The following is a 57360-nucleotide window of genomic DNA, read 5'->3' as shown; positions in this document are numbered from 1 at the left end:
ATCAGCCCCTTGAGGACCTGCGGCAGTCCAGCGGTCACCTTGATGACCAGATTGGCCTCGGCGGCCAGACGAATGTTGAGCCGTCCCTGCGCCTCCCGAAACCGGCGGGCGAGCGTGTTTTCGGGTACGATTCCCTCTCCAACCTCGTTTGAGACCACGATAACTGGCGGAGCGCAGTTTGCGATCGCCGCCAGCAAATCGGCCTCGGCCCGCGGCAAATCGGACGTCTCGGACAGCATGTGGTTGGATAGCCAAAGCGTTGCGCAATCGAAAAGAACGACGTCGCCACGCGCATCGTGCAAGGCGGATGCCACGTCGAGCGGCGCCTCGATCGTGTCCCAGCCGACGCTGCGCCGGGTCTTGTGCAAGGCAACTTTGGCGGCCATTTCGGCGTCAAACACCTGCGCGCTGGCCACATAGATCTTTGTCTTCGCATGCGTTTCGGCTAACCTTTCGGCAAGACGCGATTTGCCGGAAGCAGCCCCGCCAATCATCAAGGTGAGTTTCGGCAACAATTTTTTAACCCTTGAATGATCCATTTGGGTTGGAACTGCGTACTCAGTTCAGGAGCGCAAAACAAGGTGTGAGCATTCACACAGGATGTCATCTACAGGGGGATGATATGGCACTGGACTCGACACTTGATATGTCACTGTCTCGGCGCGCGATGAAAGCCGAGCTGCTGGACGCCGAAACCGAACTCAGGCTGGCCTATGCCTGGCGTGATGAACGGGACGAAGAGGCGTTGCATCGTCTGATTACCGCATATATGCGGTTGGCGATTTCGATGGCCTCAAAATTCAAGCGCTATGGCGCGCCGATGAATGACCTCATTCAGGAGGCGGGCCTGGGCCTGATGAAGGCGGCCGATAAATTCGATCCCGATCGCGGCGTGCGATTTTCGACCTATGCGGTCTGGTGGATCAAAGCGTCGATCCAGGATTATGTCATGCGCAACTGGTCAATGGTGCGCACCGGCTCCACCTCTTCCCAGAAGTCGTTGTTTTTCAACATGCGCCGGGTGCAGGCGCGGCTGGAGCGTGAAGCGGCCTCCGCCGGGGAGACGCTGGATCGGCATCAGTTGCACCAGATGATTTCCACCGAAATCGGCGTTCCCCTGCATGATGTTGAGATGATGGAGGGGCGGCTCTCTGGCTCTGATTACTCCCTTAACGCCACGCAGTCGGTGGATGACGAGGGGCGCGAATGGATCGATGCGCTGGAGGATAACAGCGCCCAGGCCGCCGATTTGGTCGAGGACAGCCATGACACAGCCCAATTGCGAGAGTGGTTGCTGTCGGCGATGGCGGCCCTGAATGACCGGGAACGGTTTATCGTGCGCGAGCGTAAGCTCCGCGAAGATCCCCGCACACTGGAATCGCTTGGCAACGAGCTGGGCCTCTCCAAAGAGCGCGTGCGCCAGCTGGAGGCTGCGGCGTTTGGAAAAATGAGAAAAAGCCTTGAATCTCAGTCGCGTGAGGTGCAGCACTTCCTTTTATGAAAACATGGCTCATTCCCCTGTTTGCCGCGATTAGCTTGGCCCTGACCGCCCCTGTTGGGGCGGTTTCACTGTCTGAAGACATTCTGAACCGTCTGAAATCCGCAGATGTCGTCCTTTTGGGCGAGGTGCATGACAATCCAGCCCATCATCAGGTCCAGGCCGACCTGGTTGCACAGATCGTGCCCAAGGCGCTGGTGTTTGAGATGCTGACGCCGCAACAAGCCACCCGCGCCACGCCGGATCTGATCCAGGATCGCGCGGCGCTGGATGCGGCATTGGGATGGGCCGAAAGCGGCTGGCCCGATTTTATGATGTATCACCCGATTTTTCTGGCCGCACCCCAGGCCCGGGTCTTTGGCGCTGCGGTACCGCGTGACGCTGCGCGCGCGGCGATGCAGACGGGCATCGCCGAGAGTTTCGGCGCACAGGCCACGCAATATGGGCTGACAGAACCGCTGCAACAGTCCGAGCAGCAAAGGCGCGAAGCCCTCCAGATGGAGGCTCATTGTGACGCGCTTCCCGCACATCTCTTGCCTGCAATGGTCGATATTCAGCGGCTGCGGGATGCCCGTCTGGCGCAGGAAGCGGTGCGCGCATTGGAAGAGACGGGCGGCCCCGTCGCGGTGATCACCGGCAATGGTCATGCCCGTGCAGATTGGGGGGTGCCCCGGTTCCTGCGCCGGGTCGATGCCGACGTGACGGTTTTTGCACTGGGCCAATCCGAGGAGGGTGGCGCCCTGAGAGGGGACTTTGATGCAGTGATCGATGGGCCGGGCGTCGAGCGGCCGGATCCCTGCGCCGCCTTTGCAACATCGGGGGGCTGAGCCGAGCCGATTGGCACTGGCCCATTTCCCACCCCTTGCCTATGGTCGCACCCGTTGGACCCACAGATCCGAGGCGCCATGCTGTCTGGTAAACGCATTTTGTTGATCATCGGCGGCGGGATCGCGGCCTATAAATCGCTCGACCTGATCCGCAGGCTGGCCGAGCGCGGCGCCTCTGTCACGCCAGTGCTGACCCGCGCGGGCGAGGAGTTCGTCACACCGCTTTCGGTTTCCGCGCTGGCCGGGCAGAAGGTCTACCGCGACCTTTTCGACCTCACGGATGAAGCCGAGATGGGGCATATCCAGCTTTCGCGCAGCGCCGATCTGATCGTGGTCGCACCCGCGACTGCGGACCTGATGGCCAAGATGGCGCAAGGCATGGCCAATGATCTGGCCTCCACCCTGCTTTTGGCGACGGACACGCCGGTTCTGGCGGCTCCGGCAATGAATGTGCGAATGTGGGATCATCCCGCCACGCAGCGCAATCGCGCAACGCTGGAGGGGGACGGAGTGATGTTCGCGGGTCCCAATGAGGGGGATATGGCCTGCGGCGAGTTCGGTCCCGGGCGCATGGCCGAACCGCTGGAGATCGTGGATGCGATCGAAAAGACCTTCGGCAAAGGTCCGCTGTCCGGCAAACGCGTGCTGGTGACCTCTGGCCCCACCCATGAACCGATCGATCCGGTCCGCTATATCGCCAACCGGTCTTCGGGCGCACAGGGCACCGCCATCGCCCGCGCACTGGCGGATCTGGGTGCGCAGGTGATCTTTGTCACCGGTCCCGCAGAGGTGCCGGCCCCCCAAGGGGTGGAAGTGGTCGCGGTTGAAAGCGCGCGCGAAATGGCCGAAGCCGTAGAGGCCGCTTTGCCCGTGGATGCGGGCGTTTTTGCGGCGGCGGTGGCCGACTGGCGGGTGTCCACCGCGTCTGAGAGCAAGCTCAAGAAATCCAAGGACGGGCTGCCGGTGCTGAAATTTACCGAAAATCCGGACATTCTGGCCGGTGTCGCCCAGCGGGCTGAGGGGCGGCCCCGGCTGGTTGTTGGATTTGCCGCTGAAACCGACGATGTCGAGGCGCACGCCACCGCCAAGCGGCGAAGCAAGGGCTGTGACTGGATCGTGGCCAATGATGTCAGCCCTGCCACCGGCATCATGGGAGGGGCGGAAAACGCCGTTACGCTGATCACCGCAGAAGGCGCCGAAAACTGGCCGCGCATGGCAAAGGAGGCTGTTGCGCGCGCATTGGCCGACCGGATCGCGGAGGTCCTGAATGCCTGAGGACCTCGAGATCCGGGTGCTGCGCGAGGCGGGTTTTGACCCGTCCGTTCCGCTGCCCAGCTATGAAAGCGACGGGGCCGCGGGCGCGGATCTGCGTGCGAATCTGCCCGCTGGCGATGTGACCTTGAACCCCGGAGCGCGCGCTCTGATCCCGACGGGTCTGCGGATCGAGATCCCGCAAGGGTTCGAGGTGCAAATCCGGCCGCGCTCGGGTCTCGCGCTGAAACACGGGATCACCCTGCCCAATGCGCCCGGCACGATTGACAGCGACTATCGTGGGCCTTTGGGGGTGATCGTGATGAATGCAGGGGACGCGCCCTTTGTCATCTCGCATGGCGCGCGCATCGCACAGATGGTTGTCGCTCCGGTGCTGCGGGCGGCGTTCACGCTGGATGCGCGGTTAAGCGCGACCGTCCGGGGTACGGGTGGATTTGGATCGACGGGAACGGATTGATGGTCCTTGTTCTCGCACTTGCCGGGGTTCTTTGGGGGATCGGATCAATGATGGGCGCGCCGCGCAAGGCGCGCCTGACCATGATCGCGATGCTGTATCTTGGCGTATTGATCCTGCATCTGCTGTTGCCGGATGGCCACCCGCTGCGCGTGGCGACTGGCGCTTCTCCGGCGCTGTGGCTGCTGATCGGCGGATTTGTGGTGATGGTACTGATTTACCGCGCCGGGCTTGGCTGGCTGAAGGGGCGGGCAGAGGCCCGTGATGCCAAGGACCGCCCGGATCAGAGCGCCGGGACGTTTACCGAAACGGAGTTGAACCGTTACGCTCGGCATATCGTGCTGCGCGAAATAGGCGGGCCAGGACAGAAAAAGCTCAAGGAGGCGCGGGTTTTGGTCATCGGCGCGGGCGGGCTGGGGGCGCCTGCGCTGCAATATCTTGCGGCCGCGGGCGTGGGCACCATCGGTGTGATCGATCATGATGTGGTCGACAACGCCAACCTGCAACGGCAGGTGATCCACCGGGATGCCGATATCGGCATGCCCAAGGTGTTTTCAGCCGAGGCCGCGATGCGGGCCCAGAACCCGTTTGTAACGATCCGGCCCTATAACCGCAAACTGGAGGAGGGGATCGCGCCCGAGCTGTTTGCCGAATACGATGTCATCCTGGACGGGACGGATAATTTCGAGACACGCTATCTGTCAAATCGCGTCGCGGTCGCAGTGGGCAAACCTCTGATTTCCGGTGCCTTGTCGCAATGGGAAGGACAGCTCAGCGTATTTGACCCGGCCCATGAGGCGCCCTGCTATCAGTGTATCTTTCCTGAAGCGCCGGCCGAAGGGCTGGCCCCTTCCTGCGCCGAGGCCGGTGTGATTGGCCCGTTGCCCGGTGTGATTGGCTCGATGATGGCCCTAGAGGCGATTAAGCTGATTGCCGAGGCAGGCCGACCGATGCGGGGCGAGATGCTGATTTACGATGCGCTCTGGGGCGAGACGCGCAAGATCGGGTTGGAACGCCGCGCCGATTGCCCGATCTGCGGGGGCGCGGCACGCCTCAGCGAGACAGCGCAGGCTTCTTGAAGGATGACCGGATTGAGGGGCCAGCCCCTCAAACTCCCCGGGAATATTTATGGCCAGAAGAAGCAGACAGGTCAGAGCACCGCTGACAAGTCGGCAATCAGATCCTCGGGATCTTCGAGCCCGACAGAGAGGCGGAAGATGCCATCGCCGGCGAAGGCGCGGTAGCTTTGTGTTTGGGCCGGGTCGAGGCGGAAGGAGCTGTCCATCAACCCTTGGGTCTCCATCCAGAAGACCAGGCTGCGGTGATGCCCCAGCGACACGGCATAATGGATGATGTTCAGATTTTCGATCATGCTCCGGGCGATGCGTTCGCCATCGCTCACCCCGCCCACCTGAAAGGAGATCATGCCGGAGGGGTTGGCCATCTGCCGCCGGGCCAGATCATATTGAGGGTGGGAAGGCAGGCCAGGATAGATCACGCGGGTCACAGAAGGTTGCGCCTCCAGCCATTCAGCGACAGCCAGGGCGCCCGCCTGGTGCGCCTTGAGCCGGAGCGGCAGTGTTGAGGCGCCGCGCGCGATCAGCCAGGCGTTGAAGGGCGAGAGGACCCCACCATGGTGGATTGACGCTTCCAGGCGCATTTTGCGCACCAGATCAGCCCGGCCTGCGACCGCACCTCCGACCGCGTCGCCATGCCCGCCGATATATTTCGTGGTTGAGTGCATCACCAGATCGACACCCAGGCTCACGGTGTCCTGCCCGATGGGTGAGGCGAATGTGGCATCGGTGGAGTGGATCGCCCCCGCTTCCCGCGCGAGTGTCGAGACTGCCGCCAGATCGGTCAGGCGGCCAATGGGGTTGGCGGGGCTTTCGGAGTGGATCAGGCGCGTATTCGGGCGGATCGCGTTTGCTATGTTCTGGGGATCGGACATGTCCACAACACTGACCTCAACCCCCATACGCGGAAACGTATCCCGGGCCAGTTCGGCCACGCCCGCATAAGAGACGTCAGAGACAATCAGGTGATCGCCCTGGTTCAGAAAGGTGAAGAAGATCGCTGTGGCAGCGGCCATGCCGGAGGCTGTGCAGAGGCAGTCTTCGGCCCCCTGGAGTGCTGCGATCTTGGCCTCGAGCATTGCCACGGTCGGGTTGGCCCAGCGGGCATAGGCATAGGGGCTGTCTGCCGTCAGATCATGTGCCGAAAAGCCCGAGATGTCGTCGGACACAAAGGTAGAGGACATGTGGATCGCCGGGGCCGAGGCGCCGGTTGTCGGGTCGGGCGCCTCGCCTGCGTGGATTGCCGTAGTCATCGGTCCGGTTTTCCGGTTGGTGCGGCTCATGCCGTTCTCCTGCGCTGTGATCCGCTGCACGCTGAACCAGATGTGACAGGGCATCAAGCGCGAAAATGGCGGGGGGCTCTGGACCCTTGGCAGGCACGGGCCTAGCTTGCATCTCAAAGGAGATTGTCCCGCATGACCAATCCGCTTCTGTCCCCTTGGGACACCCCCTTTGAGATCGCTCCGTTCGACCGGATTTCGGATGAGGATTTCGCCCCTGCGCTAGAGCATGCGCTCAAGGCCCACCGGGACGAGATTGCCGCGATTGCAAGGGCGGACACAGCTCCTGATTTTGCCAATACGGTAGAGGCGCTGGAGGCGGCGGGCCGTGATCTTGATAAGGTTCTGTCGGTGTTTTTCACCGTGGCCGGGGCCGACAGCAATCCCGCGCGCGAGGATCTGCAACGGGTGTTTTCGCCCAAACTGGCCGCGCATTTTTCCGAAGTCACCTCAAACGACGCGCTCTTTGCGCGGATCGAAGCCGTCTGGCAAGCGCGGGACGGACTGGATCTGACGGATGAGCAGCTGCGCGTGCTGATGCTGACACGGCGTGGTTTTGTGCGTGCAGGCGCGGCGTTGGAGGGGGCCGAGGACGCGCGGATGAAACAGATCAAATCGCGCCTTGCCACGCTGGGCACGCAATTCACCCAGAACCTGTTGGCAGATGAGCGCGACTGGCTCATGGAGCTGTCTGAGGGCGATCTTGACGGTCTGCCCGATTTTGTCGTGCAAGCCGCACGGACGGCAGGCCAGGAGAAAGAAAAAGCAGGTCCGGTCGTCACACTCTCGCGGTCCTTGATCGTGCCGTTTTTGCAATTCTCGCCGCGCCGGGATCTGCGCGAGCGGGCTTATAAGGCGTGGGCCGCGCGCGGGGCCAATGGCGGGCAGACCGATAACCGCGCGATCGCAGCCGAGATCCTGACCCTCCGGCAGGAGCGTGCGGCGCTTTTGGGCTATGACAGTTTTGCCGCCTACAAGCTGGAAACCGAGATGGCCAAGACGCCGGATGCGGTGCGCGATCTGTTGATGGCGGTGTGGGAGCCCGCCAAGGCGCGGGCCAATGAAGATGCCGCCGCGCTCGAAGAAAGGATGCGGGCCGATGGGGTGAACGGCCCGCTCGAGGCCTGGGACTGGCGCTACTACGCACAAAAGCGGCGCAAGGCCGAGCATGACCTCGATGAGGCCGAACTGAAACCCTATCTGCAACTCGACCGCATGATCGAGGCGGCTTTTGCCTGTGCCAATCGCCTCTTCGGGTTGGCGTTCCGGGTCGTCGACGTGCCTCTCTACCATGCCGACTGCCGCGCCTGGGAAGTGACGCGGGATGGCCAGCACATTGCGCTCTTCATTGGGGATTACTTCGCGCGTGGCTCCAAACGCTCCGGTGCCTGGTGTTCGGCAATGCGAAGCCAGGCGCGATTCCCGAAGATTCAGGCGCCCATCGTCATCAATGTCTGTAATTTCGCCAAGGGCGATCCCGCGCTCCTGAGCTATGACGATGCGCGCACCCTGTTTCACGAGTTCGGGCATGCGCTGCATCAGATGCTGTCGAATGTGACCTATGAGAGCATTTCCGGCACCTCTGTCGCGCGCGATTTCGTGGAACTGCCCAGCCAGTTATATGAGCATTGGCTTGAGGTACCGGAGATTCTGTCGGAATTCGCGACCCATGCCGAGACCGGCGCGCCGATGCCGCGGGAGATGCTGGACAAGGTCCTCAAAGCGGCCAATTTCGACATGGGGTTTCAGACAGTGGAATATGTGGCCTCAGCCCTTGTCGATCTCGATTTTCACGAGGGTGCCGCACCCGCCGATCCGATGGCCGCGCAGGCCGAGACGCTGGCGCTGTTGGGCATGCCACACGCGATCGGTATGCGTCACGCGACCCCGCATTTCGCCCATGTCTTTGCCGGTGACGGCTATAGTGCGGGCTACTACAGCTATATGTGGTCCGAAGTGATGGATGCCGATGCGTTCGCCGCCTTTGAAGAGGCGGGAAGTCCCTTCGACCCCGAGCGGGCCAGAGCGCTTGAGGACAACATTCTTTCAGCCGGGGGATCCGCCCCGCCCGAAGACCTCTACATCGCGTTCCGCGGTCGGTTGCCGGGGGTCAAGGCATTGCTCAAAGGGCGCGGACTTGCAGCCTGACACGGCGGCCAATGTCTTTTGAGATACTGAAGGCTGCCTGATCGGCCCCAGCACACCCAAAGACTGAGAGGAGGTCGCGCGTTCAGGACAGGCCATCAACAAAGGCTGCTGCGAGCCTTGGCAGGGCGGCCTATCCCGCACAATGCTTGGTATGATTTGGACGGCAACTCGGTCTGAACACGCATCTGATCAGGCCAGGTGCGGGCGCTGGAACGCCAGTTCCTCCGGCTCGCCAGTCAGACGGCTGGACGCTGTCGTGTAGTTTCTTCTCTTCCCAAATACGGAAAAAAACCGCCCTCAATACCCGCGGGCCCTGTCCACCAAATGCAGAAACGGCTCACCCGCCTCTCCTCGACGGATGTTTTCGGCAATGGTCTTTGCCGACCACGCAGGACGGGTTTCCGAGGCGACATGTGGTGTAACGGTCACATTGGGGTGATGCCAATAAGGATGATCGGCAGGCAGGGGTTCGGTGCGGAACGTATCCAGCGTAGCATGGCCGATCTGACCGGAGTTGAGCGCCGCCAAGAGCGCTTCATCGTCGATCAATGGCCCACGCCCTGGGTTGAGGATCGCAGCGCCCGGCGCCAGCAAGGCGAGGGTGCGGGCATTCAGCGTGTTTTCGGTCTGCGGCGTATCGGGCAGCAGCAGGACCACGATCTCGGCACCTGTCAGCGACGCGGTCAGACCGTCAGGCCCGTCCAGGCAGCGGACAGCATCCAGCCTCTTGGCGCTTTGCGACCATCCGGTGACTTGAAAGCCGATCTTTGCCAATGTGCTGGCGCAGGCGCGGCCCAACTCCCCCAGGCCCAGCACGGTGACCTTGCGCTCCCATGCCACGGGCGGAGATTTGGCCACCCATTCGCCCGGTTTGGCATGGATATGCGCATCCATCCCCAGATGGTGGCGCAAGGCATGGCCCGTCACCCATTCAACCATGCCTTGGGTCAGGGCCGGGTCGACCATGCGTGCCAGCGGCACGGTCAGGGTCGGGTTGCCGACAACAGTTTCGACCCCGGCCCAAAGGTTCAGAACCGCCTTGAGACGGTTGAACGGGGTGAAATCCTGCACCGCGCTGTTGGGAGCATAGACGATGTAATCCACCTCTGGCGGGGCGAAGTCCATGCCCAGATCGGCCTCAACCCCCAGCTCGGCGAGGCTGTCGCGTATCGGTGCTTCATAATAAGACCACCGCTCGGGGCGGGCGGCAAAGAGGACATTGACCATCAAAGGGTACCTTTATCGCGGGCGGTGGATATGCGCGCTTTGTACCAGCCCAAAGGCCACCATCAAGACCAACATCGCTGATCCGCCAAAGCTGACCATCGGAAGCGGCACGCCGACCACCGGGGCAAGCCCCATCACCATCGACATGTTCACGGCAAAGAACAAAAAGAAGGTCAGCGCGATGCCCAGTGTCACCAGCGCCGAAAACCGATCACGCGTTGCCAGGGCGGTGGCGACGCAAAAGACGACAATCAGCGTGTATAGCCCCAAAAGCGAGACAGCGCCGACAAACCCGAATTCTTCGGCCAATGTGGTAAAGATGAAATCGGTGTGCTTCTCCGGCAGAAAGTTCAGCCGCGACTGGGTGCCCTGCATGAACCCCCGCCCGGTCCAGCCGCCCGACCCCAGGGCGATCTTGGATTGGGTGATGTGATAGCCGGCCCCCAAAGGGTCGCTCGCGGGATCCAGAAAGGTATCGATACGGCGGTACTGGTAGTCCTGCAAAAGCTGCCAATCGGTGCCGCGGCTTTGAAAGACCGTCGTGACCAGCCCCAGACCCGCGGCGATCACAGCGGCGAAATAGGCCCAGTGAACACCGGCCAGAAACATCAGACCGCCGCCCGCCGTCAAAAGCAGGATCGACGTTCCCAAGTCGGGCTGACGCAACACCAGATACGTGGGAAAGAGAACCATCAGCACCGGGATCATCACCCAGACCGGCCGCGAGGTTCGTTTTGCAGGCAACCAGTCGTAATAGGCCGCAAGCAGCATGATCAGCGTGATCTTCATCAGTTCGGAAGGTTGCAGCCGCATGAACCCCAGATCGAGCCATCGCTGCGCGCCCATGCCCACGACGCCAAAGAACTCGACCGCCAGCAAAAGCAGTATCGATACGCAATACGCGACTACGGCCATGTTGCGCCAGAACCAGATCGGCACCATCGCCACGACCAGCATCACTGTCAGCCCCAGGGCAAACCGCTTCATCTGCGGTTCGGCCCAGGGCGAAAAGGATCCTCCCGCCACGGAATAGAGCATCAGAAAACCGATAGACGCCACACCGATCAGCAAAATGACCAGGGGCCAATTCAGATAGAGGATTTTGCGCAGACCGGTCGGAACCGACTTGACGGTGTATTCTAGATAGCTCATGCGCGGCCGCTGCCTTCGGTGTCGGCCAGGGGGCGTGCATCGCGCAAACGCTCTTGCTGGGCACGGATGCGATTGCGATCCTTTGACGGGTAGGCGGCGAGAGGCGGCGGGCCGCCGAACAGCGCCTGAAGTGTGATATCGCGCGCGATGGGGGCCGCCGCAGTGGACCCGCCGCCGCCATGTTCGACGACAACCGATACAGCGATTTTGGGGTTTTCGGCCGGAGCGTAATTCACAAAAAGCGCGTGATCGCGCCGTTCCCAGGGCAGATCTTCGTTACGGATCACACCACTGGCCCGTTCGGCTGCGGTTATGTTGCGAACCTGGCTGGTCCCGGTCTTTCCCGCGATCCGCATGGTATCGTCGATCACGCGTGAGCTATAGCCTGTGCCGCGCCGGTCGTTAGAGGCCGCATACATCGCCCGCCGCATTTTTCGCAGGTTGTTTTCATTCAACCCCATGTCTTCACCGTCGCGGATGGGCTGCTCAACCCCGTTGACCGACTTGATCAGCCGCGGGGCAACGCTGCGCCCGGTGGCCAGCCGCGCGGTCATCACCGCCAGTTGCAGGGGTGACGCGAGCATGAACCCTTGTCCGATCGAGGCGTTGACGGTGTCACCCACCAGCCAGTCCTCGCCATGCACGCGCCGTTTCCAGGCCCGATCCGGAGCCAGCCCGCGTGCGACCGCCGACATCGGTACGTCGTGGCGCACAGCCAGGCCAAACCGTTGGGACATCGCCGCGATCTTGTCCTGGCCGACTTTGAGCGCGAGATCATAGTAATAGACATCACAGCTCTGCTTGAGCGAGTTTTGCAGATCGACCCAGCCATGGCCCGCGCGTTTCCAGCAGTGAAACCGGCGCCCAGATACTTCCAGATGCCCGGGGCAATAGACGGTGTCGTCCGGGCCGATCAGCCCTTCCTCCAGTGCGGCCATGGCGGTGATCATCTTAAAGGTCGACCCGGGCGGGTAGATGCCCTGTACCGATTTCGACGCCAGCGGGCGATAGCTGTGTTCCAAAAGCGCGTTGTATTCGGTCACGGAGATACCGCGTACAAAACTGTTTGGATCATAACTGGGTGACGAGGCGATTGCCAAAAGATCGCCGGTTTCGCAATCCATCACCACAGCACTTGCGCTTTGCTCGCCCAGCCGCGCCTGCACATAGCCCTGAAGCTCGGCATCCACAGTCAGTTGCACATCGGCGCCTGCCTCGCCTTCGCGCCGGTCAAGCTCACGCATGACCCGGCCCGCGGCGTTGACCTCTACCCGTTTCGTCCCGGCCTTGCCGCGCAACATATCTTCCTGCTTGGCCTCCAGCCCGACCTTGCCGATCTGGAATCGTGGGATCCGCAAAAGCTGATCGGGGTTGTCGATCCGCGACAGATCGAAATCCGAGACCGGACCGACATAGCCCACGACATGCGCAAAATGCGATCCGCGCGGATAGACGCGGGTCAGGCCCACTTCCGGGGCGACGCCGGGCAGGGCCGGTGCATTCACCGCAACGGTCGAGACATCCTGCCAGCTCACCTGTTCGGCCACGGTCACAGGCAGAAAGGGGGGGCTGCGCTCCATCTCGGCGATTGCGCGGTTGAGCTGTTCGTCGTCGAGTTCGATCAACTGGCTGAGCCTGCCGATCACCTCCTCGACATTGCCTGCATCCTCGCGCACCATCACGATGCGGTAGCTGGGTGTGTTATGGGCGATCACCCGGCCTTCACGGTCGAAAATCTCGCCCCTTGCAGGCGCAATAAGCCGGATGTTGATGCGGTTTTCCTCGGCCAGCAGGCGGAACTCATCGGCCTGTTCGAGCTGAAGGTGCCGCATGCGCAGCCCCAGTGCGCCGACAAAGGCCAATTGCGCCCCGCCCAGCAGCATCGCGCGCCGGGTGAGAACGGCATGGGTCTTTTCAAGCTCGCGCGGGTTGCGTCTCATATCCGCGATCCAATTGCATCATCATCGCCGGGGGACAGTTTGCGTACGCCAAAGAGGAGATGCGAAATCACCACAATGACCGGATAGATCAGGATCGTCAGCATCGCCTGGCTGAGCGTCAGCCCCAGCGGCGCCTGATCTACCATAAGAACGGCCAGGATGACACGGTTGAGGGCGGCAACCGAGATCACAACAAGGCTAGCGGCAGCCCATTCGCCCGCAAAGCTGGCATCGCGCAGGCCAATCGCGCGCGTCTTGAGCTGTTCTGCGCCCAGAACTACCAGGAACGCCATCAGGCCAGGGGGGCGCTGCAACAAGAGATCTCCCAGCAGAATGACCAGCGCGATAAGGAGGGCGGGCACGAAATCGGGCCGCCGGAGCGCCCAGGCAAATGTCAGCGCGAGGATCAGATCGGGGCCCGCCCAGCTGGCGGGCAATGTGCTCAGAGGCAACAGGCTCCAAAAGAGGATCACCAGTGCCAGCATGGCATAGAGCGCCCGCATCGCCCAGACCTGAGAAGAAGCCTGGCTAGCCATCACCGCCCTCGCTGGGAGCCTGATCCGCCAGGCTGTCCGGCACCACAAGGCCACCGGGGTCGTCCACCCGTTCCGAGCCATAGTGGCGCAGCAGCCGCAGAAACTCCAGTCGCTGGAAATCCGCCGAAAGCCGTACGCGGAGCCGCCCGCCACGGTCCTCGGCGACCTGGCCGATCAACAGACCCGCCGGGAACACCCCGCCATCGCCAGAGCTGACGACACGGTCGCCGGGCCGCACCGCATCGGGGTTTTCGATGAAGTCGAGCACCGGGGCGGCGGTGTTGTCGCCCCCCACCAGGGCCGTCTGGCCGGAGGGCTGGATCGTGGCGGGCACCGCGCTGGTGGCATCGGTCAAGAGGATCACGCGGGAGGTATTGTCTCCAACACCCGAGACGCGCCCCACCAGACCGATCCCATCCATCGCTGCCCATCCGTCGATGATCCCGTCCCGCGCGCCCACATTCAGCAGCACCGACTGCCGGAACGGAGAGCCGCTATCGGCGATGACCACGCCGGTGATATAGGTCAGGCGCGGATCCAGCCGCACGTTGTTGAGATCCAGAAGGCGGGCATTTTCCTGTTCCAGTTGCAAGGCGGCCTCGCGCCAGGCCTGCATCTGGCGTAATTCGCTGCGCAACTCGCGGTTCTGATCAACCAGCCGCTGATAGGACTGGATATTGCGCACCAGATTGACGGTGCCGGTGACCGGCGCCATCAGCCATTCCATGTTGGGCATGATCTGATCGGTGACCTGGGCGCGAAACCGTTCAACCCGCGGGCTGTCGATGCGCCAGACCAGGAAAATCCCCAACAGGCACAGCAAAAGTACCCCCAGGAGCAAACGCTTCACGGGGCCTGTAAACTCATCGCGCTGTGAACGGTCCTTGGCCAAGGGCGCTCCTGATCAAGGGGTGTGAGGTCAGCCTGCGCGCGTCAGCTGTCGTAGTCAATCGCGTGGCGCAATTGCTTTTCATACTCCAGCGCCTTGCCGGTGCCCAGGGCCACGCAGTTCAGGCTTTCATCCGCGATCGAGACGGCCAGCCCTGTCTGTTCGCGCAAGGCCAGATCCAGATCGCCCAAAAGCGCTCCGCCACCGGTCAGCATCACGCCACGGTCCACGATATCGGCGCCCAGATCGGGCGGTGTCGTCTCCAGCGCGGTCATCACCGCTTCGCAGATCTGCTGGACCGGTTCGGCCAGCGCCTCGGCGACCTGTGCCTGGCTGATCTCAATCTCCTTGGGCACGCCGTTGAGCAGATCGCGACCGCGGATCTGCATCGACTGGCCGCGCCCGTCGTCGGGCATCCGCGCGGTCCCGATCGAGGTCTTGATCCGCTCGGCCGTGCTTTCCCCGATCAGCAGGTTCTGCTGGCGGCGCAGATAGTTGATGATCGCCTCGTCCATCCGGTCGCCGCCCACCCGGATCGAGCGGGCATAGACGATGTCGCCCAGGCTCAGCACCGCGACCTCGGTGGTGCCGCCGCCGATATCGACGACCATGTTGCCGGTGGGATCGGTGATCGGCATGCCGGCTCCGATGGCCGCGGCGATCGGTTCGGCGATCAGGCCGGCCTTGCGTGCGCCCGCCGACAGCACCGACTGGCGAATGGCGCGCTTTTCGACCGGTGTGGCGCCATGCGGCACACAGACGATGACCTTGGGTTTGGAAAAGGTCGAGCGTTTATGCACTTTGCGGATGAAATGCTTGATCATTTCCTCGGCGGTGTCGAAATCCGCGATCACCCCTTCGCGCATCGGCCGGATCGCCTCGATACTGCCCGGGGTGCGGCCCAGCATCAGCTTGGCATCTTCGCCCACCGCCAGCACCTTTTTTGCGCCGTCCTTGACGTGATAGGCCACAACCGACGGTTCAGACAGGATCACGCCCCGGCCTTTCACATAGACCAGCGTGTTCGCGGTGCCCAGATCGATTGCCATGTCTGCCGTAAACAGACCGCCCAGATTGCCAAACCATGACATGGTGAGAGAGTTTCCTGCCAGAGAATTCCGTTGGCCCACGACTCAACGTCCCGGACAGCTCAGGTTATAGGGGCGCAAAGGCCAGATCAAAAGGGCCGATTGGGGGCAAATCAGCGCGAATCCGCTTTTGAGGCGCAGTCTGCGCCAGCACCAAGGGCGGATCGCGTCAGCCAAGACTGTTTGCGCGGCGCTAGCGGCGCAGGTCTGCGGCGCCCTGGGCAAAAAGCCGAGCCTCTTTGGGGGCATCGCCCATCTGTTTGGCAATATCAAAGAGCGTTGTTGCATCCAGATCCGGCCAGTCCCGCTGGGCCAAGGCGCGCAGTGAGGTTCCGGTCGCCAGTGCCTCCTGGCAGAGCGTCTTGGTCGCCGACTGGGCGTCGGGCCGGGGCAGGTATCCGGTCAGCGCAAAGCTCAGCGCCTCGGCATGGATCATGTCGAGCCCGCCCGCCAGATTGACGGCCATCCTATCGGGATCCGGGGCAATGCGCGCGGCCAGTGGCTTGGCGATCTCAAGCCCCGCCGCGGTGCCCAGCACGATCTGCGGCAGCACCATCCATTCGGTGAACCAGGCCGCGCCGTCCCGCTGGAAACGCTGGGGGGCCGCGCCGGTCAGCACCGCCATGTGTCCCTGGACCTGTGCCGCCTGCGCGACAAGGGCAGAGGGCGCGACAGGGTTTTGTTTTTGCGGCATGGTAGAGGAAGTGCCTGCACCGCCCAGACGCACCTCTTCGATACCGGTCTGGACCAGTGCCGTGAGGTCTTCGCCCATCTTGGCCAACGCGGTGGAAAGCCGCGTCATCCACCCCGCGATGCGCAAGATCGGCCCGCGGTCGCTGTGCCAACTGCGTCCGGGATCGCCCAGTCCCAACGCCTCGGCCAGGCCCGCGCGCGTCTGGTGCGCCTCTGGCCCCAAAGCCGACGACGTGCCCGCCGCACCCGACAGCGAGACCCAAAGCGAGGCGTTGCGCAACGCCTCGATCTCGCCCAGCAGGTCGAGCAGGGGCCAGCCCCAACTGGCCACCACGGCACCAAAGGACGTGGGGGTGGCGTGCTGACCATAGGTCCGGGCGGGCATCGGCAGATCGGCATGGGTGGCGGCCAGCACCTCCAGTGTCCCCAAGACCGCGCGCAATGCCGCCTCGTGCAGCGCAAGGGCCTGCCGCAGGCGCAGCATCAGCCCGGTGTCGATGATATCTTGCGATGTTGCGCCCCAATGAACGTATTGCGCATGCTCGGGCGCGTTCATCTCGGCACGAAAGGCGGCCAGCAACCCCGGTACGCTTACCCCGTTCTGGCCCGTGGCCTCGGCCAGGGCCGCAGGGTCAATCTGTACCTCCATCGTCGCGCGATGGATGGCCTGCGCGCTCAGCTCAGGGATCACGCCCTGTGCGCCCTGAACCCGCGCCAACGCCCCTTCGACCAAGAGCAGCGCGCGCAGTTCGGCCACATCGGTGAAGAGCCGCCCAACCTCACCCGTGGGAAAGAGGCGAGCATAGAGGGCACTGTCAAAGACGGATCCGGCCATGGCTCAGAGATGTCCCACATCGCGCAAAAAGCGGGTCAGCACCTGCGCATAGTCCTGCGGTTTTTCCACGCAAGGCAGATGGCCCGCACCGCGGATCAGGTGGAATTGCGCGCCGGGGATTAGCTCAGTCGTTTCGCGCACCAGATCGGGCGGTGTCGAGCCGTCCTCGCTGCCCGCGATGCCTAAGGTGGGCAGGCGCAGGCCGCTGGTGGGCGTGTAGAAATCCGTGCCTGAGATCGCCGCCGAACAGCCCGCATACCCAGCGTCCGGCTGCCGAACCAGCATATTGCGCCACAAGATCAGCTCCGGCGTGGCGCGGAAGGCGCGGGAGAACCACCGCTCCATCACCGGATCGGCCAGTGCGGCGACCCCGCCCGCCTCCACGGCGGCAATCCGGTCGGCCCACATGTCCTTGGTGCCGATCTTGGCGGCGGTGTTCGACAGCACCAGCGCACGCACCAGATCGAGCCGTTTGACCGCCAAACCTTGCGCGATCATTCCCCCGATGGAGAGGCCCACAAACGCGCAGTCGCGCACCTTGAGCAGATCAAGCAGCCGTTCGGCATCCGACACCAGCGTGCCCATCGCATATGGCGCGGGCGGGCAGGAAGAGAGGCCATGCCCCCGCTTGTCGTAACGGATCAGGCGCAAACCATCGGGCAGATAGGGCAGGATCGGATCCCAAAGACGCAGATCGGTGCCAAGGGAATTGGCAAAGACGACAGGCGCGCCATCCTCGGGCCCGTCAATGCGGTAGTGAAGCTGGACATCTCCAAGATCGGCAATCTGCATGGGGGCTCCTTTGGTCTCTTTGTGTTCCGAACCGATTGGACCGATCCGGGGTGTGTGCTGCCGCGCTGGCTGAGCAGGGGGCATGATATCTGCGATGTGGCGCACTGTCTGCCTGGGTCTGGCGGGGTCAGGTCTGTCCTCCGAACCGGGTCAGCGCCGTGCTGAACAGAGCTGCATCCACGTTCCCGCCCGAGATGGTGACGATCACATCGTCGCCCTCGATCCGGTCACGATGATAAAGGGCCGCTGCCAGAGCCACAGCCCCGCCGGGTTCGGCGACCACTTTGAGTCTTTCGAATGCCGCCGTCATGGCGCGCAATGCCTCGTCCTGCGTCACGACCAATCCGGGTCCGCAGAGCCTCTGCATAATCGGAAAGGTGATCTCGCCCGGGTGCGGCGTCAGGATCGCGTCGCAGATATTGCCCGATGTCGTGGCGTTGCGCTCGATCCGGCCGGACACGAGGGAGCGGGCGACGTCGTCAAACCCCTCTGGCTCCACTGGGCGGACGCGCATTTCGGGCGCTTTGGCCTCGAGCGCAAGCGCGATGCCGGAGGTCAGACCACCACCGCCGCAACAAACCAGAACATCCGCGCGGCTGACCCCCATCTCGGCGGCCTGCTCGGCAATCTCCAGCCCCGTGGTGCCTTGACCGGCAATCACCTGCGGTTCGTCGAACGGTTTGATAAGGGTCAGCTCCCGCTCTTCGGCCAGGGTTTGGCCAATGGCATCGCGATCCTCGCGGGTGCGGTCGTACAGAACGACTTCCGCTCCCAGGGCGCGGGTGTTGTCGATCTTCATCCTGGGTGCGTCCGATGGCATAATGATCACCGCCGACACCCCGTGACGCCGCGCCGCCAACGCGACACCTTGTGCGTGATTGCCGCTGGAAAACGCGATCACGCCGCGCGCACGCACCTCTGGCGTCAGTGCCGAAAGGGCAGACCAACCGCCCCGGAACTTAAAGCTGCCGGTGTGCTGCAGGCATTCCGGTTTAACCCAGACCCGGCGTCCGGCAAGATCGTCAAGGAACGCAGAGCTGAGCAGCGGTGTGCGCCGCGCGTGGCCTGTCAATCGGTCGGCCGCTGCCTCGATCATCTCGATATTCATACCATTTGCTCCACCCATATGCGCAGGGCGGCAACGGCCTCGGGCTCATCCAGGTAAGGGATATGCGCGCGGTCCGGCACCTCTGCGACGATCAGGCCGGGCGCTCGGCGTTTCATCTCGGCGACTGTCTGGGCACTCAGGAGGTCGGAATTGGCGCCCCGGATCACGGCCAATGGCTTGCCCGTCAATGCCTCGAAAAGTGGCCAGAGGTCGGGTGCGGGCTGGGCGCCTGCCGCCAGTACCGCGTCGCGCAGGCGCGGGTCATAGGTGATGGTCAGCCCCTCGGGTGTTTCGGTGTAGAGCTTCCGCATCTCCTCCAGCCATCGCGACGCGGGCACGTTACAGAACCCGGTCATTGCTTTGGGCAGTTCCACTGCGGCCTCCGCATGTGTCTTCCAGGCCGGATTGCGGCCCAGATACACTGCGATAACGTCGAGGCCCGCAGGCTCGATCACCGGTCCGATATCGTTGAAGGCGACGCCCAGAATGCGCTCCGGCGCCGCCGCGGCCAGTCCCAACGCCACCAGCCCACCGCGCGAGGTGCCCAGAATGGCGACCTTTTCCAGCCTCAGATGATCCAGCAGGGCCAGAACATCGCCTATTTCGACCGGGACCGTATAGGTCATGGCATCCTCGGCCCAGTCCGATTGGCCGCGTCCGCGATAATCGAATTTGATCAGGCGACAGTCGTCCAGATGCGGTGTCACGTAATCGAAATCGCGGGTGTTGCGGGTCAACCCCGAAAGGCAAAGGACCGGCAGGCCCGCGCCATCATCGGTGTAATGCAGGCTCAGCCCGTCAGGGGCGGTAAATCGGGGCATCAGGCACCTGCAACTTGGGGGATATCGGTCAAATCGGCCAGTACGGTCAGCGGCGTCCAGGGCAGGCGGTCCATCGGCTCGCCCGCGCGGTTCACCCAGGCCGTGACAAACCCATAGCCCGTGGCAGCCGCCGCGTCCCAGCCATTGGAGGAAACGAACAGCACCTCGTCCTTTGCACAGTCAAAGCGTTGGCCAACCATATCATAGACACGCGCATCGGGTTTGAAGATGCCCACACTCTCGACCGAGAGCACATCGTCCAGCACATCGCCGATCCCGGCCGATTGCACCGCCCCGTTCAGCATATCGGGTGAGCCGTTGGAGAGGATCGCGGTCTGTTTGCCTGCCGCCTTGAGGGTGCGCAGCATCGCAGGAACTTCTGGATAGGCCTGCAATTCCCAATACAGCGCCAAGAGCCGTTTGCGCAGCGTGGCATCGCCTTCGAGGCCGGTTGCCTCCAGCGCCCAGTCGAGACCATTCTGCGTGACCTCCCAGAAATCGGTATGCGCGTCGGCCACGGCGCGCAGCCAGGTGTATTGCACCTGTTTCAGCCGCCAGTGGTTCGCCAGATCGGCCCAGCGATCGGCCAGGGCGGGAAAGTCAGGCTCCTTTGCGGCCTGCCGGGCGGCGGCGGTCACATCGAAAAGGGTGCCATAGGCGTCGAATACGCAGGTGGTGATGGCCATATGGGTCCCCGCTGGTCATGGTCTGTGCTGCAATCTGGCACAGGGCGCGGATGTGCGAAAGGGGCGCAGAGAGGCGGGATCAGTTTACATTCGCGCCCAACCCGCTAGGTTATCTCGCGAACCAGAGCACCCGCGCGCGGCGCGGCCTCATTCCTTTCCCCTTATCATACGAACGGATTTCTTAATGACCGAGGTCAAGACCGGCGACACCGTGCGCCTTCACTATACCGGAACCCTGCAAGACGGCACCGTCTTTGACAGCTCGGAGGGGCGCGACCCGCTGGAATTCCAGGTCGGCAGCGGTCAGATTATCCCCGGTCTGGATCAAGCCATTCCCGGAATGGTGACGGGGGACACCAAGACAGTGGAGATTGATTGCGCCGATGCCTACGGTCCGATCAACCCGGCGATGCGTCAAGCGGTTCCCCGGGCCGACATCCCGGCAGAGATCCCGCTGGAGCTGGGCACGCAATTGCAGATGCAGACCCCCGATGGCCAGGCGGTGCCGGTGATGGTGGTCGACCTCAACGAGACCGAAGTGACGCTGGATGCCAATCATCCGCTGGCCGGCAAAGACCTGACATTCGCGATAGAGCTGGTGTCGATCAAATGACCTCTCTTGGCGACGCTGTGGCGGCTTGCGCTTCGGATCGGGTTTGCACCAGACCGGGGCCTGAGCGGCCTCTTGGAATGGCCCGGCCAGATGGCTGAGCGCACGGCCTGAGCCTGTCCACGACGACTGTTATTGCGGAGCAAGCGGGACGGGCCTGCGCGCAAGGGTCGAAGATCGCCCCTAACGCTCGGCAAAGGCCACGGTGCTTGGCGCGGCGTCAAGGATCGTTTGCTCTATCGGCACCGCAGAGGCGAACGGTGCGGTCCCGGCCACCACCGTTCGCGTCTTTCCCGCGCGGTCAGACAGCGTGGACGACATTCCGCTGCGCAGTGCGGTGACAAATCCCGTTTCAGCAACCAGTGCAATACCCACCAACCCCGCCAGAGCGATACCGAGCGACCGCACGCCTGCGCGCGCAATCATCGCCCTGCGAAGGCAGCGTGTTCGGTGATCGGTACATCCTGATCTGGCAGTCTCGGACATGGCATCTCAACCTGTGGGCCAAATACGTCAAGATCGGGTTAAGGAGGTGGTGAATCCTTGCCCTGTGATCAAGTCGAGCGTCCGCGCCGCACAGGATCCATATACATAAAGCGTCCGGCATCATGTGACCGCCCGATGCGACCGGCGCTTGTCGATATCACGGACTGGAAAGACGCCACCTGACCTGGGGCGACCTCAGAGACGCAATTCCGAAGGGTCAGTGAATTGTGGCAGGATCGGTCAGAACCATTGCCCCGGCTCCATCAACCCCAGATCGAGGAGCTGCCGGGAATGCCACTCGAACGGCGTGGAATTGTGCCATTTGAACGTCCTGATCTCAGACGCTGAGCCCGGGTTGCGCTTGAGCGCTTTGGCCGTCCGGAAAGAGCAGATCGCCGCTGTGAGGTTGTTGTGCCAGGGGCAGGCATAGGTGTTGTATTCTTCATCCGAGAAGGTGTGATCCTCCCGCAGCTCAAGCCCCGGTTTTGCGCGAAAGAGTGCGATGCGGTCGATCTTGCGGCTGCGCTCGGGGATATGCTCTTCATAGCGCCAGCGCAGCCCACCGAAAAAGTCCAGCTGGCGCTCCTTGGGGTGGGTCGTGACCGGGTCGCGCCGGGCAAGTGCATAGTAACCGGTGCGGTCCATATGCGCGCGCTCAAGCGAGACGGCGCCCGGCACGTCGGCAAGATCGTCGGCATAAAGATCGACCACATAAGTCAGCATGGCATCGCGCCGCTCTTCGGTATGAAAGGTAAGCATTTCGCCGATCGTGCGCGTCTCGCAAAACGGATAGAAAAGGTATTCCGCGTTATAGCAATAATACATCCAGAGGCCCGGCGCGGCCGCGATGATCTGGTTTATAGCCTCGCGCGCCGCATCCGGATGCGACACGATATGGTTTACGCGGATGACCTTATCCGCCACATCCAGAGGCAGGCGGAACGCATCTGGCATGATCGCAACCACCGGGCCAAAGCCACAGTCGAGATGGTGGCGCAGGGTCGAGGCGACCTCGACCTCGTCTTCGACAAGAATGATGGCGACAGGGCCCTTGGCCAGCGCGCGCGGCGCCTCTTTCACAAAGCTGGATAGGGACGGATAGGTCTTGCCCACCATTGCGCCATCGCCTCCACGTAGGATTTCCGCGTGTCGCCCAGAATCGGTTAATTCCACGTGCATTGCAAGGCGCGGCACGTTCGGATAGACAACCGCCCATTCCCCGACGCGACCACCCTTAACCCACTGGTAGGAACATGGCCGAGCCAAAGAAGCTGTTTATCAAGACCTATGGCTGTCAGATGAATGTCTATGACAGTGAACGCATGGCCGAAGCGCTGGGCGGGCAGGGGTATGAACAGACATCCTCGCCCGAGGATGCCGATATGATCCTGCTCAATACCTGCCATATCCGCGAGAAGGCCGCCGAAAAGGTGTATTCCGAGCTGGGACGCTTCAAGGGCCTCAAAGCCGAAAAACCCGATCTCAAGATCGGGGTAGCGGGCTGCGTGGCCCAGGCCGAAGGGGCCGAGATCATGCGCCGCCAACCGATGGTCGATCTTGTGGTGGGGCCGCAAAGCTATCACCGGCTGCCAGAACTGGAAGCGAGGACGCGTGCGGGGCAGAAGGCGCTCGATACCGATTTCCCCCAAGAAGATAAGTTCGAGCATCTCAGATCCCGTCCCAAGGCCAAGCGCGGCCCGACAGCCTTTCTGACCGTGCAGGAGGGGTGCGACAAATTCTGTGCGTTTTGCGTGGTGCCTTATACGCGCGGTGCCGAGGTGTCCCGCCCGGTAGAGCGGGTTGTGACCGAGGCCCGCGATCTGGTCGAGCGTGGCGTGCGCGAGATCACCTTGCTGGGCCAGAACGTAAATGCCTATCACGGGGCGGGCCCCGATGGCGCCGATTGGTCGCTGGCGCAGCTTATCTGGGAACTCGACAAGGTCGACGGGCTGGAGCGCATCCGCTTTACCACCTCGCATCCCAACGACATGACCGATGATCTGATCGAAGCGCATGGCACCTGCGCCAAGCTGATGCCGTATCTGCATCTGCCGGTGCAGGCCGGATCGGACAGGATCCTCAAACGAATGAACCGCGCCCATACCGCGGAAAGCTATGTCCGGTTGATTGAAAAGATCCGTGCGGCCCGCCCTGATATCCTGATCTCGGGCGATTTCATCGTGGGCTTTCCCGAAGAAACCGCGGCCGATTTCCAGTCCACAATGGATCTGGTGGCAGAGGTGAAATACGGCTCTGCTTATTCGTTCAAATACTCGACCCGTCCGGGCACCCCTGCGGCCGAGCGCGATCAGGTGCCGGAAGCGGAAAAAACCGACCGTCTGCACCGGTTGCAGGCCTTGCTGACCACGCAGCAACGTGCGGCGCAGGACAAGATGGTGAACAAGACCGTTGGTGTGCTTTTTGAGCGTCCTGGTCGATTGCCGGGGCAAATGGTTGGCAAGTCCGACCACCTGCATGCGGTCCATGTGGCCGATTGCACGGCCGATGCAGGCACTTTGGCCAAGGTGAGAATCATCTCGTCCGAAGCGAACTCCCTCGCAGGGGCCCTCATCGGCTAAGATATGGGAGAATACGGACCTTTTTGCGTCGTCCCGAGGGTAAAACCATACAATGGCGCGGAAATCGGGGGATTGTCCGTCTATTGGCTCCAAAGCCCTGTCTTTTTTCCTTCACATGTAACCAGATATTTTTTAACGTAAAATCAATAGAGGTGGGGGCCTCTTAAACATGCTGCGTCTGTGTTGCCTGTGAGAGTCCCCACCCTTTCGGGGGAAATTAGTGAAGGATGTTTCAGGTGAGTGAGTTTCGCTTCAAAGCACTCGTGAGCGCCGTGGCCGCTGCCAGCATTGCCGCAGTGACGCTCTTGGTCACGCCGATCCAGGGTCAGGCGCAAACCGTTTCAAATGAAAACAGGGTGATCGGCAGCCGGTATGTGCCGACGATCTGGGTTGATCCGGACGGATGTGAACACTGGGTCATGGATGACGGGGTCGAGGGATACATGACCCCGCATGTGAACCGCCAAGGCATTCCCGTGTGCCGCAGGGGCGATGTCTGCGGCGTGATGAACTCGGACCAGTTCTTTGCCACGGACAGCTTTCGCATCAGCCACTCCGGTCAGCAGCGCCTGCGGGAGTTCTTTTCACAGTCCACGGCGACCGCCTTCATCATCACCGGTCACACCGACAGCCGGGCCTCGGACGCCTATAACATGCGGCTGAGCTTTAACCGGGCCAATTCGGTGGCCCGGGTCGCCGCCTCGACCGGAGCGCGGATCGCTGATGTGCGCGGCTATGGGGAGCGGTTGCCGGCGGCATCGAATGCCACAGCCGCTGGCATGGCCAAGAACCGTCGCGTCGAAATCATCTGTATCCGGTAAGGGGTAGGCACCATGAATATCGCAAAAACAGCCATTCTGCTGGTGGTCGCGGGCTCCCTCTCGGGATGCTTGGGAGAGAAGGTCGACAAGACCGTGGACCGGGGCTTTGACAGCAAGGACCTTTCGACACTGACAGCGGGCATCTGGGTCGATCCCAACGGGTGCGATCATTGGATCATCGACGATGGTGTCGAAGGGTATCTGTCGCAACGGCTCGACAAGTTCGGGAAGCCAGTCTGTTCGGGCATCGCGCCGCCGAATGTGGCAACCGGACCGTTCAAGCGGGGCTCGGCCTTCCCCGATCCGATTTGATCGGATCGTTTCCGAACGCTTACCGGGCCGTCCGCGTTTCGCGGGCGGCCATTTTGGTTGATCCGTGGTCACGTGCCGCGGATTTTTGTTTCAGTCCCGTGAAATCCAACGCGGATCGCTTGCGTGGCAGACCCGGGTTTGGCACGTTTGAATCTGAGCAGACAAGGAGAGCAGATTGGCCATTGGTGCCCTGACCCCGTCCAACACATCCGAAGCAGCGCCTGAGCTGCTGATAGAGTTCCCTGACAATCGTCTGTTGATCGATTTATGCGGTGAGTATGATCGCAATCTTGCCGATCTTGAGCAGAAACTGACGGTGCAGATTCTGCGCCGGGGCAACCAATTGGCCATTCTTGGCGATGCGACCTCCCAAAAACAGGCCGAAGAGGTGTTGGGCGCACTCTATACCCGGCTGGAGCAGGGCCGCGAGGTCGAGCAAGGCGATATTGATCGCGAGCTACGCATGGGGGGCACAGCCACGAGCCCGCGCGGCGGCGACCAGCTTGAGATGTTCCAGGGCGGCAAGGTCGAGATCAAGACCCGCAAGAAGCTGGTGGAGCCCAGGACCGAGGCACAAAAGACCTATGTGCGCGCGCTCTTCGAGAACGAGCTGGGCTTTGGTATTGGGCCTGCGGGGACAGGCAAGACCTATCTGGCAGTTGCGGTCGGCGTGAACATGTTCATCAACGGGGCGGTCGACCGGATCATTCTGTCACGCCCGGCAGTGGAGGCGGGAGAGAAGCTGGGATATCTACCTGGGGATATGAAGGACAAGGTCGATCCATACATGCAGCCGCTCTACGATGCGTTGAACGATTTTCTGCCCAGCAAACAGTTGGCCAAACTGATCGAGGAAAAGCGGATCGAAATTGCGCCGCTGGCCTTTATGCGGGGTCGTACGCTTGCCAATGCCTTTGTCGTTCTTGACGAAGCGCAGAACGCCACCACGATGCAGATGAAGATGTTTCTGACCCGGCTCGGCGAGGGTTCACGCATGGTCATTACCGGGGACCGGACGCAGATCGACCTGCCTCGCGGGGTGCCGTCGGGACTTGCGGATGCAGAGCGTCTTTTGAAGACCGTTCCCAGAATCAGTTTCAGTTACTTCACCGCCAAGGATGTCGTCAGACATCCGCTTGTCGCGGCGATTATCGAGGCGTATGACGCCGATACCGCCGGATAGCCGTGGGGCGCGAACAAGGGGTCGCAGAAATATTTTTGGGCCCGGTGCGATCCTGCACGAAACTGAGGTCCGCACCATGCCGCTGGAAATCATTGTCGAGGATGACCGTTGGTCCGGTCTGCCGCTGGAGCCGCTGGCCCGACGCGCGGTTTTGGCCACCTTGGAACATCTGGGTGTTGCCGCCGATTGCGCCGAGGTTGCGTTGCTGGCCTGTGACGATACCCGCATCGCACTGCTGAATACGGAATTTCGCGACAAACCCGTCCCCACCAATGTGTTGAGTTGGCCCAGCGAGGAACGCGGCGCGCCGTCTGATGGCGCCCGCCCCCGGCCGCCCCAACCTGCTCAGACCGGCGAGATCGCGCTTGGGGACATCGCCATTTCCTGGGACACCTGTGCCGCCGAAGCACGGGAAGCTGGCAAATCCATGCCGGACCATGTCACCCATTTGGTCGTTCATGGTCTGTTGCATCTATTGGGATATGATCATCTTCGTGACCGGGATGCCACTTTGATGGAAGAAACAGAGGCGCAGATACTTGGCAGCTTGGGTATAAATGACCCATATAAGGATTATTGACGGGGGCTTGCCCCCTTTTCGGACAGGACAAATGGGCGACAAAGAAGGCAGTTCTAACGCGGCGCACAGCGCGCAAAACGATGAAACGGACAATTCCTCGGGGCTTTTGGGCCGTATTCTTGGTGCCTTGAGTCCAAGTGGCGGCAGCGAAAAGCCGAATATCAATATCGAGCCCAGCCCGGTAGAAAACCAAACCCATGGCATGATCAACCTGCGGCGGATGCGCATTGAAGATGTGGCCATCCCCAAGGCAGAGATTGTGGCGGTCCCCAGCACAATCACCAAAACGGAACTGGTCGATGTCTTTCGCGAAAGCGGCCTGTCTCGATTGCCGGTCTATGAGGGAACACTGGACACGCCCATCGGCTTTGCCCATCTCAAGGACCTTGCCCTGACACACGGCTTTAACGGCAAAGGCAAGGCGTTCAATCTCGACGGCATGTTGCGTCCTCTGCTTTTTGTGCCGCCGTCAATGCCCATCGGGGTTCTCCTGACCAAGATGCAGGCCGAGCGTCGGCACATGGCGCTCGTGATCGACGAATATGGCGGTGTGGACGGTCTGGTAACAATCGAGGATCTGATCGAACAGGTCATCGGCGAGATCGAGGATGAACATGATATCGGTGAGGATCAGACCTGGGTTCGGGAAAAACCCGGCTGCTATATGGCACTTGCCAAAACCCCATTGACCGAATTCGAGAGCGAAATCGGCCAGTCGCTCACCGATCACGACACCGTCGACGAGGAGGAGATCGACACCCTCGGGGGGCTGGTCTTCATGCTGTCGGGCCGGGTGCCTGCGCGCGGTGAGGTTGTGGTGCATCCCGATGGGCCGGAATTCGAGGTCATCGATGCCGATCCGCGCCGGATCAAACGGCTGCGGGTCCGGATCGCAGGCACGGCTGGATGATCATCCAGACCGGGCCGCGCAGGCGCGTGGGGCTGGCGCTGATCGCGGGTGCGGTCGGGGCGCTGGGTCTGGCGCCATACGGTCTTTGGCCTGCGACGGTGCTGGCGCTTGCGATTGCCTGCGGCCTCTATGCGCGGGCAGAGACAGGGCGACAGGCGCTTTTTACCGGATGGGCCTTTGGTACCGGGTATTTCGGCGTTGCGCTCTTGTGGATAGTCGAGCCGTTCCTTGTAGAGCCGGAGATCCATGGCTGGATGGCGCCTTTTGCGCTGGTCTTGCTGGCTGCGGGGCTGGCTCTCTTCTGGGCGGGCGCATTCCGTCTGGCCTTTGCCGCGCGGCGGCTGCCCGGCCTGGCATTGATTGCGATGCTCGGTCTGGCGGAACTGGCGCGCGCCTATCTGCTGACGGGATTTCCCTGGGGCGGGGTCGCGCAGATCTGGGTGGGCGTTGGGCCGGACCTGATGCTGGCGTGGATCGGACCGCATGGCTTGGGCGTAATCACCCTTCTATGCGGTTTGGCCTTCAGTCATCTGTTGAGCGGGGGGTGGATGAGGCGCATTTCCGGACCGGCGGCGGTTGGCTTTTTCGTTGCCGCTGGCATCGGTTTGCAGATCGGGCTGCCCGAACCCGCTTTGCGCGATGCCACCGTTCGGCTGGTTCAGCCCAATGCCCCACAGGACCAGAAATGGGATCCCGAGAGGATCCCTGACTTTCTCGACCGCAAGCTGGGATTCTCGGCGGTCCAACCGGCACCGGATCTGATCGTCTGGCCCGAAACCTCGATCCCGACGCTTCTTGCCTATGCCGGTCCGATCCTGGATCGGATCGCTGCCGCCGCGCCGGGCGTTCCGGTGATTGCCGGTGTTCAGCGCCGCGACGACCGGCGGCTCTATAACGCTGCGGTTCTGTTGCGCGACGGCGCCCCGGCGGAGATCTATGACAAGCATCATCTCGTGCCGTTCGGTGAGTACATCCCGCTTGGGGATCTGGCCGCGCGGTTCGGTTTGCACGGGTTTGCCGCACGCGAGGGACAGGGGTTCAGCGCAGGACCGGGTCCGCGGCTGATGGATCTGGGGCCACTTGGCAAAGCGCTGCCGTTGATCTGTTACGAGGCCGTTTTCCCGCAACACGCGACATCCTCAGGGGATCGCGCCGATGTTCTGATCCAGATTACCAATGACGCCTGGTTCGGAGACCGCTCCGGCCCCTATCAGCATCTCGCCCAGGCGCGGATGCGCGCCATCGAACAAGGGCTGCCAATGATCCGGGTGGCCAATACCGGCATCTCGGCGATGATTGATCCTTATGGCCGACTGATCTCCAGTATTCCGCTGGGTGAGGCTGGATATGTTGATGCGGCACTGCCCCGACCGTTATCGCCCTCGCTATATGCCCGCACCGGCGATTTGCCGGTCTTGGCGATCCTGATTCTGGTAAGTTTGAGTCTCTTTGGCCGGGGTTCAGCCGGTCGCACAGGCAAATAGCGATTGACCCCAGAGCAGGCCACGCGTAACTCGGATCGGATATCCCTCACAACGGCTTCCTGGCGTGAGGAAGGAAACACCAATGGAGCACTTTCATGGCCCGCAATAACTATACGTTTACCTCGGAATCCGTTTCCGAGGGCCATCCCGACAAAGTATGCGACCGCATCTCGGATGCCGTCCTGGATGCCTTTTTGTCCGAAGAGCCCGAGGCCCGGGTCGCGGCCGAGACCCTTGCCACGACAAATCGCGTTGTCATCGGAGGTGAAGTGGGCCTGAGCGATCAGGAAAAGCTGCATGAATACATGCACCGGATCGACCAGATCGCGCGAGACTGTATCCGGGACATCGGCTATGAGCAGGACAAGTTTCATTGGCGGACCTGCGAAATCACCAACCTGCTGCATGAGCAATCCGCCCATATCGCCCAAGGCGTGGATGCGGCCAATAACAAAGACGAAGGGGCCGGCGATCAGGGGATCATGTTCGGCTATGCAACGACTGAAACGCCTGCATTGATGCCTGCGCCGATTCAGTATTCGCACGCGATCCTGAGACGTCTCGCCGAGGTGCGCAAAGACGGCACCGAACCCGCCCTGGGTCCGGATGCAAAGTCGCAGCTCTCGGTGGTGTATGAGAATGGAAAACCGGTGCGCATCAGCTCGGTCGTGCTGTCGACACAGCACCTGGATGAGGATTTGACCTCTGAAGATATCCGGCAGATCGTGGCGCCTTACATCACCGAAGTGCTGCCGGACGGCTGGCTGACGGCGGACACCGAATGGCACGTGAACCCGACGGGTAAGTTCGTGATCGGCGGCCCCGACGGCGATGCGGGGCTGACCGGGCGCAAGATCATCGTGGACACCTATGGCGGCGCGGCCCCTCATGGCGGCGGTGCGTTCTCGGGCAAGGATCCGACAAAGGTTGACCGCTCCGCCGCTTATGCGGCCCGTTATCTTGCCAAGAACGTTGTCGCCGCCGGCATGGCTGACCGGTGCACCATTCAGCTCAGCTATGCCATTGGCGTGTCAAAGCCCCTGTCGATCTATGCCGACACACATGGCACCGGAGAGATTGCGCCGGTTGATATCGAACGCGCTGTCAGTCAGGTCATGGATCTGAGCCCGCGGGGCATTCGCGAACATCTGGGACTGAATAAGCCGATTTATCAGCGCACTGCCGCCTATGGCCATTTTGGCCGTGAGCCGGAGGCCGATGGCGGCTTTTCATGGGAACGCACCGATTTGGCCGAGGCGCTCAGAAACGCTGTCTGAGCGATGCGGTTTTGGTCCGCCTGTCTGGCTCTGGTCCTTTGCACCGGACCCGGCGTGGCGGATCACTCCAGCCCCAGCGCGACCGAGAAACACTCAAGGGTTCGGGTCGAAGGCACCGCTCTGATTTATGACACGACCCATGGCGCCCCGGACCGACAGGAGATGCTGGCCAAGGACATAGCGGTCTTCCGTGCCCTTCTCGCGGCGAACCCTGACGTGTCGGAGGTCCGCATGACATCCAATGGCGGGTCTGTCGGGGTGGCCCGTGACCTGGCGCAGATCATTCTTGCACGCGGGTTGGACACCCGCGTGGATACGGTCTGCGAAAGCTCATGCACGATCATGTTTCTGGCCGGTCGATCGCGCAGCCTGGCACCTGGCGCGGATATCGGATTTCACCGCTTTACCCTGAATGCAGCCAGCATCGCGGAGATGTTTGAGCGGGACCGCGGCAATCTGGGGTGGTCGACACCTTACGATATGGGCGCGTGGCTCTTCGAGGATACGCAGAGAGAGGTTTATGACCATCTGCTTTACATGATCAATCGCGGTGTCGATCCGGCCTTTGCCATCCGCACGTTGCAATCGGGCAGCGGTGAGATGTGGTATCCCAGCGCGCTGGTCCTTTCCGCCGCAGGGGTGCTGAGGCCGTGAACCGGGTTGCGTTCACGCGCTATGACGGGTCATGTCGGCGGGACTGAACCGGAGGGGGGAAACCAATGATCTTTTACGATTGCGCCACCGCGCCCAGCCCACGCCGCGCACGCATGTTCATCGCCGAAAAGGGGATCACGGTCGAGACCCGCCAGATCGACCTGCGCACGGGCGAACATCTGGGGGCGGAGTTCCTGGCGCTCAATCCGCGCGGTACGGTGCCCGTTCTGGTGACCGATGACGGCAATGTTCTGACCGAAAACCTGGGCATCGCGGCCTATCTTGAGGCGCGCCACCCCGAACCGCCGCTGATCGGACGGACCCCGGACGAGACCGGACTGATCTGGATGTGGACCGCGATTTGCGAGCATCAGGGCGGATTGCCGGTGGCCGAGGCGCTGCGCAACAGCTCGCCCGCGATGAAGGATCGCGCGTTGCCCGGCCCTGTGCCTTATGCGCAGATCCCGGAACTGGCCGAACGGGGCCGGGCGCGGCTGGGCGTCTTTTTCGATCTTCTCGAAGAACGCTTGTCGGAAAGCCGATTTCTGGCAGGCGACAGCTTTTCACTGGCCGATCTCACAGGCTATGTGTTTGTCGATTTCGCCCGGATCGTGAAGCTGCGCATTCCCGAAGGCCATACCGCCTCGCAAGACTGGTTCGATCGCATCGCGGCCCGCCCGAGTGCACAGGCCTGAACGCCCGCCCGTCGTGCGGCGTCTGGCTCAGATGGCGGTGATCGGGCATCGGGCCGACGCGCATGCCCCCACGCCGCCCATTGAGAGGGGTGGAGCACGCTTGGTAACGGGCAGGTGCCCCTCAGGTTTGGCTTGAGAGATATTCGACCATCTCATCGCGCATCACGAATTTCTGCGGCTTGCCGGTGATCGTCATTGGCAAGGTATCGACAATGCGGAAATGTCGAGGCACCTTGAAATGTGCGATGCGCCCCTGACAGAACTCGCGCAGATCTTCGGCGCTGGGCGTCGTGCCGGGTTTCGGAATCACCCATGCGCAGACCTCCTCCCCGAATTTCGGGTCGGGGATGCCAAAGACCTGCACTTCGCTGACATCGGGATGATTGAACAGAAACTCTTCGATCTCGCGCGGATAGATATTCTCTCCCCCGCGAATGATCATGTCCTTGACCCGGCCTGTGATCGTACAGAACCCCTCGGCGTCCAGAATGGCGAGATCGCCGGTGTGCTTCCATCCGTCCCGGATACTGTCCGCGGTTCTCTCGTCGTCATCCCAATAGCCCTTCATCACCGAATAGCCGCGTGTGCAAAGCTCGCCCTGTTCGCCTGCGGGCACGATGCGTCCTTCGCTGTCGATGATCTTGACCTCAAGGTGGGGATGCACCCGCCCGACCGTCTCGCACCGCTTGTCGGTGGGATCGTCGACAAAGCTTTGAAACGACACAGGCGAGGTTTCCGTCATCCCGTAGCAGATCGTGACCTGATCCATGTGCATATCGCACGTCACCCGCCGCATCACCTCGACCGGGCAGGGGGCGCCTGCCATGATGCCGGTGCGCATCCGCGACAGGTTACGGGGGTGCTGGTCCAGCTCTTGCAGCATCGCCACGAACATCGTCGGTACACCGTAAAGGGCAGTGCATTTTTCCTGCTCCAGGACGTCAAGCGTTTGGGCGGGATCGAAAGCCTCGCCCGGGAAGATAAGCGCGGCGCCTTTGCTGACCGCGCCCAGAACACCCATCACCATTCCAAAGCAATGATAGAGCGGCACCGGAACCGCCAGCCGATCCTCGTCGGTCAGGGCGATGCGGTCGGTCACGTAACGCGCATTGTTGACGATGTTGTAATGTGAGAGCGTGGCGCCCTTGGGATGCCCCGTCGTGCCAGAGGTGAACTGGATATTGATCGCATCGTCCGGCGACAGGGTCTTGTCGATGTCGGGCAGGCGCAATTGCTGGGCCGGTCCGCCAAGCTGGCAGAGCGCTTCAAAGCTGAGCGTGCCCGGCGCGGGATTGTCCCCCAGCACAACGACGCTTTTGAGGCTGGGCAACTTGGCGGCATTCAGCGCGCCTGGTTCATCGCGATCCAATTCAGGCGCAAGGCTGCGGATCATGTCGAGATAGTTGGAGGATTTGAACGCGGGCGCCAAGATCAGGGCTTTGCAGCCAACCTTGTTGATCGCATATTCCAGCTCGACCGTACGATAGGCGGGGTTGATATTCACCAGAATGACGCCAATCCGCGCAGTGGCGAACTGGGTCAGCACCCATTCCTGCCGGTTCGGCGACCAGATGCCCACCCTGTCTCCCTTGGCCAGACCCAGCGCCAAAAGGCCCGAGGCGAGCTGATCGACCGCGCGATCCAAATCGTAATAGCTCATACGGATATTCTGTTCGGAAAAGATCGCAGCGTCCCGCGGGCCATAGCGCGAGACCGCGTCGCGCAGCAATTGCGGGATCGTCGCATAGATCAGCGGCGGAGAGGTCGGGCCCCGGACATAGGATTTGCCGTCCTGCGGACGCAGATCCTGCTCTGCCGTTTCATTCCTCTGCCCAAAACCGGACACCCGATCCGCAAGGCTTTCATTCAGAATACTCATCCTCACCCCCCTACATGGCACGCCAATCGCCGCTTTGCTCAAAAGCATGTGCCGCCTGATAGATCTTCAACTCCCCATAATGGGGACCAACCAGCATCATGCCAATAGGCAGGCCTTCAGATAGACCGCATGGAACGTTCATCGCAGGCAGGCCACCGTTGAAAGGCGTGGTGTTGCCGACCATTTCAAAAGCGCGATGGACATATTCGGTGATCGAACAACCGGGATCGGGAATCTTCTGGGCCTTCATCGGCAATGTCGGCAAAAGCAGCAGATCATAGTGCTGAAGCGCGGCCAGATAAGCGGCATTGGCCTTGCGCATCAGGTTCTGTGCCTTTCCGTAAAAACGGCCCCGGTATTGTTCCTGAAAGAACTCGCCGATGAACATGCAGACTTTCAGCGAATGGCTCAGCTCATCGGCGCGGTTGCGCCATTGCGCCATGTGGTCGATCATCGACGGCAGGAACAGACCGCGGTAATTGGTGCCCGCCGAATTGCCGTGCATCATATGATCCTGAAGTCCTTCGAGCGTGATTGCAGTCCAGCAATCGGCGGCCAGGAAATGCTCGGGCACCGAGACCTCTTCGACCCGGGCGCCCAATTCGCGGAACCGCTCGGCGGCGGCCTGAACCTTCTGATCCACGTCCGGCTCGCTTTCGGGCCGGGCGAACCCCTCTTTCAACACACCGATGCGCAACCCCTGCGCGCCGCGGCCCAGCGCTTCGGTATAGCGGTAGACCTTGGGCTTGTATTGTCGCGGATCCAGGCCGTCTTCGCCCGCCAGAACCTCCAGCAGCAGCGCGTTGTCGGCCACCGTATTGCTGACCGGCCCAACATGGTCGATGGTCTGCTCGATCGGCATCACACCGGTATAGGGCACCAGCCCGTGCGTGGCCTTCATCCCATAGGTCCCGCAGTTGGAGGACGGGATCCGGATTGACCCACCCTGATCGCCTGCGATGGCCATGTCGACCTCGCCTGCCGCGACAAGCGCCGCCGACCCGCCCGAGGATCCGCCCGCCGAATAGCCGTGTTTCCAGGGGTTGTGGATCGGCCCCTTCGCATTGGTATGCGAGCCACCCGAAAGGCAAAAGTTCTCGCAATGGGCCTTGCCCGCGATCACGGCACCCGCATCCAGCATCCGGGTGACGATGGTGGCATCGATCTCGGGCGTGAACCCTTCCATGATCGACGAACCGTTCATCATCGGCACACCCGCCAGGCAGACAGTATCCTTGATGGCAATCCGCTTGCCTCTGAGCGGTCCGTCCGGTGCGCCGCGGATCTCGGTCTTGACATACCACGCGTTCAACGGGTTCTCGCTGAGATCCGGGAAATAGCCCGGTGAGCGGGGGTAGCGAACGGCGGGCAGATTGTCGGGCGTCGCATCGAGCCGGTCATAGACCTGGATGTATGGTTCCATGATTTCGGCAAACTCGGCCAGTTCCGCGTCGGTCAGGTTCATGCCGAACCGCTCGGCCATGGCGCGCATCTGCGAAGGTGTCGGGCGCTTGATCGTCATATTGGTCACCGTCAGGGGGGCTGGGGCTTCTGTGGGCCGGGCCCGTTCCGCCGTTACATGTGTTTGAGAGAGTGGCTTTGCGGCCTGTGCGGGGCCTCCACGCGTGCTGCGCGCCGCGCCAAATCCCAGAAACTGGTCGATCTTGGCCTGATCGGTCAGCTCGGCGCGGTTCAACTCGCCGGTGAGGCGTCCACGTTCCAGCACCAGAACCCGATCCGACAGGTCCGCGATGAAATCGAAATTCTGTTCGACCAGCAGGATCGAAAGGCCGCGCGCCGCACGCATTCTGAGCAGCGTTTCTGCCATCTCTTCGATGATCGAGGGCTGGATGCCCTCTGTCGGTTCATCCAGCAACAGAAACTCCGGATCGCCCATCAGCGCGCGCGCCAGCGCCAGCAATTGCTGTTCTCCGCCCGAAAGCGCGCCACCCTCGCGTCCCAGCAGAGGTTTCAGCCGGGGAAAATCAGCCAGGATCGCCTCGATCACGTCATCTTCGCTTCCCCCCGAATAATCCTGCCAGGCAAAGCGGAGATTGTCGCGCACACTGAGCTGCGGAAAGATCCCGCGCCCCTGGGGGACGTATCCGATCCCTTCGCGCGCGCGCTCATAGGGTGACATGCGGGTGATGTCGGTTCCGTGCAGCCGGACCGAGCCGGAGGTCGCGGGCAAAAACCCCATAATGGTTTTCAAGAGGGTGGTCTTGCCCATGCCGTTATGGCCCAGCACGCCCACGATCTCGTTCGCGGCGACGCTGAACTCCAGACCGTGCAGGATCGGAACATGGCCATAGCCGCCCGATACCCCTTTGACCTGGAGCGTGATGTCGGTGTCTTCGGGCATTGTCACGCCTTTTTCCCCAGATAAACATTCCGCACCGTCGGATCGGACATAACCGCATCCACGTGATCCTCCATCAGAACAGCCCCCTGGTGAAACACCGTGACTTTCTGTGCGATGGAACGGATGAACTGCATGTCATGTTCGACAATCACCACCGCCGCGGTACGGGTCAGCTCATGGATGATATCGGTCATGCGCTCGACATCCTGCGCGCTCATCCCCGCCGCGGGCTCATCGAGCAGCACCAGCCAGGGATCGCCCACCGTCACCAGGCCCAGCTCGACCCGCTGGCGTTCGCCATGGGCCAGCTCACCCAGATTGGTGCGCGCAATGGGACCAAGAGCCAGGCGGTCGATCACATCCTCGGCTTTGCGGTTGGCTTCGGCCACATCGTGAAACCGCCGCGCGGCCAGCCAGATGTTTTCGAACACGTCAAGCTGGTCCATGACATTGGGGGTCTGGGTCTTGATCCCGACGCCAAGGCTGGCGATCTGGTGCGGCATCCATCCCGTCACTTCCTCGCCGCGCATGAACACATGGCCGCTGGTGGGGGTCAAAAGCCCGCTGATGCATTTGAAAAACGTCGATTTGCCCGCACCGTTTGGGCCGATCAGGCAGCGCAACTCGCGCGCTTCCAGCCGGAAATCGACATGATCGCTGGCCACGACGCCGCCAAAGCGCATCGTCAGGCCATGGGTTTCAAGCACGGTTTCAGCCATGCTGGCGCCCCCCGCGTCCCCGTCTTGTCCGCGCGCCGCGCCGTTTGCGCCGTCCGAAACTGACGCGCCAGATATCGGTGACGGCAGGCAGAATGCCCTTGGGCAGGAACAACACGAAAAACACCAGGATCAGGCCGATGATCAGCGTGTTGTCGATCATGGATTGCTGGCCCAGCAGGAATTTGAGATAGGCCAGCCCCGCAGCCCCGATCACCGGGCCGAACCGGGTGCCCAGACCGCCCACGATACACCAGATGATGATCTCGGCCGATTGACCCAGAGAGAAAAGGCCCGGCGTCACGATCTCGGCCCAGTTGGCGAAGAGCGCGCCCGACAGCCCCGCGATCGCGGCCCCTATCGCAAAGAGCACGGTCTTGCGCGCCGCCACATCGTACCCCATCAGTGCAATGCGCGTCTCGTTCTCGCGGATGCCCACGGCGATCCGGCCAAAGCTGGAGCGCAACAGCCAGGTGACCAGCAGATAGACAATCACCAGCGCAATCGCGCAGAAATAGAAATACGCATCCCCCCAGATATAGTCATTGGGCCTGCCGGGCACATTCAGGGTCTGAAATCCAGGAATGCCATTGAACCCGCCCAGGCGCGCATCGCCGATCTTGTATTGCGGGCCAGCGGTGGAGTTGATGAACTTGAACAGGATCAGCGTCACCACCAGGGTGATCACCCCCAGATATACATCCGTGAGCCGCCCATAGAACATCATCGCCCCAAGGATCGCGGCAAAGAGCGCCGGCACCAGCACGGCCAGCAGCATCGGCAGCGTGCTTTCTCCGAAATTGACCGCCGCGATGGCATAGGTGTAGGCGCCCAGACCGAAATAGGCGGCCTGGCCGAAACACAAGATCCCGCCAAACCCCCAGATCAGGCCCAGGCTGAGCCCCAGCATTCCGTAGACCACCAGCACCGTCAGCGTGTAGGTGCCGATCAGTTGCGGCATGATCGTGATCAGCAGGGCCGCCACCACAAGGGTGGTGACAACGTCGCGCGTGGCGGACGTCTTTATCATAGTTTGCCCTTGAAGAACTTGCCGGTCACGCCCTGCGGCAAGAGGCGCAGAAGGACAACGGCGGCCACCAGAAGGGCCACTTCGCCGATCACGGGCGAAATTGCGAAGGTAAAGAACTGGCTCACCAGCCCGAAAAGCGTGGATGAGCTGATCAGCCCCGCGATCAGTGACGGGCCGCCCGCGATCACGGTGATAAAGGCCTTGGCAATGTACGCGCCGCCGGATGTTGGGACGAGCCCGACCAAAGGCGCGAGCACCGCGCCCGCCAGCCCGGCAATGGCAGAGCCGCAAAAGAACGTCGCCATATAGATGCGGTCGGGACTGTATCCCAAGGCAGCGGCCATATCGGAGCGTTGCATGGTTCCGCGGGCTATCAGGCCCGCGCGGGTGGCCTTGAGCACCGCCAGCATCACGATCAGCAGGGCGATGGACACCAGGATGATAAAGAAGTTGTATCCGTTGACCTGATAATTGCCGACTGTAAAGCCCGGAATCGGTGTGGAAATCCCGGTGGTGGTATTGCCGAAAATCAGCGTCACCATCCCGATGAAAAACAGGCTTAGGCCCCAGGTTGCCAGCATCGTGTCGACGAGCCGCCCGTAAAGGTGCCGAATGACCAGCCGCTCTACGACCAACCCGATCAGTCCCACCACCAGCGGTGCCACGATCAGCATCGCTACAAAGATGTTCACGCCCAGATTGACCGCCGTGATGGTGGCATAGCCGCCCATCATCATGAACTCCCCATGGGCCAGGTTGATGACTTTCATCATGCCAAAGACCACGGCCAGCCCGGCGCTGATCAGAATCAGGGAGGCCACCGCATAGAGCATCTCAACAAGAATGACGAAGGTCAGATCCATAGTCGCAGTCACCAAATCTCAAAGAAAAAGAGGCGGGTGAGCGGACCGCGCCGCCCACCCAGTCAGGGAGGTATCAGATCTCGATCTCGTATTGCGTATTGTCGTCCGGGTTGGCCTGGAGATCGCAAACGGCCTGGGTGTCGATCGGCTGGCGCTGCGGCAGCGTCTCGATCACCTTCATGCCCTGGTTCTCGAACGCCATCAGATGCACATCGAGAATGGCGTGATGGGTCTGGGGATCCACCGTTATCTTGCCTGCGGGCCCGTCAATCGACAGTCCCGATTGCATGGCCTCGATCAACGGCTCGCGCTCGACCGATCCGGCCTGCCGCACGGCCTCGGCCCAAGTCATGACGCCCTGATAGTTCGACACGGCCAATTCATGAATGGCCGAACTGTCGCCATAGGCGGCGGCCCAACGTTCCTTGAACGCGATATTGGCGGGTGTGTCGAGCTCCTGGCTGTAGTTATAGGCGACCATGATGCCGTTGCCCTCATCGGCGGTCAGCACCTTGTGTTCGTTGCCCACCCCCAACGTGGTCGATGCCATGGGGATCCGGTCTTTCATGCCTGCGGCGGCCCATTGACGGAAGAACGACAGATGCGCCCCGCCCACGAGCGGCGCCATGATCAGATCGGGGGAGGCCGTCTGAATGCTGGCAATGGTTGCGCCAAAGTCGCTGACATCGAGCGGGAAGAAATCAACGCCGACGGTTTCGCCACCGTTGTCGGCCACGAATTTCTGGATCCAGCGCGCGGTGATCTGACCATAGTTGTAATCCGCCGCCAAGATATAGACCCTGGGTCCGGATTGGCCCATCGCGTAGGGCACCAGCGCCTCGACCTGCTGAGCCGGCGTCACACCATTGATAAAGATGTTGCGATCACACACCCCGCCCTCGTAAAGCACATTGTAGAAATAGGGGGTTTGAGACCGGCGCATGGTCTGCCGGATCGCCTCGCGCGAGGCAGACAGGATGCCGCCATGCACCACGTCTACCTGATCCTGCCGGGTCAGTTGCTGGCCGAATTGCGAATAAAGCGCCATGTCGGACTGGGTGTCATAGGCAATCACTTCGACCTCGCGGCCCAAAAGACCGCCCGCCGCATTGATCTCGCTGACGGCCAGCCGCGTGGCCATGTCCATCGGCCGTCCATAGGCATCGAAAATCCCGGATGCATCAAGGATCGAGCCCAGTTTGATTGTATCGGCCGCCAGAGTGACCTGTGGCACCATCATCGCCGCTGTGAAGGCCGCCGTTCCGCCAAGTAATTCTCTCCTGTTCAGAGACATGAGATGTCCTCCGCTGGTTGGGTGTTGGGTTTTGTTGTGTCTGATCGGGGATCAGTCTTTTTTGTCGGGCGTGCCCTTTGATTTTATCCTGTTGGCATAATCCGCCGTCCGTCCGGCCAGGTTCGCGTCGAAATCCAGGCCGATCTCTTCTCCCATCTGTTTCATCGCGGGCAGGCGCACCGCCATCCCGAGGATCTGGTCCATCGCCGATCCGAATGCGCCGTCTGCCCCTTCGCCTGCCGCGTTCGTGCCGCCAATGCCACCGATGTGGTTGATGCGGATCGAGTCGATCTTTTCCACCGGTTTCATCATCTGGGTCATGATCTCGGGCATCCGGTCGAGCTTGCGCTCCTCCAGGCGCATCCGGATCAGCGCATCGCTGAGCGTGTTTTCAGCCGCGTTGAGCGCCGAGCGGCCTGCCGCTTCGGCCTCCATCCTGGCCTTTTCGGCGTCGGCTTGGGTGGTTTTGACCGCGGCCTCGGCACGGGCCTTTTCCAGCAGGGTTTCGACATCGCTTTTGACCTGTGCGGTCTCAAGCTCGATCTCCTTGTCCTTGCGCAGTTTTGCGATCTCGCGCTCGCGGGCCTCGACCGCGCGATCCTTTTCGGCCTGCGCGCGTTCGGCGGCCAGGATGACCTGAACGCGCGCCTCCTCCTCGGCGGCCTTGGCGGCGGATTCTTCGGCGCGTTTTTTCGACAGGCGGATGTCGTTGTCGATCTTTTCCTGTTCCAGCTTGAGCAGGGCGGCCATTTCCGTACGCCGCAGCATCTCGTCGTTTTCGACCTGTGCGGTCTTGGCCAGACGGTCTTTTTCGATCTTGTCGTTCTGGGTCGACAGCGCTGCCTCGGCCCGGGCCTGCTCGGCCCGCGATTGCGCGTTGGCCTCAAGCCGGTCAAGCTCCTCGCTCTGGTTGATCTCGGCCTCACGCTCGGCGCGCTTGAGGTCAAGCTGGCTTTGATGTTGGGTCAATCGGTGTTTCTGGACGGCGATTTCGCTTTGTGTTTCCACCAGCACCCTCGCCTTGCGCTCTTCCGAAATCAGTTCCGCCAAGCGCCGCATGCCTTTGGCATTAAACACGTTGTTTTCGTTCATCTGAGTCAGATCGCTTTGATCGATCGTGATCAGCGATCCAGATACGACCATTAACCCAATACGGGCGGCCTGTTCTTCGATGCTGTCGGAGACCTCCGTGGCAAATCCGGTGCGGTCGAAATGGATCTCATCCAGGCTGCGTGTGGCGGCGGCGGCCAGGATTGCGTCGATCAGCGCGCCTTCCAGACTGGCCTGAACCGCATCTCCGCCGCGCGCGACCCGCTGACCCAGTGCCTGTGCCGCTGTCGCGATCCCCTCAGGTGTCGGGCGGACGCGAAGCTCAAAGGACATTTCGACATCCGCGCGGATCTGATCCTTGGTCAGCGCGGCGTCCTGCCCTGTGCGCGCGGCCTTTAATGGTACGGTCTGCATCGATACCTTCTGCAACTGGTGCAAGATAGGCAGTGAAAGGCAGCCCCCATCGCGAACCACCTTTTGGCCGCCCAGACCGGTGCGCACCAATGCGGTGTCCAATGTTGCCTTGGCATAATAGCGTTGGAGAAACCAAATCCAGATGGCTGCTGCCAGCAGTGAAACAATGATGACTGTCGCCCAGACCAAGGTGTTCCCTCCCCCAAATGCGGCTCGGATGTCGGCGACGCACAACTGCCAACACCGAGACCCCTAGAGTGGCAGAGATACATTCGGTTTCAAGTAAATTTTTGAAAAGGAAACTAAAATATCACAAGTCTATGTTTTTAAATCTTTTTCTATGTAGAACTGGAGCCCATCCGCACGCGCAAGATACATCGGAGTATCATCCGACCGGTGCTCTTGATTGCTTTTGCGACCACTTCGGTGGCTCACGGCCTGATTGTTGCGACTGTTCATTTGCCGCCATGATTCGCTGTAATCCCAGACAAGGCCCGCCAGATAATGCATCCCCTCATAGGTCGACTGACCCAAGGCGTTCAGCACCGGCGCGTGTTCGCCGTGCAGGCCATAGTACTTCTCCTTAAAGGCGAGATTTGCGTCGGTCTTGAGTGCCCCGAAATAGGATGACACGACAAAAAGACGCTCAAGATTGGCCGCGCCGCACGCCAGCAGGCTGTTCTCTTCAATCGAACACGAAAGCCGCACTGCCTTGGTATGCAGCCCGTTTTGCCCGAATGCCCGGTTGAAGATCACGGCATCCTGTCCCACCAGAGATAACAGAACCGCCTCTGCCTCGGAATGCTTGATCGCCGAGATGACCGGCTCCATATCGAGCTGGCCGAATGGCAGATAGCATTCAAGTGCGATACGCGCCGACAGGTCCCGCAAGATACGCTTTGCAAACAGATGCGAACTGCGCGGCCAGACATAGTCATTGCCGATCAACGCCCAGCTCTTGGGTTCATATCTTTCCTGTATCAATTGAATCGCGGGGCCAAGCTGCTTGTCCGGCGTTTCTCCGATGGCGAACAGGCCGGGTGTGTTTTCGCCTCCTTCGTAAAGGGGCGTATAGATGTATGGAATGCGTTGCCGGACAACCTTGCTCAGCCTTTGGCGCACGGCGCTGATATGCATTCCGACAATGGCATCAATGAGTTGGCTTTCGATCAACTCGTTGATCACGTCCTCAATCGGCTGACTGGCTTCAAGGGCCGCGTCAATCATGACAAGCTGGACGCGACGCCCCCGTATTCCGTCGCCATTATTCAACTCTGCCACGGCGACTTGTGCGCTTGAGATGCAAGACGGCGCCCAAATACCCGCCGCTCCGCAAAGCGGAATAAGCAGCGCGACGCGATAGACTTCCTTTGATGCGACCAAGGAACCGCCCATCAGGTCGTCCAGTTCGGCTGGAACCTGAAACGTGGCTCCAAAAGGATGTGTCACTTGGGTCACCGTTTTGGCAACAAAGGTTACAATAACTCCTATTGATGTTGATTTCCGTGTCAACTAAAATCAACCGATGCGTTATTTGGAGTACCCAATGACAGGCTCTCACAATTCGTTTGCAAATAAGATTAGCTATGCCCTTGCCGCTGCCCACCGTTCGGTGAATACGTCATTGTCCGCGCGGCTTAAAAAACACGGACTACAGATCGAAGCCTGGCGGATCATGGAGACGCTGGAAAACGATGATCGTTTGCGGATGGGAGAGCTTGCCAAGGTCGTGCTGATCAACCCGCCAACATTGAGCAAGCTTGTCGATCGTATGGTGCTGGATGGTCTTGTCCACAGGCAGGTGTCGCATCGCGATCACCGGCAGATCAACCTGTTGCTGACCGATCTGGGCCGAAAACGGATGATGCAAATTCGGGGCGAGGTCGAGGAACAGGACCGCGAAATCGAAGACCGGCTTGGACCCGGCAAGGCGCATGAGCTGATCCGGCTCTTGAATGAATTGCACTGATGTCGGGTGTCGGCGCGGACTCGGGCGTCATTTACGAATGCGGTGTTATCTGACTGCCAAACCAGTGGGGCTCGGACCCTCAGGCTTGGCAGCGTGACCCATGATCGTCGGCGGGCCCGGCACTAGCCCAACGGATAAGGGGCCAAGGGCACGTCCAATGGCATATCCGGGTGAGGGGTTTGCGAATCCAGATCATGCGACGGATGCCCCTGCGTTGCCGGTTTGCGGGTGAAAATGACCAGCATGTCGCGCTGCGCCCGGTCTTGAGGATCCTTGCAAAAGACCGGTGAGACGGTGTGTTTGCGCTCATTGTCGAATATCAGCAACGTGTCGAGAAAGCTCTGGTGCTGAACCGTTGCCTTAACCAGTGCGGGGTCAACGGCATCCCAGGGGGTTCCGGTTTTCTGCGCCATTTTGTGGATCTGTGAGATCCCGCTGCCAGGGCCCATGTTCCGCGCCCCCAGAAAGGTCGTCATCGTATGATCGACCCCGTCGCAATGGGCCCCTTCGGCGGCGGGTTCCCCCAGGATCTTGTCAGATGTAATGGTGCGAACGTGAAACACTGTCGAGATCCAATTGCGGGTTGTGTAATCGAGCGCCCGCCGTTTCGCAGAGCTTAGCTCATCAATCATGAACGCCTTGAATTGCATCAATGCGATAAAGGCAGAATTCCTCTGGAGATCGTCCTGGATACCGCGAAAGCGGCGCACGACACCGCTATCGTGCCGAATGAAGTCCTCTTCCGGGGTCAGAACAAAGGGCTGAAACTCCATCCGGCGGAACGTCCCGTTCTCGAAGTCCAGGCAAAAGCGACCGTTTCGCGTGAGCCGGTACGCCAGCGTTGGATCGTCGGTCAGGCGATCGCTGACCGTCTCAAGCGCGTCGACATCCGCCTCCGTGGCGCCGAACTGGATCAGAATATCGCGCACGATCTCGCCCTTAATGAACGCAAAGCGATCGGTTGCATAGCTATTGCGCAATTGGCCCAGAAGGTCGTGCAGTCTGGCGACCTTGTTGAGGTCTTTTTCTTTGCTGTGATAGGTCATGGCGGTCTCCGGTGGTCGGTGGATGGCAAAGATACACCGCGCCCATGAGGACCATGGGTTAAGGCTGGCGGTGCTTTGGAGAAGGGGTGTGGGTTATTCGTCGGACATTTGGACCTTGCCCGGCACAAGGTTGCGCGTGTGCCGGGTGATGTCATCGACATTCCAGGTCTTTAACAACCAGCGGTTCCGATGCGCGTCGACATTGGTGACTTCGTCCACGCGCCGCGCATGCACGGCGGTATTGTTCGACATCACCAGCAAGTCCCGCTCATAAAGGAAGAAATCCTTGCCGATCTCATGCAGGATGGCCGAGACGCGGTCGATTACGGCCAGGCCGCGCGGATCGTCGGATGTGGTATTCCCCTCGAAAAAGGCCAGGTATTCGCGCCCGCCCTCGGTGATCAGAATGGGTTTTTTGGGGGTAAAGCCGGGCTCCTGCCCGCCATGGACATGGATTGTGTCATGAGGCGAGTAGAAGATCGGTTGGCGCAAGAGGGAGATGTCGTCGTCTGACAGGCGGGAAAAGACCTCTTTGAGAGACACCACGACAGTATAGACTTTGTTTTCCGGCGTATTGCGCATCGACAAAAGATAGACCCAATCGGGGCGGACGCGGTTATTGGGGATGTCGGCGTGGAACTTGATTGTATCGACCGTCTTTTGCGATGGCGTATGGGCCAATTCGCGCATCGGGTGTATGTCCTGAAACAGGTCTCCATTATTGGCGGTGCGATAGCTGATGATATCGGTACCCATCAATTCGGTGACTACCGCCAGAAAGGCTTCTCCGACAAAGGTCTTCTTGAGACGGTACTTTTCGTTGAGCTGATCCTCGAAGCCCAGCATCGGTATTTCGGGATCGACGGGGCAGTTTTTCAGATAGTAGCAGACCTTGTCCTCAACCGGTGCAGCGCTCAGCCGAGCGCAAAGCTCGGTCAGAAACGTGGGCGTTTCATGGTCTACCATATCCCGGATCAGGGCCAGAAATGCTCCGGGCTCCCGGTAGGGGTTCAACGGGATATCGAGCCAGTCGGTCAATGTCGCCCGCTCCGCATCCGAAAAGATGTAATCCGCATCCGACTGCCCCCCAACTTCGGCGCGTGGCGCTGTAGAGTGTGACGGGGACGGTGTCAGGAATTCGGCATGTGTCATTTGGGTATCGCTCCATGTCATCGGTGACGCGCCCTTTTCTACCCGAGGCTGATCCGCAAAGAGGCGGTTGCCACAGGCGCCAGAGGCACGCTTTGTCCTTAATTTGGAAACAATACGGTGATTCTTTTCCTTTTCAAATAAAATTAATAAATTGCGGCCGAAAACGAATTCGTCCAAGCGGTCCAGATCATCTTATGATCGCCTTAAGGCGCTAATTAAAAACAACTTATGAGGATGTTAGGCGGCGCTGATCGAGGCGCGACGGGTCTTTTTCCGCCAGGCATCACACGAAACAATGTACGCCCAGCGGGGCCGCGGCGGTCAGCGGGCGGTCTGTTTTTTGCCGAACTGCCTGGGTGCCGGGGATCTCGTGCCAATCTCGATCCGGCCAAGCCGGGCGCAGATCAGTGCGCCGATCCGGTCTGGTGAGAAGGCGTTGGCATCCGATGTGGCACGGATCTGGCGGTCGGTGATCAGCATCCGTTCGCGATAGGCTTCCTGCATCTGAGATTGCAGGCTGTCGGGTTTGGGATATGCCCATTGCGGGGTTGTGTCGGCCGCGGCAAATCCCAGGCGCTGCCGCTCTTCGACCTGAAGAGGGCCAGTGTCGAATTCGACCAGCCGTGCGTTGGACGGGCTCAGAAAATCCATGCAGCCGCCATATGCGGTCGCGACAATGTTATTGCCGCGTGCCAAAGCCTCACTCAGCCCCAACCCCCATCCTTCGCCGCAATGCGCACTGACAAAACAGTTGCCCCTGCTGTGCAGGGCGTCGATCAGGTCGCTGCCGAGAGTGCCGTGCAGGTTGGTCACCCGATCTGCGGCCGGTCCCAGATCGGACAGCGCGACATCCGTCTTGATCACAAAATGCGTGTCCTGTTCCATCGCGGCAAAGGCTTGGATCGCCGCGGATAGGTTCTTGCGCGGGAACCGGGTCGCAATGGTGTAGAAGACGAACGTAGTGTCATCGACACCGATCCTGTCGCGCAGCGCCCGCGTGGCGGCGCTGCCGGGTTCCTGGGGCGCGGGAATGACATGCGGGATGCGCATCACGCGGTCATGCACCTGGCTGAATACGTTTTGACAATACTCCGAACATGTCCAGATCTCATCGGCCAGCCCGAGGCAGTCCGCCCTGTTGGCCGGCAGGGTGCTGGCCTCCCATACGGCGTAGGTGATCAGATACCGTTCCGACAGCTCTGGAAACGCCCGAATATAGTTCGGTAGCTGAGGGGCTTCGTCATGGATGATCACAACCTCTGCCTCTGCCGGAAACCGGACCAGCGGCACGCCTGCGTTCCGCAAGACCTCTTGGTATTGCGCGCCCGCGCGCGCGTGGCTGGTATAGCCGGACATCAGATAGCACACTCGGGGCAACGGGTGTGCCGCGCCGTTGCCGACCTGAACACTCATGTCGCGCGCTCGATCGTGATCAGTCCAAATTTATAGAACCACATGATCGTGCGCCGGATTGCCTGGATACTGTCTGTCCCATAATGCGCGGCGAGGCTGCGCACCGATTGATCTCCGGCATCGAGCCGATGCAGGATGTCGGACAGCGCCTCAGGGTTCAGAAGCATCGGTTTGGCGAGGTGGTAGCTGGCCGTTTGAGGCAGCCAGGCGATGATCTGGTCGGCATTCAGGTCTGCAATCCGGATCCTGTCGTCGTCGCCCAGATGGGCGCTGGGGTGTTTGGAGAACATCGAGAACGGGTCGGGATAGTCAGGGTGAACAGAGCTGCGCCGATGGTCGCGCGCGCCTTTGACCGGGTCGTAGTGCCGACGTTCAGCCAGCTCTGCCCAAAGCGCCTGATACTGCGGGATGATGCCACGCCAGTCGTATTCAACCTCGACGCGCCGCCGACCGGCGTCCCCCAAGCTGCGCCGCCGCGCGGGATCGAGGGCGAGATCCGAGATCGCCACCGCGCAGGCATCGATATCCACCGCGGTCGATTGCGCCGTCATTCCGATCAGGACAAAATGGTCGATCTCATGGCGCGCATGGCGGTCTGCCAGATCGATGCCCGTGCCCGGCGGCGCGCTCATGGTTGGCACCAGAATGCCGGTTTCGTTATGGACCACCGTTTCACGATACCCATTCCAGTCACTGACCACGCAAGGCAGGGAGGCCGCCATCGCCTCGACCGGGGTCAGGCCAAAGCTTTCCTGCACATTGTCCGACAGCGATACGAACATATCCGCTGCAAACCAGGATGCGCTCGCCTGTTCGGTATCCGCACCGTCCAGCCAATGCACGTGGACCGAAGAGCAAAAGCCGGCCAATTGCCGAAACTCCATGGCGTTGAACTGGTCGGCGGCCTGTCCCACCATCATAAGATGCAAGGTCACGCCCGGGGTGCGCAGATGCGCCAGTTGCATCGCCCGGAAAAGGGCAATTGGATGGGATTTCGACCGAAAATCATGCCGCCCAAAGGACAGGACAGCGACATCCTTTTCGGCGATGCCCAGCTTGTCGCGCAATGCGCGGCCCTTGCGCTGGGCGTCATCGGTGCGGGTGAACGGCTCAAGGTGAACGCCCAGCGGGATGATCGGCATCTCTACGGGGCTGCTGCCGACGACAATGTCGCGCGAGGCAAGATAGTCGTTCCAGGCGTCGCGCACCCACAAAAGGGCATCCCGCGCCGAATGTGAGGTGCAGATCAGCGCATCCCACGGTTGCGTCGGGGCAACGACGAAATCGCGGATGCCCCGGATCACGCGTTCGGTGGCGACCGAATGGGTGATGCCGCAGATGCTGAAGGCGCGTTCTGAATAGAACCGCCGCCACCAGGCAGATTCAGAGATGATCGGACCGGGATGAAACACACATCCCACGTCAGAGATCCCTTCGTAATCCTGCGGCCCCAGATGCACCGGCCTTGGAGCGGGACCGCCGGTCTGGGCTATCCGGCTGCCAAAGCTGGCGATATCCGCCCGGTCTTCTGAAATGCAGTACATCTGGTCGAGGCCGCCATAGCGTGCCAGCGCTTCGAGAAACCCAGCGCCCGCCGATTGCCGCCCAACGATCAGCTTGCTGTCGCGATCATAGGCTTCGGCCACATAGTGCAAGGCGCAATTGGGAGGCGCCGCAGCGCCTCCGCTCTTGAGGGACCGATCCAATTGGGTCATCAGGTCCGACCCTTCAATTTCCCGAGGTCTGCGGATAGGTCTCGTCGGGTGAGATGGACATATCGTATTGCGGATAGGTGCCAAAGCTGAAGTTGTTGCCGTTGTTGTTGTTAAAGCTGCCACCGGAATTGTTGATCACATGGATCACCGCATCAATCGCTGTGCGCAGCGCGGGTTCCGTCCAGCCGCCCTCGACACCGTAGGATTCGCCCGCGAAATGCAGACCCGAGATCGCGCTGTACTGCTGGTTATAGGTCAGCAGATCATAGCATTTCTCCCAATCGCGGGACCGATAAAGCTTGCCGCAGCCCCGATAGGACGGTTGCAGAACCCAATGGATAATCTCGGGCGATTGTGAGTTGTCTATGTAAGACGAGACCTTTGCCCCGTTGCAGGTGGTGATCGTGATCTCGTCGAGCTTGGTCTTGACCAATTCGGTCAGATCCGCGTCCGACGAGGCGAGAAGCTTGCGTGCGTCATCCTCCCAGGTATAGCTGCCCAAGAGTGCGGCCTGGCCGGTTCCGCTCGCGTCGTTCCATTTCACCCCATAGGCATCCTGCACCGCGGTATCGGTGACCAGGATCTGCGGAATTGGTTGCGGATTGAGGTTCCAATAGGCGGTTGTCAGCGGGAAGAAGACCTTGCAGCTGGCGATCAGGTGCTGCTCATCCATAGCCGTGTAGACCGAAGATGGCAGTTGGCTGGTCGTGAAGTTGTCGAACTTGATCGACAGTTGCGCCGCCCAGATCGGCGCCGTCACGATGACGAAATCATACGGCTCGGGCAAGGTGTGGTCCTTGACGTTTACCGTGATGGATCCGTCGTTCTGCTTCGAGATCAGGTTGACCGGCGAAGACGTGAAAAGACGCACACCGGAATTTTTTTGCATGGAACTGCACAGCGAATCGTTCGATCCCGGCGGCGGGAGGTAGAACATCTGCTCGCTCAGCGACTGGATGCCCGCATAGATCGGTGCATGCAGCGGGCTGCCACCGCTGTCATTCACCGAGTCGTTAAAGTAGGGCAGGGCATAGGAATTGTTCAAACCACTGACGGTTTGCAGGTTGCTGCTATAGCCAAAAAGGCTGCACCGCATCCACCAGAGCGCTCCGATGTTATAGAACGCACCCCAGCTGCCGTCCCCTGTGCCGATGGTGTAAAGTAGGCTGGCCTCGTAATCGTCCATGCCAAAGCCGCCGAACCAGCCGTCGTTTTGATATGTGGTGACGGCCTGGGTTCTGACCATATCACCAAAGCTCATCTTGTCATAGTTGTTTGCGATCTGTTCCCACAGAACCGGCCAGGTGGAATCGTCTGTGGCGAACGCAGCCGGGACATGCTGGTTTATCAGGTCGATGAAGTTATTGACTTTCGTCTGGACGTCGACAAGGTCGGGGTTTTGCGGATCTTGGCCTTTGGGCCAGGGGATCAAGGTCGGCGAGGTGTAGGTGTCATTGGGGCCCAGACCGTTGTTGATATAGATACCGGTATTGCCATCTGCCTGCCCCGGATTGGGAAACTCGCTGAGATTGGCATAGGTGGGATTGGGGCTGCCGGAATAGGATTGATCCCGGTTGAGATAGTAAGACAACAGGCAATTCGTCGATGCCGCCGCACTGGAACTGGTTGTGCCGCCGTCAAAGAACGGCATCCGCATGGCGCCGAATTCCATCGAGGTGGCGGAATAGTTCGGGGTCTCGGTGTAAAGGCGCCCGGAAATTCTGTCGGAGGCCTCATAGATCGTGACCTGAAACCCCGACCGATAAAGCTCGCGCGCCGCCGTCAGACCCGCCGACCCTGCGCCGATGATGGCGACCTTGTTATTTGGGCCTGCTCTGCCGATCCCGGCCTGCGCAACACAGGCGTCATTCAGCAGCTTGAAATAATCAAACCGCAAGTCGGGTGAGTTTGGAAAATCCGGCAACCAATCATTCGTAACACTTTGTGCAGGCGATAGTTTCGCATGATAACTTCCAAGCATGAGCAAAGCCCTTCCATTTGCCGCAGATCAGATATCTGCGCACACATCATTAAAATTGTGGTCGTTTCACGGACAGGACTATGTCCCGGGCGAAACTGCCCGTTGATTTTGATGAGACACTCCCATGCCGATACAAAGAGTGCAGCACAACCGATGCGTGTTGTCTAGCCTTTTATTTGATATGGAAAATAAAAACCGCCAGCAAAGCAGCCGTTCAGGCATACGCGCATTAGCTCGCCCGTTCGATCACTTCGTTCAGAAGATGCCTGAGGGTCTGCATCTTTTTGGCACCCAGAGCCGCTTCGAATTCGCTTTGCAGCTTTTCGTCATGCGGGTGCAGACGCTCATAGAACTGGCGCCCCTTATCGGTGAGAAAGATATTGACCCTGCGGTTGTCCTGTGGGTCAAGCGTTCGATGAACGAGACCCGTGGTAACCATCTTGTCGATCATCTTGGTCAGTGCGGGGTGGTTCATCAGCACACGATCTGCAAGTTCGCCCATCGACAGCCCGTCCCTGTCGAACAGAACCCGCAGAGTGCGCCAGTGCTCGACCTGGACACCTTCGGATTTCAGTCGTTTCTCAAACCGGGTGTGTACGCCGCGATGGGCCTGTGCCAGGACATAGGCCAAGTGATGGGTAATGGAGGGCGGAGAGGATGGCATGTAAACTCATAAAAGATACGATGGTTCTGTAAAACCAACATTATTTTTAAGCATATAGGATCTTTTGGAAAACATACAACTTTTGCATGATCAACGACAATGCGAGTGGCGCGTTTACGCCGAGCCGCACTTTTTGCTCCGTGCAGCCTATTGGCGTGTGTCCGCCGGTGGCCAGAGGAACGCCGCGTCCAGCCTGAGGATGACCTAACGACAGGCGGCGACATGGGTCGATCAGAACCACGGATCCGGCCGATCCCGGTCTTGCCTGACCCAGCTCACAAAACACTCGAACCCGGTTCGCAGGTCGCTCCGGGGTCTGAACCCGGTCAAGCTGTCGCGCGTCTCTCAGACGGCACGCAATAGGCCCGCGACATCAGCACCCTAACCCAAGTCGCCGTTATCGCCGGGCTGTGATACGTCGCGGCTTTGGCACCGCGCAATCCTGGATCCGACATATACGCTCTGCGGTGGTTCTTAAAGTGTCAGGATCGCGCGAATCTCGTCCTGAGTGGCCTTATCGCGCGCTTTGTCGAGTACGACAGACCCCGCGTCCAGACCCAGATAATGGTCAGAAATGCCTGTCAGAAAGCTCAGATTTTGCTCACACAGCATCACGCCCGCGCCCGACGCGGCGCGCTCTGTGATGCAGGCGGCCATGTGGTCGATGTTTTCAGGCTGCACCCCTTCGGAGGGTTCGTCCAGAACGATCAACTGGGTGTCTTCGATCATGGCGCGGACAAAAGCGAGGATCTTGCGTTCTCCGCCGGACATCGTACCGGCCAGTTGATCCAGGCGTTCGGCCAATCTGGGAAACCGCTCGAAATACAGGTCGGGGGCGTGCCCCGTCTGTCCCAGGCTCAGGTTTTCACGTACCGTCAGATCGTCGAAGACCATGGCCGTTTGCGGCATGTAACCGATGCCAAGCGCGCGCCGCTCATAGGCGGGGCGGAAGGTGATCTCGGCCCCGGCGAGCGTAATCATGCCTTCCGCAGGCAACAGACTGCCCTGCACCAGACGCGCGAGGGTGGTCTTGCCGACCCCGTTGCGGCCGAACACGCCCATCACCTTGCCTGGCGCGATCCGGGTTGTCAGATCAAAGATGACATTGGTATCGCGATATCCGCCAGTCAGCCCGTCAATCTCAAGAAGCGTGGTCATTTGGTCCCTCCGGCATAGACCATGCTCACCTGCGGGTCGGCCCGGATCGCCGCATAGGTGTCAAACGCCAGGACACGGCCCTGATGCAGGACCAGCACCTTGTCCGAGATCGCCTCGACAATGCTCATGTCATGTTCGATCACAATGACCAGCGCACCTGTTTCCGCCTGATATTGCCGCACCAGATCGGTCATCAGGGCGGTCTCATCCGGCGAGAGGCCCGCACAGGGCTCGTCCAGCAAAAGAACCGGCGGCGCGGAGGCTGCGGTCATTGCGAACTCCAGGAACTGCCGATGTCCCTGCGGCAGAGTGCCGACCGGTTGTGTGACTTCGTCTTTCAGCGGCACCGAGGGATGTTCCAGAACCCGGGCCAACGCGGCGGAGCGCCAGCGGAACGTGGAGGGTTTGAGATAGTCGAGCCTGCGCGCGCGTCCGGCCATCATGGCGATCGTCAGGTTTTCCGACACGCTCATCGAGAAAAACACCGACGGCACCTGAAGCTTGCGCCCGATACCGCTGCCCAACGCACGGTAGGGAGGGCGCATGTCGATCCGGGCATCGCCCAGGCAGATGCTGCCGCCGGTCGGATGGAGATTGCCGGTGATCGTGTTCAGCGCGCTGGTCTTGCCCGCGCCATTGGGGCCAATGATGCTGACGATGCCTGTTGCCGGGGTTTCAAAGGACACGCCGTTCAGGATCCGCACAACCCCGATCCTCAACTCGACATCCTGGAATTTCAACGGTTGGGCCGCCTGTGCGGCCAAAGGGGGCGGCGCCTCCAGCGGTGGTTGCGGAACCGGTGGTTTGGCGGGCCAGGCTTGGCGAAACGCCCGCTCGATCAGTTCTGCCAGCCCGCCGGGTGCCTTGAGCACCACCAGGATGAACGCGACCGCCATCAAAAGCTCCCAATAGGGGAAACTGTCGCGCAGCTCGGCCGAGGCCCAGCCGACCACGACCGCCCCCAGAAGCGGACCAAAGACATGAAACCGCCCCCCCACGGCGGCCAGAATGACCAGTTCGGCAGAAAGCGCAAAGCCAGTGGAGGTTGGCGTCACGATCCCTTGGTGAGATGCAAAGAGCCCGCCCGCCAACGCGGCGATCACCGCTGAGAATGCAAAGGCCATGCCTTTGACCACATGGGTTGGAAACCCCAAAAGCTGCAAGCGCGGCTCGTTATCCGCAACCGCCCGCGCGATCAGGGTCGCGGGCAACCGGTTGAGGATCAAAAGGAGCAGGCTGACCAGCACCGTGGCGGCCACGATGACATAGTAGAACCCGCCAAACGGGTCGAGCGCGGCAAGGCTCTGAAACCCGCTTAGCCCGTTAAAGCCGCCAGTCAGGCCGGTGGCCGTGCCTGCCACCTGCTCGGCGATCATCGCCAGCGCCAGTGTGACGAGCGAGAAATATGGCCCGCTCTCGCTGCGGCCCCGGAAAATCAGCGTGGCCAGAACAAACGCCGCGCCTGCCAGGACCGCCAGCACCAGCAGGGCCAGCACAAGCTGCGCTCCCAACCCCTGCACATCCCGCAGCGCGATTGCGGTCACATAGGCAGCGACACCGAAAAAGAGCGCCTGCCCCAGGGGAAGAACACCGGTCTTGCCCCAGAGATACCCGATCCCTTGCGCGGCAATTCCATAGATCAGATAAAGCCCGATCTGATAGGCCATGAAATCCCCGAAAAGCTCGGGGATCAACATCAGCACCGCCAGAAGCAGACTAGCGGGAAGAAGGACGGATGCCATCGGGTTTCAGCCACAAAAAGAGGATTGAGAGGGTCAGGACCGCAAGATACCCATAGGTCTGGCTGGCCAGCGCCCCCAGCAACGATTGCGTGCCCGCGATGATGCCCGCGCCAATCGCCAGCCCTTCGAGGCTGCCCAAACCGCCCACGACAAGCGCAAAGAACGCGCGGATCAGATAATCGAGGCCCATCATCGGCTCGATCCGGATGGTTGGGGCCAGCACCAGACCGGCAAGGCCCGCGGTGCAGCAGCCAAAGACGAACGCTCCCGCCGACAGGCGCGCGGTGTTGATTCCCACCGCCTGGGCCAATTCTGGATTGCCGACCATCGCCTTGATCCGCGTGGCCACCTTCGAGCGACGGTTCCACCAGGCCAGCACCGCGAACCCGACCGCGATGCCGGCAATCACCGCGATCCGATAGGCCGGGTAATCCGCGCCCAGGATTGTCACCGTGCCCGCAATCGGCGGGCTGACCGACTGATAGCCTCGGCCAAAGATCAGCTCGACCCCCTCACGCAGCAGGATTGCGATGCCCCAGGTTGCAAGCAGGCTGTCGAACATGCGCCCGTAAAGGTGCCTGATCACGCTACGTTCCAGAACAAAGGCCACCAAGGCGACCGTTAGGATGCAGACCGGAAGCTGAAGCCACCCGGGCAAACCCAGCGAGGCCGTGATGACCGGCGCATAGGCTCCGATCATCACAAATTCCCCATGCGCCATATTCATGATCCTGAGCTTGCCGAACACAATCGCAAGCCCCAGCGCCACCAGCGCCAGCGTGCTGATCTGCCAGATTAGGTTGAGGATCAGAACAAGCGACATGCGCCTCAGCCGTCGCAGGCTTCGGAGGAGGGGACAGCGTCGAAGGATGTCACGATCTCGAACGCGCCTCCGGTGCCGTCCGCCAGATAGATCGTCTGAGCCATATGACGCCCGATCATCGTGTTGTCTCCGCGCGGCGTGCGCCATGTCAGCCCTTCGGCGGCGGCGTCCATCGCGGCGACATCCAGGCTACCGGCCTCTTCTGCGAGGGCCGCGAGCAGCATCAGCCCTTCGTAGGCCGATTGTCCCAACCCGTTCAGGGGCGGCGCATCCGCGCCAAAGGCCGCGGTGTAATCGGAGGCGAATGTCGCCGCCGCTTCGGTCTGGATCGAAGAAAAATAGCCAGACGAGGAAAAGAGCCTGCCCGCGTTGTCGGCCCCGATCCCGGCCAGCGTGTTCTCTTCGATCAAGGTCCCCAGACGGATCGCCTGATCGTCCAGTCCGAACCCGGCAAAGCTGACATTGAACCCGACCGAGCCGCCACCGACCAATGTGATCAGGACAGCGTCGGCGCCGCTTTCCCGAATGCGCTGGAGCGAGCTGTCGAATTCCGCGACGGTAAAGGGCACGTATTCCTCGCCCACGACCTCACCACCGGCCTCGGCGATGTACTCTTTGGCCAAGGCGTTGGTGTCGCGCGGCCAGTTGTAATCATGACCGATCAGATACCATTTGGAGACGTTTTCGGCCTCCATCAGATAAGGGATGACGGGGGCCAGTTGCTGACTGGGTGTCTCTCCGGTGACGTAGAGGCCGCTGGCACAGGACTTCCCCTCGTAAACCGGGGTATAGACATATGGAACCTGCCCGTTGAATCGCCCGAGCAGCGCCTCGCGCACCGCTGAATCGTGCATGCCGACAAAGGCCGCGACACCGTCGCCTTTCCAAAGGCGCAGCGCCGCCTGAGACGCTTCAGCGGGTGGCACGCCGACATCGGCAAAGATCAGTTCGATCTCTTCGCCATTGATCCCGCCTTGGGCGTTGATCTGCTGCGCGGCCAGCATGGCGGCGTTCCGGGTGGACGGGCCGAACAGCCCCGCAGGCCCTGAATCCGGCACCAGCACGCCAATCTTGATCTCGGCGCTGGCCACGCCCCCGGTCAACGCCAAAGCGACGGCGGTGCTGGCCAAAAGGCCCGTTATCTTTTTCATCATCATTCTCCCTTTTGTTGGTGTCGGCGTCTAGCGCGCCAGTGCATGCTCGACCGCGCGGGCCAGGCCCAAAAGGGCGCGGTCCCGGCCCGGGCGAGCGTCGAATTCGATCCCAACCGGCAATCCGGACGACACCGGGCAGGGCAGCGAAATCCCCGGCGCCCCGATATTGGAAGCCAGATCGGTGTTGCGGATATAGGTGGGGAAGGTGGGCACGTCCTTACCGTTCAGGCTGACGGTTTCATCGCTGCCGATGGGCCGCGCGGGCAGCGGCGTGGTCGGAAACGCGATCGCGTCGAGGGCGTGGTCTTGGAAGAGCTGCTCATAGATCTGACGCATCGCGGGGCGATGCTGGTCCATCGCGGCGCGGTAGGCGGCCTCGGGCATGGCGTCCGCGCCCAACTGACTGGCGATGGCGCCCGCAACATCCGGCGATCCGATGCCCTCAACAAGCGTGTCAAACGATACATCTGGCGCATGTTCGGCCAGATAGGCGGGAAGGTCCCGCATGACCTCGTAAAAGACGACCGGGAAGCTGAACGCCTCGTTATGGGGCCAGATCGGCTCGAGGCTCACCTCGACCAGCGTTGCCCCTGCGGATGAGAGCTGGGATAGAGCGGCCTCGACCGCGCGCTCGACCACCGGGTCGAGATCCTCAAAGAACATCTGGCGCGGCACGCCAAGCGTGATCTCGGTAATCCCAGCTTCCGGCAGAGTGTCGTCTTCGCCTGCCAGCACCGCATCCAGCAGCGCGATGTCGCGCACGGATCGTGCCAGGGGACCTGCCGTATCGCGGGTGTGAGAGATCGGGACAATCCCGTCACCGTCATAGCGTCCGGTCGTGGGGCGAAACCCGATCACCCCGCAAAGGGCCGCTGGGATCCGGCAAGATCCGCCAGTATCGGTTCCCAGACCCGCCGGAAAGATGCCAGCCGCAACCGACGCGGCGGTGCCGCCAGAGGATCCGCCCGGGATCATCGCGTGATCGGCGGGATTATGGATCGCGCCAGTGACACTGTTGTTGG

The 57360-nt window shown here is 61.2% G+C and carries 52 protein-coding genes and 1 riboswitch (2 of these 53 running past the window's edge); of the genes, 18 read left to right on the top strand and 34 right to left on the bottom strand.

The features are described 5' to 3' along the window. On the bottom strand, positions 1–512 hold the 5' portion of the coding sequence (gene cobU, locus HEP69_RS11390; RefSeq protein ID WP_366111339.1) for a bifunctional adenosylcobinamide kinase/adenosylcobinamide-phosphate guanylyltransferase. It extends 7 nt beyond the left edge of the window; the window shows 512 of its 519 coding nt (coding positions 1–512); it begins with the start codon at positions 510–512; its stop codon lies beyond the left edge, outside the window. Between the two features lie 110 nt (positions 513–622). Between cobU and HEP69_RS11385 the strand changes: the two genes are divergently transcribed. The 5 genes from HEP69_RS11385 (at position 623) to HEP69_RS11365 (ending at position 5130) form a co-directional block, all read left to right on the top strand. Continuing rightward, positions 623–1501, top strand: a complete 879-nt coding sequence (locus HEP69_RS11385; protein WP_290558648.1) for an RNA polymerase factor sigma-32 — start codon at positions 623–625, stop codon at positions 1499–1501. Further along, entirely contained in the window at positions 1498–2325 is an 828-nt protein-coding gene (locus HEP69_RS11380) for a ChaN family lipoprotein (protein ID WP_290558647.1), read from the top strand. Before HEP69_RS11385 ends, HEP69_RS11380 begins: the two co-directional genes overlap by 4 nt. A 78-nt stretch (positions 2326–2403) precedes the next feature. Then, positions 2404–3600 carry a bifunctional phosphopantothenoylcysteine decarboxylase/phosphopantothenate--cysteine ligase CoaBC gene (gene coaBC / locus HEP69_RS11375; RefSeq protein WP_290558646.1) on the top strand — a complete coding sequence of 399 codons (1197 nt, stop codon included), beginning with the start codon at positions 2404–2406 and terminating at the stop codon, positions 3598–3600. Continuing rightward, positions 3593–4054: a dUTP diphosphatase gene (gene dut / locus HEP69_RS11370; protein WP_290558645.1), complete on the top strand. Its 462-nt coding sequence runs from the start codon at positions 3593–3595 to the stop codon at positions 4052–4054. The genes coaBC and dut overlap by 8 nt, the downstream gene beginning before the upstream one ends. After that, entirely contained in the window at positions 4054–5130 is a 1077-nt protein-coding gene (locus HEP69_RS11365) for a HesA/MoeB/ThiF family protein (RefSeq protein ID WP_290558644.1), read from the top strand. Before dut ends, HEP69_RS11365 begins: the two co-directional genes overlap by 1 nt. 71 nt (positions 5131–5201) lie before the next feature. On the opposite strand, the gene HEP69_RS11360 is transcribed toward HEP69_RS11365, so the two are convergent. Beyond that, complete coding sequence (locus HEP69_RS11360; protein ID WP_290558643.1) at positions 5202–6410, bottom strand: PLP-dependent aspartate aminotransferase family protein; 1209 nt, start codon at positions 6408–6410, stop codon at positions 5202–5204. Between the two features lie 132 nt (positions 6411–6542). Between HEP69_RS11360 and HEP69_RS11355 the strand changes: the two genes are divergently transcribed. Next, complete coding sequence (locus HEP69_RS11355; protein WP_290558642.1) at positions 6543–8555, top strand: M3 family metallopeptidase; 2013 nt, start codon at positions 6543–6545, stop codon at positions 8553–8555. Positions 8556–8852: 297 nt separating this feature from the next. On the opposite strand, the gene HEP69_RS11350 is transcribed toward HEP69_RS11355, so the two are convergent. The 11 genes from HEP69_RS11350 to HEP69_RS11300 form a co-directional block, all read right to left on the bottom strand. Beyond that, the gene (locus HEP69_RS11350; protein ID WP_290558641.1) at positions 8853–9785 is read right to left on the bottom strand and encodes a glyoxylate/hydroxypyruvate reductase A; all 933 of its coding nucleotides are present in this window, start codon (positions 9783–9785) and stop codon (positions 8853–8855) included. 9 nt (positions 9786–9794) lie between these two features. Then, the gene (gene rodA, locus HEP69_RS11345; RefSeq protein ID WP_290558640.1) at positions 9795–10934 is read right to left on the bottom strand and encodes a rod shape-determining protein RodA; all 1140 of its coding nucleotides are present in this window, start codon (positions 10932–10934) and stop codon (positions 9795–9797) included. Further along, the gene (gene mrdA / locus HEP69_RS11340; protein WP_290558639.1) at positions 10931–12874 is read right to left on the bottom strand and encodes a penicillin-binding protein 2; all 1944 of its coding nucleotides are present in this window, start codon (positions 12872–12874) and stop codon (positions 10931–10933) included. The genes rodA and mrdA overlap by 4 nt, the downstream gene beginning before the upstream one ends. Beyond that, positions 12871–13410, bottom strand: a complete 540-nt coding sequence (locus tag HEP69_RS11335) for a rod shape-determining protein MreD (protein WP_290558638.1) — start codon at positions 13408–13410, stop codon at positions 12871–12873. Before HEP69_RS11335 ends, mrdA begins: the two co-directional genes overlap by 4 nt. Next, positions 13403–14302 carry a rod shape-determining protein MreC gene (gene mreC / locus HEP69_RS11330; protein WP_290558637.1) on the bottom strand — a complete coding sequence of 300 codons (900 nt, stop codon included), beginning with the start codon at positions 14300–14302 and terminating at the stop codon, positions 13403–13405. The genes HEP69_RS11335 and mreC overlap by 8 nt, the downstream gene beginning before the upstream one ends. A 41-nt stretch (positions 14303–14343) precedes the next feature. Further along, positions 14344–15390 carry a rod shape-determining protein gene (locus tag HEP69_RS11325; protein ID WP_290558636.1) on the bottom strand — a complete coding sequence of 349 codons (1047 nt, stop codon included), beginning with the start codon at positions 15388–15390 and terminating at the stop codon, positions 14344–14346. A 190-nt stretch (positions 15391–15580) separates the two neighbouring features. Continuing rightward, positions 15581–16915, bottom strand: a complete 1335-nt coding sequence (locus HEP69_RS11320) for a lyase family protein (protein WP_290558635.1) — start codon at positions 16913–16915, stop codon at positions 15581–15583. 3 nt (positions 16916–16918) lie between these two features. After that, complete coding sequence (pcaD, locus tag HEP69_RS11315) at positions 16919–17707, bottom strand: 3-oxoadipate enol-lactonase (RefSeq protein ID WP_290558634.1); 789 nt, start codon at positions 17705–17707, stop codon at positions 16919–16921. Between the two features lie 127 nt (positions 17708–17834). Next, positions 17835–18815, bottom strand: coding sequence for a threonine/serine dehydratase (locus HEP69_RS11310; RefSeq protein ID WP_290558633.1), 981 nt, complete (start codon positions 18813–18815; stop codon positions 17835–17837). Continuing rightward, a complete protein-coding gene (locus HEP69_RS11305; RefSeq protein ID WP_290558632.1) occupies positions 18812–19636 on the bottom strand; it encodes an alpha/beta hydrolase in 825 nt (274 codons plus the stop codon). Before HEP69_RS11305 ends, HEP69_RS11310 begins: the two co-directional genes overlap by 4 nt. Continuing rightward, a complete protein-coding gene (locus HEP69_RS11300; RefSeq protein WP_290558631.1) occupies positions 19636–20322 on the bottom strand; it encodes a haloacid dehalogenase type II in 687 nt (228 codons plus the stop codon). The genes HEP69_RS11305 and HEP69_RS11300 overlap by 1 nt, the downstream gene beginning before the upstream one ends. Positions 20323–20506: 184 nt before the next feature. On the opposite strand from HEP69_RS11300, the gene HEP69_RS11295 reads away from it, so the two are divergent. Then, positions 20507–20935: a peptidylprolyl isomerase gene (locus HEP69_RS11295; protein ID WP_290558630.1), complete on the top strand. Its 429-nt coding sequence runs from the start codon at positions 20507–20509 to the stop codon at positions 20933–20935. 180 nt (positions 20936–21115) lie between these two features. Here HEP69_RS11295 and HEP69_RS11290 read toward each other — a convergent pair whose 3' ends face one another. After that, the gene (locus HEP69_RS11290) at positions 21116–21358 is read right to left on the bottom strand and encodes a hypothetical protein (RefSeq protein ID WP_290558629.1); all 243 of its coding nucleotides are present in this window, start codon (positions 21356–21358) and stop codon (positions 21116–21118) included. Between the two features lie 300 nt (positions 21359–21658). After that, positions 21659–22534, bottom strand: coding sequence for a hypothetical protein (locus tag HEP69_RS11285; protein ID WP_290558628.1), 876 nt, complete (start codon positions 22532–22534; stop codon positions 21659–21661). Positions 22535–22671: 137 nt separating this feature from the next. On the opposite strand from HEP69_RS11285, the gene miaB reads away from it, so the two are divergent. From miaB to HEP69_RS11235, 10 genes are all read left to right on the top strand, one after another. Next, the gene (miaB, locus tag HEP69_RS11280) at positions 22672–23997 is read left to right on the top strand and encodes a tRNA (N6-isopentenyl adenosine(37)-C2)-methylthiotransferase MiaB (protein ID WP_290558627.1); all 1326 of its coding nucleotides are present in this window, start codon (positions 22672–22674) and stop codon (positions 23995–23997) included. Positions 23998–24314: 317 nt separating this feature from the next. Continuing rightward, entirely contained in the window at positions 24315–24818 is a 504-nt protein-coding gene (locus tag HEP69_RS11275; RefSeq protein WP_290558672.1) for an OmpA family protein, read from the top strand. A gap of 12 nt (positions 24819–24830) precedes the next feature. Next, positions 24831–25130, top strand: coding sequence for a hypothetical protein (locus HEP69_RS11270; protein ID WP_290558626.1), 300 nt, complete (start codon positions 24831–24833; stop codon positions 25128–25130). Between the two features lie 175 nt (positions 25131–25305). Continuing rightward, positions 25306–26313: a PhoH family protein gene (locus HEP69_RS11265; protein ID WP_290558625.1), complete on the top strand. Its 1008-nt coding sequence runs from the start codon at positions 25306–25308 to the stop codon at positions 26311–26313. 76 nt (positions 26314–26389) lie between these two features. Beyond that, the gene (gene ybeY, locus HEP69_RS11260) at positions 26390–26893 is read left to right on the top strand and encodes an rRNA maturation RNase YbeY (protein WP_290558624.1); all 504 of its coding nucleotides are present in this window, start codon (positions 26390–26392) and stop codon (positions 26891–26893) included. 31 nt (positions 26894–26924) lie between these two features. Further along, positions 26925–27803, top strand: coding sequence for a hemolysin family protein (locus HEP69_RS11255; RefSeq protein WP_290558623.1), 879 nt, complete (start codon positions 26925–26927; stop codon positions 27801–27803). Beyond that, positions 27800–29287, top strand: a complete 1488-nt coding sequence (gene lnt, locus HEP69_RS11250) for an apolipoprotein N-acyltransferase (protein ID WP_290558622.1) — start codon at positions 27800–27802, stop codon at positions 29285–29287. The genes HEP69_RS11255 and lnt overlap by 4 nt, the downstream gene beginning before the upstream one ends. A 40-nt stretch (positions 29288–29327) precedes the next feature. After that, positions 29328–29377, top strand: a riboswitch (SAM-SAH riboswitch). Positions 29378–29382: 5 nt separating this feature from the next. Next, positions 29383–30564, top strand: a complete 1182-nt coding sequence (gene metK / locus HEP69_RS11245) for a methionine adenosyltransferase (RefSeq protein WP_290558621.1) — start codon at positions 29383–29385, stop codon at positions 30562–30564. A 3-nt stretch (positions 30565–30567) separates the two neighbouring features. Next, complete coding sequence (locus HEP69_RS11240) at positions 30568–31218, top strand: hypothetical protein (RefSeq protein WP_290558620.1); 651 nt, start codon at positions 30568–30570, stop codon at positions 31216–31218. 65 nt (positions 31219–31283) lie between these two features. After that, positions 31284–31913, top strand: coding sequence for a glutathione S-transferase (locus tag HEP69_RS11235; RefSeq protein WP_290558619.1), 630 nt, complete (start codon positions 31284–31286; stop codon positions 31911–31913). A 121-nt stretch (positions 31914–32034) separates the two neighbouring features. Here the strand turns inward: HEP69_RS11235 and HEP69_RS11230 are convergent, their stop codons facing one another. The 8 genes from HEP69_RS11230 to HEP69_RS11195 form a co-directional block, all read right to left on the bottom strand. Continuing rightward, complete coding sequence (locus HEP69_RS11230; protein ID WP_290558618.1) at positions 32035–33792, bottom strand: AMP-binding protein; 1758 nt, start codon at positions 33790–33792, stop codon at positions 32035–32037. Between the two features lie 10 nt (positions 33793–33802). After that, positions 33803–36154 carry an amidase gene (locus tag HEP69_RS11225; RefSeq protein WP_290558617.1) on the bottom strand — a complete coding sequence of 784 codons (2352 nt, stop codon included), beginning with the start codon at positions 36152–36154 and terminating at the stop codon, positions 33803–33805. A gap of 2 nt (positions 36155–36156) precedes the next feature. Next, entirely contained in the window at positions 36157–36873 is a 717-nt protein-coding gene (locus HEP69_RS11220) for an ABC transporter ATP-binding protein (protein WP_290558616.1), read from the bottom strand. Then, the gene (locus tag HEP69_RS11215; protein ID WP_290558615.1) at positions 36866–37900 is read right to left on the bottom strand and encodes a branched-chain amino acid ABC transporter permease; all 1035 of its coding nucleotides are present in this window, start codon (positions 37898–37900) and stop codon (positions 36866–36868) included. Before HEP69_RS11215 ends, HEP69_RS11220 begins: the two co-directional genes overlap by 8 nt. Beyond that, positions 37897–38763, bottom strand: coding sequence for a branched-chain amino acid ABC transporter permease (locus HEP69_RS11210; RefSeq protein ID WP_290558614.1), 867 nt, complete (start codon positions 38761–38763; stop codon positions 37897–37899). The genes HEP69_RS11215 and HEP69_RS11210 overlap by 4 nt, the downstream gene beginning before the upstream one ends. Before the next feature lie 73 nt (positions 38764–38836). Next, a complete protein-coding gene (locus HEP69_RS11205; RefSeq protein ID WP_290558613.1) occupies positions 38837–40057 on the bottom strand; it encodes an ABC transporter substrate-binding protein in 1221 nt (406 codons plus the stop codon). 51 nt (positions 40058–40108) lie between these two features. Beyond that, positions 40109–41710 carry a flotillin domain-containing protein gene (locus tag HEP69_RS11200; protein WP_290558612.1) on the bottom strand — a complete coding sequence of 534 codons (1602 nt, stop codon included), beginning with the start codon at positions 41708–41710 and terminating at the stop codon, positions 40109–40111. 129 nt (positions 41711–41839) lie between these two features. Beyond that, a complete protein-coding gene (locus HEP69_RS11195; protein ID WP_290558611.1) occupies positions 41840–42970 on the bottom strand; it encodes a substrate-binding domain-containing protein in 1131 nt (376 codons plus the stop codon). A gap of 97 nt (positions 42971–43067) precedes the next feature. On the opposite strand from HEP69_RS11195, the gene HEP69_RS11190 reads away from it, so the two are divergent. Then, the gene (locus HEP69_RS11190; protein ID WP_290558610.1) at positions 43068–43490 is read left to right on the top strand and encodes a MarR family transcriptional regulator; all 423 of its coding nucleotides are present in this window, start codon (positions 43068–43070) and stop codon (positions 43488–43490) included. 122 nt (positions 43491–43612) lie between these two features. Here HEP69_RS11190 and HEP69_RS11185 read toward each other — a convergent pair whose 3' ends face one another. The 11 genes from HEP69_RS11185 to iaaH form a co-directional block, all read right to left on the bottom strand. Continuing rightward, entirely contained in the window at positions 43613–44536 is a 924-nt protein-coding gene (locus tag HEP69_RS11185) for a 2OG-Fe dioxygenase family protein (RefSeq protein ID WP_290558609.1), read from the bottom strand. Between the two features lie 93 nt (positions 44537–44629). Further along, positions 44630–45688, bottom strand: a complete 1059-nt coding sequence (locus tag HEP69_RS11180) for a TauD/TfdA family dioxygenase (protein WP_290558608.1) — start codon at positions 45686–45688, stop codon at positions 44630–44632. Positions 45689–46009: 321 nt separating this feature from the next. Beyond that, the gene (locus tag HEP69_RS11175; RefSeq protein WP_290558607.1) at positions 46010–47101 is read right to left on the bottom strand and encodes a glycosyltransferase; all 1092 of its coding nucleotides are present in this window, start codon (positions 47099–47101) and stop codon (positions 46010–46012) included. Beyond that, positions 47098–48816 carry a glycosyltransferase family 4 protein gene (locus tag HEP69_RS11170; protein WP_290558606.1) on the bottom strand — a complete coding sequence of 573 codons (1719 nt, stop codon included), beginning with the start codon at positions 48814–48816 and terminating at the stop codon, positions 47098–47100. The genes HEP69_RS11175 and HEP69_RS11170 overlap by 4 nt, the downstream gene beginning before the upstream one ends. Before the next feature lie 13 nt (positions 48817–48829). Further along, entirely contained in the window at positions 48830–50713 is a 1884-nt protein-coding gene (locus HEP69_RS11165) for an FAD-dependent oxidoreductase (RefSeq protein WP_290558605.1), read from the bottom strand. 313 nt (positions 50714–51026) lie between these two features. Next, positions 51027–51461 carry a MarR family transcriptional regulator gene (locus HEP69_RS11160; protein WP_290558604.1) on the bottom strand — a complete coding sequence of 145 codons (435 nt, stop codon included), beginning with the start codon at positions 51459–51461 and terminating at the stop codon, positions 51027–51029. A gap of 474 nt (positions 51462–51935) precedes the next feature. Beyond that, entirely contained in the window at positions 51936–52619 is a 684-nt protein-coding gene (locus HEP69_RS11155) for an ATP-binding cassette domain-containing protein (protein ID WP_290558603.1), read from the bottom strand. Beyond that, on the bottom strand, positions 52616–54361 hold the full coding sequence (locus HEP69_RS11150; protein ID WP_290558602.1) for an ATP-binding cassette domain-containing protein: 1746 nt from the start codon (positions 54359–54361) through the stop codon (positions 52616–52618). Before HEP69_RS11150 ends, HEP69_RS11155 begins: the two co-directional genes overlap by 4 nt. Continuing rightward, positions 54336–55184 (bottom strand): branched-chain amino acid ABC transporter permease, encoded by an 849-nt coding sequence (locus HEP69_RS11145; protein WP_290558601.1) that lies wholly within the window; start codon positions 55182–55184, stop codon positions 54336–54338. Before HEP69_RS11145 ends, HEP69_RS11150 begins: the two co-directional genes overlap by 26 nt. Positions 55185–55189: 5 nt before the next feature. Continuing rightward, a complete protein-coding gene (locus tag HEP69_RS11140; RefSeq protein ID WP_290558600.1) occupies positions 55190–56335 on the bottom strand; it encodes a substrate-binding domain-containing protein in 1146 nt (381 codons plus the stop codon). 30 nt (positions 56336–56365) lie between these two features. Then, a protein-coding gene (gene iaaH / locus HEP69_RS11135) for an indoleacetamide hydrolase (RefSeq protein WP_290558599.1) crosses the window boundary here: on the bottom strand, positions 56366–57360 show its 3' portion. It continues 388 nt past the right edge of the window; only the last 995 of its 1383 coding nucleotides appear in the window; the start codon falls outside the window, past its right edge; the stop codon is at positions 56366–56368.

The organism is Aestuariivita sp. (assembly GCF_021404545.1).
Taxonomy (GTDB): Bacteria; Pseudomonadota; Alphaproteobacteria; order Rhodobacterales; family Rhodobacteraceae; genus Aestuariivita.
The sequence above is the reverse complement of the archived record's forward strand: the minus strand, read 5'-3'. Positions and strand labels throughout refer to the sequence as shown.

Excerpts from the sequence above, each read along its gene's own strand:
- HEP69_RS11385 (WP_290558648.1), top strand. The coding sequence starts at position 623 with ATGGCACTGGACTCGACACTTGATATGTCACTGTCTCGGCGCGCGATG.
- HEP69_RS11380 (WP_290558647.1), top strand. The coding sequence starts at position 1,498 with ATGAAAACATGGCTCATTCCCCTGTTTGCCGCGATTAGCTTGGCCCTG.
- coaBC (WP_290558646.1), top strand. The coding sequence starts at position 2,404 with ATGCTGTCTGGTAAACGCATTTTGTTGATCATCGGCGGCGGGATCGCG.
- dut (WP_290558645.1), top strand. The coding sequence starts at position 3,593 with ATGCCTGAGGACCTCGAGATCCGGGTGCTGCGCGAGGCGGGTTTTGAC.
- HEP69_RS11365 (WP_290558644.1), top strand. The coding sequence starts at position 4,054 with ATGGTCCTTGTTCTCGCACTTGCCGGGGTTCTTTGGGGGATCGGATCA.
- HEP69_RS11360 (WP_290558643.1), bottom strand. The coding sequence starts at position 6,410 with ATGAGCCGCACCAACCGGAAAACCGGACCGATGACTACGGCAATCCAC.
- HEP69_RS11355 (WP_290558642.1), top strand. The coding sequence starts at position 6,543 with ATGACCAATCCGCTTCTGTCCCCTTGGGACACCCCCTTTGAGATCGCT.
- rodA (WP_290558640.1), bottom strand. The coding sequence starts at position 10,934 with ATGAGCTATCTAGAATACACCGTCAAGTCGGTTCCGACCGGTCTGCGC.
- mrdA (WP_290558639.1), bottom strand. The coding sequence starts at position 12,874 with ATGAGACGCAACCCGCGCGAGCTTGAAAAGACCCATGCCGTTCTCACC.
- HEP69_RS11335 (WP_290558638.1), bottom strand. The coding sequence starts at position 13,410 with ATGGCTAGCCAGGCTTCTTCTCAGGTCTGGGCGATGCGGGCGCTCTAT.
- HEP69_RS11325 (WP_290558636.1), bottom strand. The coding sequence starts at position 15,390 with ATGTCATGGTTTGGCAATCTGGGCGGTCTGTTTACGGCAGACATGGCA.
- HEP69_RS11320 (WP_290558635.1), bottom strand. The coding sequence starts at position 16,915 with ATGGCCGGATCCGTCTTTGACAGTGCCCTCTATGCTCGCCTCTTTCCC.
- pcaD (WP_290558634.1), bottom strand. The coding sequence starts at position 17,707 with ATGCAGATTGCCGATCTTGGAGATGTCCAGCTTCACTACCGCATTGAC.
- HEP69_RS11310 (WP_290558633.1), bottom strand. The coding sequence starts at position 18,815 with ATGAATATCGAGATGATCGAGGCAGCGGCCGACCGATTGACAGGCCAC.
- HEP69_RS11305 (WP_290558632.1), bottom strand. The coding sequence starts at position 19,636 with ATGCCCCGATTTACCGCCCCTGACGGGCTGAGCCTGCATTACACCGAT.
- HEP69_RS11300 (WP_290558631.1), bottom strand. The coding sequence starts at position 20,322 with ATGGCCATCACCACCTGCGTATTCGACGCCTATGGCACCCTTTTCGAT.
- HEP69_RS11295 (WP_290558630.1), top strand. The coding sequence starts at position 20,507 with ATGACCGAGGTCAAGACCGGCGACACCGTGCGCCTTCACTATACCGGA.
- HEP69_RS11290 (WP_290558629.1), bottom strand. The coding sequence starts at position 21,358 with ATGATTGCGCGCGCAGGCGTGCGGTCGCTCGGTATCGCTCTGGCGGGG.
- HEP69_RS11285 (WP_290558628.1), bottom strand. The coding sequence starts at position 22,534 with ATGGTGGGCAAGACCTATCCGTCCCTATCCAGCTTTGTGAAAGAGGCG.
- miaB (WP_290558627.1), top strand. The coding sequence starts at position 22,672 with ATGGCCGAGCCAAAGAAGCTGTTTATCAAGACCTATGGCTGTCAGATG.
- HEP69_RS11270 (WP_290558626.1), top strand. The coding sequence starts at position 24,831 with ATGAATATCGCAAAAACAGCCATTCTGCTGGTGGTCGCGGGCTCCCTC.
- ybeY (WP_290558624.1), top strand. The coding sequence starts at position 26,390 with ATGCCGCTGGAAATCATTGTCGAGGATGACCGTTGGTCCGGTCTGCCG.
- HEP69_RS11255 (WP_290558623.1), top strand. The coding sequence starts at position 26,925 with ATGGGCGACAAAGAAGGCAGTTCTAACGCGGCGCACAGCGCGCAAAAC.
- lnt (WP_290558622.1), top strand. The coding sequence starts at position 27,800 with ATGATCATCCAGACCGGGCCGCGCAGGCGCGTGGGGCTGGCGCTGATC.
- metK (WP_290558621.1), top strand. The coding sequence starts at position 29,383 with ATGGCCCGCAATAACTATACGTTTACCTCGGAATCCGTTTCCGAGGGC.
- HEP69_RS11240 (WP_290558620.1), top strand. The coding sequence starts at position 30,568 with ATGCGGTTTTGGTCCGCCTGTCTGGCTCTGGTCCTTTGCACCGGACCC.
- HEP69_RS11235 (WP_290558619.1), top strand. The coding sequence starts at position 31,284 with ATGATCTTTTACGATTGCGCCACCGCGCCCAGCCCACGCCGCGCACGC.
- HEP69_RS11230 (WP_290558618.1), bottom strand. The coding sequence starts at position 33,792 with ATGAGTATTCTGAATGAAAGCCTTGCGGATCGGGTGTCCGGTTTTGGG.
- HEP69_RS11225 (WP_290558617.1), bottom strand. The coding sequence starts at position 36,154 with ATGCCCGAAGACACCGACATCACGCTCCAGGTCAAAGGGGTATCGGGC.
- HEP69_RS11220 (WP_290558616.1), bottom strand. The coding sequence starts at position 36,873 with ATGGCTGAAACCGTGCTTGAAACCCATGGCCTGACGATGCGCTTTGGC.
- HEP69_RS11215 (WP_290558615.1), bottom strand. The coding sequence starts at position 37,900 with ATGATAAAGACGTCCGCCACGCGCGACGTTGTCACCACCCTTGTGGTG.
- HEP69_RS11210 (WP_290558614.1), bottom strand. The coding sequence starts at position 38,763 with ATGGATCTGACCTTCGTCATTCTTGTTGAGATGCTCTATGCGGTGGCC.
- HEP69_RS11205 (WP_290558613.1), bottom strand. The coding sequence starts at position 40,057 with ATGTCTCTGAACAGGAGAGAATTACTTGGCGGAACGGCGGCCTTCACA.
- HEP69_RS11190 (WP_290558610.1), top strand. The coding sequence starts at position 43,068 with ATGACAGGCTCTCACAATTCGTTTGCAAATAAGATTAGCTATGCCCTT.
- HEP69_RS11185 (WP_290558609.1), bottom strand. The coding sequence starts at position 44,536 with ATGACCTATCACAGCAAAGAAAAAGACCTCAACAAGGTCGCCAGACTG.
- HEP69_RS11180 (WP_290558608.1), bottom strand. The coding sequence starts at position 45,688 with ATGACACATGCCGAATTCCTGACACCGTCCCCGTCACACTCTACAGCG.
- HEP69_RS11175 (WP_290558607.1), bottom strand. The coding sequence starts at position 47,101 with ATGAGTGTTCAGGTCGGCAACGGCGCGGCACACCCGTTGCCCCGAGTG.
- HEP69_RS11170 (WP_290558606.1), bottom strand. The coding sequence starts at position 48,816 with ATGACCCAATTGGATCGGTCCCTCAAGAGCGGAGGCGCTGCGGCGCCT.
- HEP69_RS11160 (WP_290558604.1), bottom strand. The coding sequence starts at position 51,461 with ATGCCATCCTCTCCGCCCTCCATTACCCATCACTTGGCCTATGTCCTG.
- HEP69_RS11155 (WP_290558603.1), bottom strand. The coding sequence starts at position 52,619 with ATGACCACGCTTCTTGAGATTGACGGGCTGACTGGCGGATATCGCGAT.
- HEP69_RS11150 (WP_290558602.1), bottom strand. The coding sequence starts at position 54,361 with ATGGCATCCGTCCTTCTTCCCGCTAGTCTGCTTCTGGCGGTGCTGATG.
- HEP69_RS11145 (WP_290558601.1), bottom strand. The coding sequence starts at position 55,184 with ATGTCGCTTGTTCTGATCCTCAACCTAATCTGGCAGATCAGCACGCTG.
- HEP69_RS11140 (WP_290558600.1), bottom strand. The coding sequence starts at position 56,335 with ATGAAAAAGATAACGGGCCTTTTGGCCAGCACCGCCGTCGCTTTGGCG.